The sequence below is a fragment of the Mangrovibacter sp. MFB070 genome, assembly GCF_000705335.1.
Classification (GTDB): domain Bacteria; phylum Pseudomonadota; class Gammaproteobacteria; order Enterobacterales; family Enterobacteriaceae; genus Mangrovibacter; species Mangrovibacter plantisponsor.
This window is the reverse complement of record NZ_JJMI01000039.1, coordinates 57,672-115,342: the sequence shown is the minus strand read 5'-3', so window position 1 is coordinate 115,342 and position 57,671 is coordinate 57,672. Positions and strand designations below refer to the sequence as shown.

At 51.4% G+C, this 57,671-nt stretch carries 52 protein-coding genes (1 of these 52 only partly in view); 24 read left to right on the top strand and 28 right to left on the bottom strand.

Annotated elements, in window-relative coordinates:
• The 9 genes from DT73_RS18775 to DT73_RS26585 form a co-directional block, all read right to left on the bottom strand.
• On the bottom strand, positions 1-52 hold the start of the coding sequence (locus DT73_RS18775) for an AEC family transporter (protein ID WP_036113176.1). 908 nt of this gene lie to the left of the window's left edge; the window shows 52 of its 960 coding nt (coding positions 1-52); its start codon is at positions 50-52; its stop codon lies off the left edge, out of view.
• A 111-nt stretch (positions 53-163) separates the two neighbouring features.
• Complete coding sequence (gene mdcE / locus DT73_RS18770; protein WP_036113174.1) at positions 164-961, bottom strand: biotin-independent malonate decarboxylase subunit gamma; 798 nt, start codon at positions 959-961, stop codon at positions 164-166.
• On the bottom strand, positions 962-1,795 hold the full coding sequence (locus DT73_RS18765; RefSeq protein WP_036113171.1) for a biotin-independent malonate decarboxylase subunit beta: 834 nt from the start codon (positions 1,793-1,795) through the stop codon (positions 962-964).
• Positions 1,788-2,087, bottom strand: a complete 300-nt coding sequence (gene mdcC, locus DT73_RS18760) for a malonate decarboxylase acyl carrier protein (protein ID WP_036113168.1) — start codon at positions 2,085-2,087, stop codon at positions 1,788-1,790. The genes DT73_RS18765 and mdcC overlap by 8 nt, the downstream gene beginning before the upstream one ends.
• Positions 2,088-2,109: 22 nt before the next feature.
• Entirely contained in the window at positions 2,110-2,961 is an 852-nt protein-coding gene (locus tag DT73_RS18755) for a triphosphoribosyl-dephospho-CoA synthase (RefSeq protein WP_036113165.1), read from the bottom strand.
• On the bottom strand, positions 2,961-4,616 hold the full coding sequence (mdcA, locus tag DT73_RS18750; protein ID WP_036113162.1) for a malonate decarboxylase subunit alpha: 1,656 nt from the start codon (positions 4,614-4,616) through the stop codon (positions 2,961-2,963). The genes DT73_RS18755 and mdcA overlap by 1 nt, the downstream gene beginning before the upstream one ends.
• A 237-nt stretch (positions 4,617-4,853) precedes the next feature.
• On the bottom strand, positions 4,854-5,558 hold the full coding sequence (locus DT73_RS18745) for a DUF2461 domain-containing protein (protein WP_036113159.1): 705 nt from the start codon (positions 5,556-5,558) through the stop codon (positions 4,854-4,856).
• 194 nt (positions 5,559-5,752) lie between these two features.
• A complete protein-coding gene (locus DT73_RS18740) occupies positions 5,753-6,142 on the bottom strand; it encodes a lysozyme inhibitor LprI family protein (protein ID WP_036113156.1) in 390 nt (129 codons plus the stop codon).
• Positions 6,142-8,346: a hypothetical protein gene (locus DT73_RS26585; RefSeq protein WP_200874805.1), complete on the bottom strand. Its 2,205-nt coding sequence runs from the start codon at positions 8,344-8,346 to the stop codon at positions 6,142-6,144. The genes DT73_RS18740 and DT73_RS26585 overlap by 1 nt, the downstream gene beginning before the upstream one ends.
• 455 nt (positions 8,347-8,801) lie before the next feature.
• Here DT73_RS26585 and DT73_RS18730 point away from each other — a divergent pair, with 455 nt between their 5' ends.
• Positions 8,802-9,221 carry a GFA family protein gene (locus DT73_RS18730; protein WP_036113154.1) on the top strand — a complete coding sequence of 140 codons (420 nt, stop codon included), beginning with the start codon at positions 8,802-8,804 and terminating at the stop codon, positions 9,219-9,221.
• 11 nt (positions 9,222-9,232) lie between these two features.
• Here the strand turns inward: DT73_RS18730 and DT73_RS18725 are convergent, their stop codons facing one another.
• A complete protein-coding gene (locus tag DT73_RS18725; protein WP_036113151.1) occupies positions 9,233-10,744 on the bottom strand; it encodes an MDR family MFS transporter in 1,512 nt (503 codons plus the stop codon).
• A gap of 74 nt (positions 10,745-10,818) precedes the next feature.
• On the opposite strand from DT73_RS18725, the gene DT73_RS18720 reads away from it, so the two are divergent.
• Entirely contained in the window at positions 10,819-11,466 is a 648-nt protein-coding gene (locus tag DT73_RS18720) for a TetR/AcrR family transcriptional regulator (RefSeq protein ID WP_036113148.1), read from the top strand.
• Between the two features lie 8 nt (positions 11,467-11,474).
• Here the strand turns inward: DT73_RS18720 and DT73_RS18715 are convergent, their stop codons facing one another.
• The gene (locus DT73_RS18715; protein ID WP_036113145.1) at positions 11,475-12,224 is read right to left on the bottom strand and encodes an IclR family transcriptional regulator; all 750 of its coding nucleotides are present in this window, start codon (positions 12,222-12,224) and stop codon (positions 11,475-11,477) included.
• A 115-nt stretch (positions 12,225-12,339) separates the two neighbouring features.
• On the opposite strand from DT73_RS18715, the gene DT73_RS18710 reads away from it, so the two are divergent.
• On the top strand, positions 12,340-13,506 hold the full coding sequence (locus tag DT73_RS18710; RefSeq protein ID WP_036113142.1) for an MFS transporter: 1,167 nt from the start codon (positions 12,340-12,342) through the stop codon (positions 13,504-13,506).
• Between the two features lie 31 nt (positions 13,507-13,537).
• Here DT73_RS18710 and DT73_RS18705 read toward each other — a convergent pair whose 3' ends face one another.
• A complete protein-coding gene (locus DT73_RS18705; protein WP_036113139.1) occupies positions 13,538-15,100 on the bottom strand; it encodes a methyl-accepting chemotaxis protein in 1,563 nt (520 codons plus the stop codon).
• Positions 15,101-15,281: 181 nt separating this feature from the next.
• Complete coding sequence (locus DT73_RS18700; RefSeq protein WP_036113137.1) at positions 15,282-15,776, bottom strand: Lrp/AsnC family transcriptional regulator; 495 nt, start codon at positions 15,774-15,776, stop codon at positions 15,282-15,284.
• A 119-nt stretch (positions 15,777-15,895) separates the two neighbouring features.
• On the opposite strand from DT73_RS18700, the gene DT73_RS18695 reads away from it, so the two are divergent.
• Positions 15,896-16,309 (top strand): DUF2000 domain-containing protein, encoded by a 414-nt coding sequence (locus DT73_RS18695; RefSeq protein ID WP_036113134.1) that lies wholly within the window; start codon positions 15,896-15,898, stop codon positions 16,307-16,309.
• A 54-nt stretch (positions 16,310-16,363) separates the two neighbouring features.
• Here DT73_RS18695 and betA read toward each other — a convergent pair whose 3' ends face one another.
• The 3 genes from betA to betI are packed head-to-tail and all read right to left on the bottom strand — an operon-like array spanning position 16,364 to position 20,168.
• Positions 16,364-18,073, bottom strand: a complete 1,710-nt coding sequence (betA, locus tag DT73_RS18690; protein WP_036113131.1) for a choline dehydrogenase — start codon at positions 18,071-18,073, stop codon at positions 16,364-16,366.
• Between the two features lie 17 nt (positions 18,074-18,090).
• Positions 18,091-19,563, bottom strand: a complete 1,473-nt coding sequence (betB, locus tag DT73_RS18685) for a betaine-aldehyde dehydrogenase (protein WP_036113129.1) — start codon at positions 19,561-19,563, stop codon at positions 18,091-18,093.
• A 14-nt stretch (positions 19,564-19,577) separates the two neighbouring features.
• Positions 19,578-20,168: a transcriptional regulator BetI gene (betI, locus tag DT73_RS18680; protein WP_036113127.1), complete on the bottom strand. Its 591-nt coding sequence runs from the start codon at positions 20,166-20,168 to the stop codon at positions 19,578-19,580.
• 272 nt (positions 20,169-20,440) lie between these two features.
• On the opposite strand from betI, the gene DT73_RS18675 reads away from it, so the two are divergent.
• Entirely contained in the window at positions 20,441-22,480 is a 2,040-nt protein-coding gene (locus tag DT73_RS18675; RefSeq protein ID WP_036113124.1) for a choline transporter, read from the top strand.
• A gap of 252 nt (positions 22,481-22,732) precedes the next feature.
• Here the strand turns inward: DT73_RS18675 and pptA are convergent, their stop codons facing one another.
• Both pptA and DT73_RS18665 read right to left on the bottom strand, forming a co-directional pair.
• The gene (gene pptA / locus DT73_RS18670) at positions 22,733-22,963 is read right to left on the bottom strand and encodes a tautomerase PptA (protein WP_036113121.1); all 231 of its coding nucleotides are present in this window, start codon (positions 22,961-22,963) and stop codon (positions 22,733-22,735) included.
• A 144-nt stretch (positions 22,964-23,107) separates the two neighbouring features.
• Positions 23,108-24,091 carry an isopenicillin N synthase family oxygenase gene (locus DT73_RS18665; protein ID WP_036113118.1) on the bottom strand — a complete coding sequence of 328 codons (984 nt, stop codon included), beginning with the start codon at positions 24,089-24,091 and terminating at the stop codon, positions 23,108-23,110.
• Positions 24,092-24,650: 559 nt separating this feature from the next.
• On the opposite strand from DT73_RS18665, the gene DT73_RS18655 reads away from it, so the two are divergent.
• The 12 genes from DT73_RS18655 (at position 24,651) to pqqU (ending at position 38,111) form a co-directional block, all read left to right on the top strand.
• Positions 24,651-25,628, top strand: a complete 978-nt coding sequence (locus tag DT73_RS18655) for an ABC transporter substrate-binding protein (protein ID WP_036113112.1) — start codon at positions 24,651-24,653, stop codon at positions 25,626-25,628.
• 17 nt (positions 25,629-25,645) lie between these two features.
• Complete coding sequence (locus tag DT73_RS18650; protein ID WP_036113108.1) at positions 25,646-26,464, top strand: ABC transporter ATP-binding protein; 819 nt, start codon at positions 25,646-25,648, stop codon at positions 26,462-26,464.
• Positions 26,445-27,248: an ABC transporter permease gene (locus DT73_RS18645; protein ID WP_369792641.1), complete on the top strand. Its 804-nt coding sequence runs from the start codon at positions 26,445-26,447 to the stop codon at positions 27,246-27,248. The genes DT73_RS18650 and DT73_RS18645 overlap by 20 nt, the downstream gene beginning before the upstream one ends.
• A 16-nt stretch (positions 27,249-27,264) precedes the next feature.
• Entirely contained in the window at positions 27,265-28,692 is a 1,428-nt protein-coding gene (locus DT73_RS18640) for an amidohydrolase family protein (protein WP_036113101.1), read from the top strand.
• Between the two features lie 225 nt (positions 28,693-28,917).
• Positions 28,918-29,562 (top strand): thermostable hemolysin, encoded by a 645-nt coding sequence (locus DT73_RS18635; RefSeq protein ID WP_036113098.1) that lies wholly within the window; start codon positions 28,918-28,920, stop codon positions 29,560-29,562.
• Positions 29,555-31,066 carry an AMP-binding protein gene (locus DT73_RS18630; protein ID WP_072006992.1) on the top strand — a complete coding sequence of 504 codons (1,512 nt, stop codon included), beginning with the start codon at positions 29,555-29,557 and terminating at the stop codon, positions 31,064-31,066. Before DT73_RS18635 ends, DT73_RS18630 begins: the two co-directional genes overlap by 8 nt.
• Positions 31,044-31,646, top strand: coding sequence for a TenA family transcriptional regulator (locus tag DT73_RS18625; RefSeq protein ID WP_235234543.1), 603 nt, complete (start codon positions 31,044-31,046; stop codon positions 31,644-31,646). The genes DT73_RS18630 and DT73_RS18625 overlap by 23 nt, the downstream gene beginning before the upstream one ends.
• Positions 31,646-32,458 (top strand): SDR family oxidoreductase, encoded by an 813-nt coding sequence (locus DT73_RS18620; protein WP_036113092.1) that lies wholly within the window; start codon positions 31,646-31,648, stop codon positions 32,456-32,458. The genes DT73_RS18625 and DT73_RS18620 overlap by 1 nt, the downstream gene beginning before the upstream one ends.
• A complete protein-coding gene (locus DT73_RS18615) occupies positions 32,455-33,078 on the top strand; it encodes a tetratricopeptide repeat protein (RefSeq protein WP_036113089.1) in 624 nt (207 codons plus the stop codon). Before DT73_RS18620 ends, DT73_RS18615 begins: the two co-directional genes overlap by 4 nt.
• A gap of 149 nt (positions 33,079-33,227) precedes the next feature.
• Positions 33,228-33,872 carry an oxygen-insensitive NAD(P)H nitroreductase gene (nfsB, locus tag DT73_RS18610; RefSeq protein WP_036113085.1) on the top strand — a complete coding sequence of 215 codons (645 nt, stop codon included), beginning with the start codon at positions 33,228-33,230 and terminating at the stop codon, positions 33,870-33,872.
• A 316-nt stretch (positions 33,873-34,188) separates the two neighbouring features.
• Positions 34,189-35,700: an L-asparagine permease gene (gene ansP, locus DT73_RS18605; protein WP_051691469.1), complete on the top strand. Its 1,512-nt coding sequence runs from the start codon at positions 34,189-34,191 to the stop codon at positions 35,698-35,700.
• Positions 35,701-35,972: 272 nt separating this feature from the next.
• Positions 35,973-38,111 (top strand): TonB-dependent receptor PqqU, encoded by a 2,139-nt coding sequence (pqqU, locus tag DT73_RS18600; protein ID WP_036113083.1) that lies wholly within the window; start codon positions 35,973-35,975, stop codon positions 38,109-38,111.
• A gap of 142 nt (positions 38,112-38,253) precedes the next feature.
• On the opposite strand, the gene DT73_RS18595 is transcribed toward pqqU, so the two are convergent.
• Together DT73_RS18595 and DT73_RS18590 are read right to left on the bottom strand one after the other, a co-directional pair.
• Positions 38,254-38,931 carry an FCD domain-containing protein gene (locus DT73_RS18595; protein WP_084172324.1) on the bottom strand — a complete coding sequence of 226 codons (678 nt, stop codon included), beginning with the start codon at positions 38,929-38,931 and terminating at the stop codon, positions 38,254-38,256.
• A 223-nt stretch (positions 38,932-39,154) separates the two neighbouring features.
• On the bottom strand, positions 39,155-39,727 hold the full coding sequence (locus DT73_RS18590; protein ID WP_036113628.1) for an XRE family transcriptional regulator: 573 nt from the start codon (positions 39,725-39,727) through the stop codon (positions 39,155-39,157).
• Positions 39,728-39,775: 48 nt separating this feature from the next.
• Between DT73_RS18590 and DT73_RS18585 the strand changes: the two genes are divergently transcribed.
• The 3 genes from DT73_RS18585 (at position 39,776) to DT73_RS26580 (ending at position 41,002) form a co-directional block, all read left to right on the top strand.
• Positions 39,776-40,294, top strand: a complete 519-nt coding sequence (locus tag DT73_RS18585; RefSeq protein ID WP_036113077.1) for a GNAT family N-acetyltransferase — start codon at positions 39,776-39,778, stop codon at positions 40,292-40,294.
• Positions 40,291-40,740, top strand: coding sequence for a DMT family transporter (locus DT73_RS18580; protein ID WP_036113073.1), 450 nt, complete (start codon positions 40,291-40,293; stop codon positions 40,738-40,740). Before DT73_RS18585 ends, DT73_RS18580 begins: the two co-directional genes overlap by 4 nt.
• Before the next feature lie 109 nt (positions 40,741-40,849).
• Positions 40,850-41,002, top strand: coding sequence for a hypothetical protein (locus tag DT73_RS26580; protein WP_200874804.1), 153 nt, complete (start codon positions 40,850-40,852; stop codon positions 41,000-41,002).
• Between the two features lie 69 nt (positions 41,003-41,071).
• On the opposite strand, the gene DT73_RS18575 is transcribed toward DT73_RS26580, so the two are convergent.
• Together DT73_RS18575 and DT73_RS18570 are read right to left on the bottom strand one after the other, a co-directional pair.
• On the bottom strand, positions 41,072-41,329 hold the full coding sequence (locus DT73_RS18575; protein ID WP_036113070.1) for a DUF2526 family protein: 258 nt from the start codon (positions 41,327-41,329) through the stop codon (positions 41,072-41,074).
• 35 nt (positions 41,330-41,364) lie between these two features.
• Positions 41,365-42,111: a glutamine amidotransferase gene (locus DT73_RS18570; RefSeq protein WP_051691468.1), complete on the bottom strand. Its 747-nt coding sequence runs from the start codon at positions 42,109-42,111 to the stop codon at positions 41,365-41,367.
• A gap of 253 nt (positions 42,112-42,364) precedes the next feature.
• Between DT73_RS18570 and DT73_RS18565 the strand changes: the two genes are divergently transcribed.
• Genes DT73_RS18565 through DT73_RS18555 form a run of 3 tightly spaced genes read left to right on the top strand, consistent with a single transcriptional unit; the run spans position 42,365 to position 48,855 of the window.
• Complete coding sequence (locus DT73_RS18565; RefSeq protein ID WP_036113067.1) at positions 42,365-43,699, top strand: SrfA family protein; 1,335 nt, start codon at positions 42,365-42,367, stop codon at positions 43,697-43,699.
• A 3-nt stretch (positions 43,700-43,702) separates the two neighbouring features.
• A complete protein-coding gene (locus tag DT73_RS18560; protein ID WP_036113064.1) occupies positions 43,703-46,672 on the top strand; it encodes a virulence factor SrfB in 2,970 nt (989 codons plus the stop codon).
• Entirely contained in the window at positions 46,669-48,855 is a 2,187-nt protein-coding gene (locus tag DT73_RS18555) for a virulence factor SrfC family protein (protein ID WP_036113062.1), read from the top strand. The genes DT73_RS18560 and DT73_RS18555 overlap by 4 nt, the downstream gene beginning before the upstream one ends.
• Before the next feature lie 59 nt (positions 48,856-48,914).
• On the opposite strand, the gene DT73_RS18550 is transcribed toward DT73_RS18555, so the two are convergent.
• The gene (locus DT73_RS18550) at positions 48,915-50,264 is read right to left on the bottom strand and encodes an esterase-like activity of phytase family protein (RefSeq protein WP_036113060.1); all 1,350 of its coding nucleotides are present in this window, start codon (positions 50,262-50,264) and stop codon (positions 48,915-48,917) included.
• Positions 50,265-50,551: 287 nt separating this feature from the next.
• Here DT73_RS18550 and DT73_RS18545 point away from each other — a divergent pair, with 287 nt between their 5' ends.
• Positions 50,552-52,162, top strand: coding sequence for a sensor domain-containing diguanylate cyclase (locus DT73_RS18545; RefSeq protein WP_084172323.1), 1,611 nt, complete (start codon positions 50,552-50,554; stop codon positions 52,160-52,162).
• 51 nt (positions 52,163-52,213) lie between these two features.
• Here DT73_RS18545 and patD read toward each other — a convergent pair whose 3' ends face one another.
• Genes patD through ydcS form a run of 5 tightly spaced genes read right to left on the bottom strand, consistent with a single transcriptional unit; the run spans position 52,214 to position 57,590 of the window.
• Positions 52,214-53,638, bottom strand: a complete 1,425-nt coding sequence (patD, locus tag DT73_RS18540) for an aminobutyraldehyde dehydrogenase (RefSeq protein WP_036113056.1) — start codon at positions 53,636-53,638, stop codon at positions 52,214-52,216.
• Positions 53,639-53,674: 36 nt separating this feature from the next.
• The gene (locus tag DT73_RS18535; RefSeq protein WP_036113052.1) at positions 53,675-54,481 is read right to left on the bottom strand and encodes an ABC transporter permease; all 807 of its coding nucleotides are present in this window, start codon (positions 54,479-54,481) and stop codon (positions 53,675-53,677) included.
• Positions 54,471-55,412 (bottom strand): ABC transporter permease, encoded by a 942-nt coding sequence (locus DT73_RS18530; RefSeq protein ID WP_152552551.1) that lies wholly within the window; start codon positions 55,410-55,412, stop codon positions 54,471-54,473. Before DT73_RS18530 ends, DT73_RS18535 begins: the two co-directional genes overlap by 11 nt.
• Before the next feature lie 2 nt (positions 55,413-55,414).
• Entirely contained in the window at positions 55,415-56,428 is a 1,014-nt protein-coding gene (locus DT73_RS18525; RefSeq protein WP_036113046.1) for an ABC transporter ATP-binding protein, read from the bottom strand.
• Between the two features lie 13 nt (positions 56,429-56,441).
• Positions 56,442-57,590 carry a putative ABC transporter substrate-binding protein YdcS gene (ydcS, locus tag DT73_RS18520; RefSeq protein WP_036113043.1) on the bottom strand — a complete coding sequence of 383 codons (1,149 nt, stop codon included), beginning with the start codon at positions 57,588-57,590 and terminating at the stop codon, positions 56,442-56,444.
• Positions 57,591-57,671 lie beyond the last annotated feature (81 nt).

The window sequence follows — 57,671 nt, the reverse complement described above, 5'->3', positions numbered from 1 at the left end:
GCAGCATGATGACAAAAATGGGTGCAAGGGCATGCACAATTACATACGTCATAAATTCACCTGTAGTTATAACAATAAAAAGTTTGCGATGTTTTACAGACGAGCCGGGTTAATGGGCGCCCAGGCGCCCATGCTCATCTGGCAGGTTTTTTTATGAGAATTTTTACCAGGCCGCTCGCAGGCGTTCACGAACCAGTTTTGAGTGGCGACGGTTTTCTGCACCCAGCCGGTTTTTCAGCGTGATGTCATTGCGGGCATCGCTGACTGCCTGTGCCACGGTCTTAGTCACCAGCGTTATGTCATCCGGTGTCGGGGCATCAGGGTTAGCAATGTCAAGCAATTCACTGAGCAGGCCCAGAGTGCTGTAGTTTTTGATGTCGTAGGCCATTGGCGGAATGGTGGAAGCCAGTTTTTCCAGCGATTCGACAGTACGTAACGTAATACGTGCAGCAGAAGCTTTGCCCATGGCGTGGATCAGCACATTGTCGTCGTTGAAAGCAATCAGGCGGTTTGCCTGGTAACCGTGCGCCAGAAACGCACCAGACATGGCTTTACCAACAATCAGCCCAACAACGGGGTGCCCCGCCAGGCGTGCTTTGGCATACGCACCTGCCGCACCAGCCAGAGCCTGATGAATACCAAAAGCTTCTTCACGGCGGCCATAAGCCTGGCTTGGCACGTCAATCACCGCGATAATTGGCCGTTTAACGCTGTTTTCAGCATCTTCTTCAATCGTGCGGTTCACAACTTTTGCCAGAGTCCAGCCTTCCAGCAGCCCGACTTCGCCCCGTGCAGCGCGGGGATAGTGGTTGTTGGCGTCCGGTACCACAGCAATGAAACGCACAAATTGCCCGTCGAGTGTGGCGTCAGCAACCTGTACTGACGGGCACAGCCCCGGCATACGTTGTGCACCTGATGCCAGTTTATCCAGCCATACAGCAGCGCGATTTTGTTGGCTCATTTATTTACCCTCCCCGGCAAAAAATGCAGTGATTTGCTCGGAACTGGCCTGTTTAGCGGTATCAAAAGCGGTTAAACGGGCCAGGAACTCGTCATAACGGTCTGAGCGGTGAGTTTCAGGCACACCTTTGGCCAGGCATTGGTTGACTGCGTCTTTCATTGCATTCACGTTGTCATCAACTAAGCCGTCAACCAGCCCACTGCGTGAGCGAACTTCGCCACCAGTCATGCTCCAGATAAACGGGCGGTCACGGGAGTCGTATTCTTCGATACCCGCTTCCTGCTCGATAACCTGAGGGCCATTCAGACCCAGGCGTGCTTCCCGGGTGACCAGTAAGTAACTGCACAACCCGGCAGCAATAGACATCCCACCAAAGCAACCCACCGTACCGGCAATAATGCCCACAACGGGCTGGTAACGGCGCAGGTCAACAATTGCCGCGTGAATGTCTGCAATGGCAGCCAGACCAAGGTTGGCTTCCTGCAGGCGTACCCCGCCGGTTTCCAGGCACAAAACAGCCTGAGTCGGGATACCATTACGGTTATCTTCCGCTGCCAGCTCCAGGGCTGCAGCCATTTTGGCACCAGAGACTTCACCCATACTGCCGCCCTGGAATGCCCCTTCTACGGCAACCACAACGGAAGGTTTACCCTGAATGGTGCCTTTGGCGATAACCATGCCGTCATCACTTTGGGGAACAATTCCCTGCGGCCCAAGCCAGGGGGAAATCAGCCCGTCAAATGGCCCGAGCAATTCACGGTAGCTACCCTCATCCAGGATTGCTTTCGCCCGGTCTCTGGCTCTCAGTTCAATAAAGCTCTGAAATTCACGCATGGCTCACCTCTTCAAATACTTGTTCGATGCGAATACGGGCCACACCTGGCGTTGCGCCAAAATCGTGGATCTGCATTTGCCCTGCGGGTAATTGCCCCAGTGAACGAATACGTTCAAACAGCGCCTGCCAGCGTGCCTGAGAATTATCCACGGAGGTGGTGATTGCGATTTCCAGTGTTTGTCCTGCAGTGGACTCAAATAACACTTCCATATCGCCTGACCCCACAACACCCGCCAGTGCTTTACCACTGACAATGCGGGAGGCCGGAAAAGACAATGAAATCTGTTCCATAACAACCTCTTAAAAATAACGTTTACGATGCCGGCAATGCGACACGGTCAATAAATAACGTGGCCGCCAGTAAGTCTGCGGCGCCACCTGGTGAGGCATTGAGCCCGAGCATGGTCTGGTCGAGCTCAGCAAGCTGCTGCCTGCCTGCGTGGCTGGCGCACCCCCCGGCTTTCAGAACCGCACCTGCGCCTTGTTGCATCGCTTCAAGGCCAACCATTCCGGCGCGCGATAATACGCAGGTGTCACTGAGCGTGGTCATGATGGACATCAGCGCATCCAGCATGGCGTGCTGCTCACTGGCCCCTTGTGCGCGGCTGTGCAATAAAGCAGGCAGGCCACGTTTCATCACATGAGGGAAGCCCTGAGCGGCCTCTTCCCGTGCGCCAGGCACACGGTAGCGGTGGCTGGCCCGCAAGCCTTTACTGAATACCGTTGGTGCGGCGGGGTCTGGTAGCTGAGCAAGGCGTGCTGCCTGCTCGCTGATGGCACTGGCTGTTGCATTTCCAGACAACATTGCGCAACTGCTTACCATCAGACCGAGTGCCCAAATTGCGCCCCGGTGTGTATTCACACCGTTGGTCGCCGCCATCATGCTCTGCTCACCTTCTCGCCCGAGGCGGCCTATTAATTGACGTAATGCGACATCTGCCGGCCTGCGCCAGCACTGTTGTGCCAGCGCGAAAAATGTCGGGGTCAGGCTGTGTGCTGAACGCTCCATCAGACTGAGTGATAAATCGCTGTGCGCGCCATTTCCCCGGCTGTCCACAAGACCAGGCTTCGGGCTAAGGCGGGCTTCGTCAATCAGGCAGCGGGTTGCTGTCTGTGCCAGACGTTGCGCAACAGCATCAGCACTGCTCTGTGGCTGTAGTTTCATTACCAGCTCCGGAATTTTGCCGGTGGGTTATACAAACCGCCTGACCATTCAACCAGGTCGGCAACGCTGCCTGCAGCCAGTAACGAGCGGGTAGCGTCGGTGCGGCGAATGCCCATATCTTCCGGGAAGCGCACTTTACCGCTACGGCGTAACGCTTCGACCCGGCTGGCATCAACGCCCAGACCGATATCGGTTATCCCGGCGACTGCGGCAACCATGGCCCGACGCTCTTCAAGGCTTTCTGCCTGGTAGAGGTAGGCAATACCTTCTTCGGTCAGAACGTGCGTGACGTCATCGCCGTAAATCATGACCGGAGCCAGCGGCATACCGGAGGTTTTGGCAACGTCAACGGCATCCAGTTTTTCAACAAACGTGGGTTTAACGCCTGCCTGGAAGGTTTCAACCATCTGCACTACCAGTTTACGGCCACGTTGCATTGGGTCTGGTTCGTTGATCATGGCAAGCCAGGCTGGCGTGGCGTGGCGGCGGCCGTGCGGGTCATGGCCCATATTCGGAGCGCCACCGAAACCCGCCAGGCGGCCACGCGTTACCGTGGATGAGTTAGCCAGACCGTCAACCTGCAGAGTGGAACCAATAAACATATCAACAGCGTACTGCCCGGCTAACTGGCAGAATGCGCGGTTGGAACGCATAGAACCATCTGCGCCAGTAAAGAACACATCCGGGCGTGCTGCGATATAGTCTTCCATACCCAGCTCACCACCGAAGCAGTGCACGCTTTCCACCCAGCCACTTTCAATAGCAGGAATTAATGTGGGATGCGGGTTGAGCGTCCAGTGCTTACAGATTTTGCCTTTAAGCCCCAGTAGTTCACCGTAGGTTGGTAACAACAGTTCAATCGCCGCGGTATTAAAACCAATACCATGGTTGAGTGACTGTACCTGGTGCTCAGCATAGATCCCTTTGATAGCCATCATGGCCATCAGGATATGTTCCTGCTTGATAAGGCGCGGGTCGCGGGTGAACAGCGGTTCAATAAAGAAAGGTTTATCCGCAACAACGATATAATCAATCCAGGAGCCTGGGATATCGACACGCGGTAAATCGCACTCGTCATCAACCAGTTCATTCACCTGGGCAATAACAATGCCGTCATGGAATGCGGCTGCTTCGACCAGGGCGGGAGTATCTTCGGTACTTGGCCCGGTATACAGGTTGCCTTTCCGGTCTGCTTTATAGCCAGCGATAAGCGCGACATTAGGCGCCAGGTCAACGTATAAACGCGAGTAAAGTTCGATATAAGTATGGATGGCACCAATTTCCAGCAACCCATCTTCCAGCAACTGGGAGATACGTAAGCTTTGCGTACCGGAAAATGAGAAGTCGAGCTTACGGGCAATACCTTTTTCAAACAGATCCAAATGCTCGCTGCGGCCCACACTTGGCATGATCATATGTAAATCATGAACTTTCTGTGGGTTTACCTCAGCCAGCATCCGCGAAAGGAAGTCCGCCTGTTTTTGGTTATTACCTTCAAGAACGACCCGGTCACCCGGTGCCACTAATTTTTCCAGCATTGAGACAAGTTCCCCGGTGGGGATTACTTTGCCCTGCACGCCTGTTGCGGCCATACGCTGTTGCTTATTGGTACGGCGCTGGTTCCAGACGCGGGTTGGCGTTTGCCCAGACAACATTATAACCTCCTGATTAAGCTAATCATTTTGATTTGCCTGCTGTGAGGTTAAGTCTGCGCCGTTAAACCGTTAGCATCAATAAAGTAACGGGAGAAATCATTACTCTGAGAGTAATGATTAATTATCTGTTTTTTGATCAGAACGTGGTTTTTTCTGATTTTTAACCAAAGGGAAGCAAAATAAGTGGGGGAAACGCCAGTTGCCACATTAATGACTGCGGCAGCTGGTGTGGGTATTTTAGTTAAGTGTGGTGCGGCGTTTTTGCGTTTCGATTTCCATCAGGAAATGGTAGAGCGGTGCCAGGCGTTCGAACCCTGCCTGTAATAAACCCGGTAACTGGTCATCGAACAGGGTTTCTGGTTCTTTGCCATCGTAAATCAGGGCGAATGACTTGCGGTTATACCAGTTTGCCAGTTCTTGTGGCTCTTTCAGTAACGGGCGCTTATAAGACTCCCCTTCCAGGCTGAAGTCAGCAAGTAAAGGCTGTGTGATGGACAGAAAATGTTCACGGTTATCCAGCATGTTTTCCCTGAACAGATTCATGGTTTCGCGCGATGCACTGTAATACCCCAGGCCATAGCGCCACCAGTCGGGGCCAAATTCAAAGAAATACGTGGGGGCATCCGTCCAGTTTTTACTGCTGCGCTTAAATGTCAGCCACAGGTTGCTGCGATACAGGGATTTATCACGGGAAAAACGGGTGTCGCGGTGAATACGTGACAGTGTTTTACCAATTGCCGGGCGGGTTTCGAACTGATCGTCAATTTGCAGCATTGGTAGCGCAAGTTCACTGACCAGCGAGCGGAAAGGCTTCACCAGCAGGTTGTCATAAATTGAACGGTTTTCGTCGAACCACTCTTTACTGTTGTTCTGCCGGACATCGCGCAAAAACAACAGCCCTTGCGGGTCAAACCCGGTGAACAGGGGTTGTTGGGTTACCATGTGTTCTCCTTGCTTATTTGGCAACAGTGTACGCCCAATAGTGTGCCTGCTCATCTGTTCGTTGCAGGTGAAATTTTTTCATTTTCCGTGCCCTGAACATTTTGTTATTGATGTCACCATCTCAGTTCTGAAGATGGAAGTTAAAGGTGTAAAAAGGGTCTCAAGAAAATCCTTTTAAAATTTATTTCCATACCCTATATGTTGCCAGAAAGCTCAGCCAACTCCTTGCCTCTGGCTTCTGACATTTTTGCAACGCACTCATTGAAAGTTGTTTGATATGCCGGGCTTTTGTTATCTATTTGAAATGAATATAACTGACAGTTAGAGTCTCTAAATTTAATCCAATCTCTCTGGGCGACTTTAATGTTTTTTACGAACTCCTGTTTTAAAAACTCATCATTCATATACGCAGAATTAACTTTAGATAGCAATGCCGAATATTGCTTATTCAAATATTCATCAGCTAAATCCTTCTTACTTTCCGAGCATGAGGCAACTTGATCAGATGTTGTTATATTGTGACAAATATCTGCACTATGTGAAAATGATGAATACAGTAAAATAACAGCTAAGATGCGTCTCATTATCTACCCTCCAGATAATCAACTCTATGTCTACCTGGTTCATATTGTGAAATTGCAGTTGTGTTTTGTATGTAATCAATTAACTCTTTTTTACTATCATTTGAACCTGCAAGCATAGGCTTAGGCCCTTTGGTAAAACCTTGGTAAACGAAGTCGACCAGCACTTCCTGGATAGTTGCATCCAGGCTTTCCCATGGCTTCGCACTGGAAACACCGTCAGTCCACTTTTTATAATTAGCAATAGTCCGCTCAACATACTTAGGATATATAATAGAAAAGAGCAACTCTTGCTGCTGCAAAGTTATCTCTCCTATATCTTCCTTATGTAGGTTTACATAATCACGAGCAGCAACTCCTTTAAACCCTGCACATTTTGATATTTTAACAGCCTGGTCATTAGGTATCCCTGACGCAATCATGTGATTATATATATCACTCTCAGACCGATCTCCCATATCATAACCACGTCCAAGAGTAACACCTGAAAGATCATTTCCAGGCCAGTGAATAACCCGGCTATAATATACAGATGATGAAATATCATTTCCTTCAGCGTTGTAAGTCAACTTACCTTCTAAAGCTTTAACTTGAGATTTAATAGCATCAAGAAACTTCACTGGGTGCATGTGCCAGACGGGTTCACCCGTGTCGAAAGGTGGTACCTGACTCATCCATTCCATTTTATCGAACCACCTCCTGACGTAGCCAAGCAGCAGTACATCCATATGTTTCAGATAGTCCGTCCAGCGCAGATGACTGCTGCCACCAAACCACTCACTGTCGTGTTTGATGACCAGACCGGCAACCAGATCCCTCACATCCAATTCCGTGTATTGCAGGGCCTCATGCAGCTCCCGCATCGACAGTTCACCATTGTGGTTCTGATCCATCTTACGGAGCAATGCCTGGTAATAACTGGACACCTGTTTCTCGCGGATACCACGCTCCGTCCGCACCCAGTCTGAAAGATGGTTAAACACCGATTTAACCCAGTTCTCATGCAGCGACTTCTCCATACTGATTGTAGATGGCTGCTCAAATGCCGAGAATCCACGCTTCGTAAAGTCATACTGGCCGATATCCACATCCACATCGTCACCGCTCAGCCAGGCCCCCTGCCCGATATCAAACCAGTGTTTGCCTGTACTGTCAGTGAAGGATGGGCATTTGGCCTGTGGCAGGATTTTGTGAATATCTTTCTGTACTTTTCCACTGGTCCGGCGGAAGGTGTCTCCGCTGCGGGTATACAGATAACTATCCGGTTGAATATGAATATATTTATTTCCCCCTGAGAAACCTGCGGAATTGTTCAAAAAATCCGGCAACTGGCGGTCAGTGCTGAGAACCTCGATATGCACATACGGATCTGTCTCTGTCTCATGAAGTTCACCCGGTATAATGTCCTCCCCGAGGAATCCCACCGCATCGCCGGCAACCACTGTCATTCTGGTGGTCGGTTTCACCACAATGTCATAGATACCCTGCGTCACTGCCTGCTGCATCCATGCAGGCAGATGCGCCGTCTGCTTCCCATCCGGGGTCATAAACAATGGATCAAGCGACACCCAGAAAGCAGTCCCGGTCATTTTGTTGTGCTTACTCAGAAGCCGGGCAAGCCCGAAAGTTGGGATATGTCCGTCCAGCTCGAAGATGGTCTCACGCAGGACCACTACGGTTTGTCCGGTCGCAAGCGTCTTTCCGGTCGGTACGGGTGCTGGTTCGCCTGGGTTCTCCTGTCCACTGTAGTTACGCAAACGCAGGCCGTTCCCGCGTTCCGTCACCCGGTACCGCTTGAGTGCCGGAAAGGCTGAGGGTGGAGTCAGCCCGATATACAGCGAATAAAACTCCAGGCTGTTGTCTGCCTTCGTCGCGTCGGGCGTACAGACAGATTTCACCAGTACGAAGGTGCTGGAATACTGCAGTGTCTTCCCCATCCAGGTATCGCTCAGATACTGACTGTTCAGGCGGTAAGCCACGACCTCGCCCCCGGCCATAAACGGCAGCGGAACCGCCGTATCAAGGTTATCAATCGTCAGTACCGAGGCGGGGGCACTTTCACGGGTGATATGAATGCCTCCGTGCCACATGGCATTAGTACCCGACAGCCACGTTCCGTGAGGTTCACGTCCCACCTGGGCCATCATTTCATCCAATGTGCTGTAGTCTTTACCACCAGCCTTTCGGGCCGGGAAACAGATCTTCACGGACAATTCCTTCTGCTTAATAATGGCTAAATTACCGCTATCATACACTGGCGGATATCTAATCGCCGTTTACGGAAAGGAACACCAAAGTAAAATTTTGTAAGATACACGACTCTAACTCTCTGAATCGGCCGCTTTTATCCGCAGAGTAGTCTGCCGCAGAGTAGTCTGCCGCATAGTATTGAGTTCACGAACCACAGCACCCACACTCACCTTAGTAGGACTAATTGCTTTTGTTCATCATTCAGTGTGGATGGGCATCCAAAGCGTTTCCCTGATACATTTGCCCGTGCAATTCCAGAGAGTATGTGCTCAATGAGTAACTCCAGTGAATCGCCGTCCCCATCAGTTGGAAAGTTAGTGGCAAGTTTATCGCTAAAATTACACTGTATTGTTAGCCACAAGCGTGATGGTAATGTGATGGCAACGATACCCACACGCCAGAGGAACAGACAATGCAGAAAATAGTAAAAGCCCGGTGCCATTGTGGTGCTGTTCAGTTTACCGTTGAATTGAGTGATGGTTTCAATACCGCCCGGCGGTGCAATTGTTCATTTTGCCGGATGCGTGGCGCTGTGGCAGTGTCTGCTGAACTGTCTGGTATCACAGTGACTAAGGGCAAAGACAAACTGACTGAATACCGCTTTAACACTGGTGAGGCCGCACACTATTTTTGCTCTGTCTGCGGCATTTATACCTTTCACCAGCGCAGATCCAACCCGCGGCAATACGGCGTTAATGTTGCCTGTATTGACGGTGTATCTCCCTTTGACTTCTCACCTGTTGCGGTGCTGGACGGAGTTAACCACCCGCGGGATGGCGCCAGTAGTGGCGTGGTTGGCTGGTTAACATTCACGCCGGAAAATAAACCCTGACAAACAACCTGTTATTGCGCACTGCGTTTTAACGGTGTTTCACGCAAAAACCAGGACAGCGCAAAAGCAATAATCATAATACAGGCCGCCATCAAGAACGCGGCGTGAATAGCGCTGCCAAAGGCCTCAAGGTAGTGGTCATGAACCATTGCCGGGAGCTGTTGTGCTGCCAGCGGGTTCATTTTTTCTGGCAATACTGTACCAGCGGGCAATGAATCAACCAGGCGCGATTGTAAAACGTGGCTGAATACTGCACCAAACACCGCGACCCCAATTGAACCGCCAATCGAACGGAACAGAGTAACACTTGAAGTGGCAACGCCATATTCCCCTGGTGCTGCATTGTTCTGTACTGCCAGAACCAGTACCTGCATCACCATCCCCAGACCCATTCCCAGAATACTGGTAAAGAGATACAACTTAGCAATTGAGTCTGCGGGGGTTATTGTGGTCAGCATCACCATGCCACAGACTGCCAACAATGTACCGGCAATGGGGAACAGGCGGTATCTCCCGGTGCGGCTGATAATGCGTCCACTGATAATGGAAGTCAGTAACAACCCGCCCATTAGCGGGAGTAGTTGCATTCCGGCTTCGGTTGGGGTGGCATTTTTAACCACCTGCAGGTAAAGCGGCAGGAAAGTAATTGAGCCGAACAGTGACATACCAAAAATAAAGCTCATCAGGCTGCATAACAAAAATGTCCGGCCACGAAACAGGCGCAGTGGAATAATCGGTTCCCAGGCCAGGCGCTCTTCATAAATAAAGCCAATAATGCCAATGATACCGAATGCCAGAATGCACCAGAGTTGCGGGTCACTCCATGCACGAACGGTGCCCCCTTCTGTGGTAAACAGTGTGATGCAAACCAACGCAAGGGTAAGATAAATAGCGCCCAGCCAGTCAATCTGGTGGTGGTTACGCTGGCCTGAACCATTAAATACCGTAGTAATAATCAATAATGCCAGTAACCCAAGCGGTACATTAATGTAGAAGATCCAGCGCCAGGACATATGCTCAACAATGAAACCGCCCATCATCGGGCCAATAACGGTGGCTAAACCAAATACCGCGCCAAACAGGCCCTGATAACGCCCTCGCTCTGCGGGAGGAATGACATCTGCCACTGCGGCCATGCTAATGACCATCAGCCCACCGCCGCCCAGCCCTTGCAAAGCGCGCATCAGTACCAGTTGTGCCATGTTCTGCACCACCCCACATAGTACCGAACCCAACAAAAACAAGATAATCGCTACCTGTAACACCCGCTTGCGGCCAAAGACATCGCCAAATTTGCCGTAGAGTGGTACGGCAACGGTGGATGTCAGAATATATGCGGTGACTACCCAGGAGAGTTGGTTCAGCCCGCCAAGCTCACCCACAATGGTGGGCAATGCGGTGGAGACAATGGTCTGATCCAGTGCAGACAACAGCATAACCAGCATTAACGCACTGAATAGCAAACGTAATGATGACACCAGCGGCTGCGGTGAGAGAGAATGGTTGACTGTATCAGTCGGCATAGTGCACCTGTTGTAATTAATTAAATGCCTAATTAATATTAGACTGATTCACATGCCGGTCAAGGGAGAAGGAAATGACTACCGCACAAAAAGCGACTTCACCACGCAAGCCTGGGCGCCCGCGTGGTGGAAAAGGTAATACGGCGAACCGTGAACAACTGCTGGATATTGCGCTGAGTTTGTTTGCCCGTCAGGGGGTTGCGCCTACGTCTTTAAACGGGATAGCCAGAGAAGCTGGGGTTACTCCGGCCATGATGCATTACTATTTCCACTCCCGTGAGCAGTTGCTGGATGCCATTGTCCAGGAGCGATTTATGCCTATTCGCGAGCGCATGACTGCACATTTCACGGCACATGCAGACAACCCGGTTCAGGCATTCTCTTTTATGGTGCGTGAACTGGTAAACCAGGCGGAACAACACCAGTGGTTCGCGCCATTGTGGATGCAGGAAATCTCCGGTGAAATTCCGGTGTTGCGGGCGCATATGGCGACCAGTGCGGGTGATGACAAATATCAGGCGCTGATGGCAAAAATAAAAGCCTGGCAAGATGCCGGAAAGCTGAATTCCGCCCTCTCCCCTGAGTTACTCATTACCTCGGTCTTGTCTCTGGTGCTGGTGCCTGTTGTGCGTATGCAACATGATGAGCGTTTCAGGCACCTGGATGCGGATACTGTGGTAAAGCATTCACTGGCAATACTGAACTGCGGCATTGGGGGTTAACCTGGCCACTACCTGGGCTGGTACAACACACTTTCTATTTCAGCCTGGGTTTTACATAACTCCGCCAGCAACACTTCTTTATTACGCTGAAAACGCAATACGGGCACTGCAATGGAAACGGCATATAAGCTACTGATTCCACTGTTAATGGCAAAAGCCAGACCGCAAACTCCCTCTGCGTGCTCTTCGTTATCTGTGGCGAACCCCTGCTGGCGGATATGTGCTATTTCAGCCAAGAGTTCTACTCTGTTGCTTGCCGTTTTGGAAGTACTGGCAGGCAGCATTTCAGGAAGTAAATTAGCCAGTACGCTGTCATCCATTGTTGCCAGCATTGCTTTACCGTGGGCGGTACAGTGAACAGGAAATGCAGTACCTGGTGCAGAAACAACGCGTAACTCTCTGTCCGATGCATACTGGTCAACCAGAACTGCATGCAGGCCCCGGGATACACTAACATCAATGGTTTCCCTGGTTCTTCTGCCCAATGCAACCACCGCCGGGCGTGCGGCTGTAACAAAATCGGTATGAGCAGCGGTTGCCAGTGATAACAATGCCGGTCCCAGGCGAACCCCCTCTTTCGCGTTAATCACCAGTTGCTGTTCTTCCAGCGTTGCCACCATGCGGTGAACGGTGGAGCGCGGCAACCCACAAGTCCGTGACAGCTGTGTTATGTTCATACCTGCCACCGACTGGCTGATAATTTTTAAAATCGTTGCTGCCCTGGCAATCACCTGTTTACTTGTTTTATCCGTTTCCATTCCCCCTCCTGATTGTGGTTTCTGCCCGTTTGGCTCGGCCTTTGTGGTACTATAACCATTATATGGATTATGTGTCCACTCAGTGGTTATTTGGTGAGATTAAAGAGGTTTACCGATGCCAAAAATTTCATTTTCAGGCGGCCTGACATTATTGATGGTTGCCTGCCTGACCATTATGGTCGGCTGCGTTATTGTTCCCGGGCTACCCGCTATAGCAGAGCAGTTGCATGTTGCCAATGCATCAGGCTGGCTGGTCACTCTGCCTGCTTTGGGTGTCGTACTGTTTGGCCCGTTAGCGGGAAAAATGACAGATAAAATCGGCCTGCACCGCACGTTGTGTTGGGGATTACTGCTGTATGGTTTGCTGGGGGCTGGCGGTGCACTTCTGCGGGGCTACCTGCCTTTATTCTTTGACCGTCTGTTGCTCGGTGGCGCAACGGCCATGGTGATGACATCAGGAACAGGTTTAATCTCGCAATTTTACCAGGGAAGCCAACGGCTGAAGATGATTGCATTGCAGGGGATGTCTATTGAGCTGGGTGGCGTGATTTTTTTATTTATTGGCGGCTTGTTGGCGGGAACATACTGGGCAAGCCCTTTTGGGCTCTATCTGTTTGCCTGGCTGTTATTGGGAATGGTGCTTGTCTGTGTGCCGCGGGTAAAGTCTGAGCACAATCCGGATAGAGTGTTAGCTCCACCTTCACGATCATCTGGTGCAGTACGGCTAACTTTATTTGCCGCACTGGCCTCCATGATTATCTTTTTCACTGCCGTGATATTGCTGCCACTCTACTTTGCCAGCCTGGGAGCCAGTTCATCCCGGACCGGGATGTTCTTATCTTTTATTTCACTGGTCGCGGTGTGTGCTGCAGCACTCATGCCACGCGTAAGCCAAAGGGTTTCTGAACCGCGTACTCTGGCGCTGGCTTTTGCCTGCTATGGGTTGGGTATGGGGATCTTCAGTATAGCGCCAGGAATCATGTGGATGTTACCCGGCGCAGTGGCAATGGGGTGTGGATTTGGGTTGTCTATTCCGTTAGTTAACCACCTGATTGTGATGCTGAGCCCGGTACATCTTCGCGGGCGCTACCTGGCCCGGCTCTCAATGGCTATTTTTTCCGGGCAGTTTCTGGCGTCGTTTATGGGGTACATCCCCGGATCTTTGTCCACAATATTTGCGCTGGCTGCTGTGTTGGCGTTGTTTGTCGGTGTGGGGTTGTTGCTTATCCGGTCACCCTGGACTAAAAGTGTTCTGGCACAATCAGGAAATCAATCGTCATAACCCGGCTATTTGCCGGGTTAAACGAAACAGGTTAATAATCCTGTGTGGTCTCCAGGCGGAAGAAGCGCACTTCTTCATGCAGCGAGTCTGCCTGTTCCGACAATGACTGCGCGGCAACTGCAACCTGTTCAACCAGTGCAGAGTTTTGCTGGGTAACCAGGTCCATTTGCTCAACTGCCCGGCCAATCTCACTAATACCGGTGTTTTGCTCATCACTGGCCAAAGAAATATCACCAACAATGGCTGTCACCTGGTTCACTGAAGCTTTAATGTCTTCCATCGCTTTACTGGCCTGTGCAGCCTGTAATGAGCCCTGGTTAATTTTATCGACGGTGTCATCAATGAGTTTTTTGATGTCCTGAGCAGCGTCAGCGGTTTTCTTCGCCAGTACCCGCACTTCGTTAGCCACTACAGTAAATCCTTTCCCCTGGGTTCCTGCCCGCGCGGCTTCCACACCGGCGTTCAGTGCCAGCAGGTTAGTCTGGAAAGCAATACTTTCGATGACCGCAATGATATTGACTATCTCTTTGGAACTGTTGGAAATATTCTGGATTTGCCCAATCATATTCTCAACAATATGTGAACTCTCCACCGAAGCATCTGAGGTACGCTGAGCCAACTGACTGGCAGTTTTCGCGTTGTCGGTGTTTTCTTTCACGGTTTGAGTAATGCGCGTCATATTGGTGGAGGTTTCCAATAATGAAGCGGCCTGCTCTTCCGTGCGCTGCGCCAGGTTAGTGTTACCCTGCGCTATTTCAGTTGATGCCTGCGAAATACTGGTACTGCCAGCCATAATGTTGCTGATTGTCAGTTTGAGCTTTTCTTTCATGCTATCAAGTGACGCCAGCAGGCTGGTGCTGTCTTTTGCCTTCAGCGTAATAGGCACAGTGAGGTCGCCGTCGGCAATACGGCGCATAATACCCATGGCATAAGCCGGTTCACCACCTAACTGGCTGGACAGGTTACGGGTAAGTTTTATTGCGATGATGACAGATGCCAGTAATGCTAAGGCCCCCAGTGCTAACAACATTTTTACCGCGAAATTGTAGCTTTCAGCAGCCTTTTCTGATGACCGTTCACCTGCAGCAATTTCCTGGTCGACCAGTTGCGCCAGATCTTTCATCAATTGAGTACGGTATTTAGCAGAGTTCTGCCCACTTATCTGGCTGGCTCCGGCAAGATCTTCTTTGTCCAGTGCTGCCAGTACCAACTGGTTAGCATCGGCAAACGAAGCAAAGTTGTCCACCACGTTTTGTGCCAGCGCTGAGCGGCTGTTTTCAGTATGCAGAGCCACATACTGCCGCTCTGCAGCCAGGAAGTTCGCAATGGCCTGAGCCAGTTCTTCGCGGTGCCCGTTACGCTCCTTGAGCGTTTTAGAGGCAATCATTTGCACCTGTTGTAAACGTAATTCCGACAGGATGCCACGCATTTGCAGAGTGTAGCGAATACCGGGAACGCGCTCGTTACGGAAATCAACGATCCGCTGGTTATTACTGTTGAGTTGGTACACAGAAACGGCGCCAACGACCGCCATAAGTACCAAAATAAGTGAAAAACTGAGGACTATTTTATAAAAAAAGGTAAGTTTTTTCATTTATTGCAGCCTGAATAAAATTAAGGGTCAGTGCTGCTATATAACGACTCAATTCAGTAAAACTTTATGGTTTTAATTAGTTCTGTTTTTATGTAACTTACTGATATCCATTATGTTAATGAATTTACGCTTTGGCTGAAACGTTTTTTGTTGATCTGAGTCACTAAAAAAACGCGTCCAATCACGGCCAACGGCATCCATCACCAACGGGCAACCCACTAAGTGGCTTAATCTCTTTAAGCACAAATGAGGTTTCCATTGCTTTTATCCCCGGCAGGCGGCGAATAACTTTCATGGCAAAGTCTGAATAGTCATCCAGTTCTCGAGCTACAACCTGTAATAAAAAATCTGCACCACCACCAATGGCATAACATGCAATCACCTGAGGTAACTCGCATACCGCCTGCTCAAAACTGACTGCCTGTTGTTCACTGTGGCTGTCAATATTAACCCGGACAAAGGCCAGAATTCCCAGCCCTGTTTTTTTACGGTCCAGCACCGCCCGGTAACCGGCAATCACCCCGGCTTCTTCAAGCTGGCGTATTCGCCGCCAGCAGGGGGTGGCAGACATACCACACTGCTCTGCCAGTTGCTGATTAGTGAGCCGGGCATCTTGCTGTAATAGCATCAGTAACTGAATATCTTTCTTGTGCAAGGAAACGGACAGATTTTCCATAAACTCTAATTTTCCGGAAAAATAATTCCTTTTATAAGCAATAAAACGCAAATTGAGAAACCTTTTTTCACTGTAACAGTGCCAGACTATTGGCAGAGAACACAGGGGAGGAAAACAGGATGGATGATTTTGCGCTTGCCGTGGTTGTTAACCCGGCATTACCTGCCGGGTTGCTGGCAAATACCGTTGGAACACTGGCAACAGGCCTGGGAGCCAGGTTCCCTGCGCTTTCTGCCGGGCAAGTCAGTGACCAGGCTGGTTTATGGTTTGATACCAGCAGCCGTTTGCCAATGCCAGTTTTACAGGCCGACAGCGCAACACTGCAACTTTTGTTGCAGCGCTGCCAAACGCGTGACAGCCGCAGCGCAATGGTGGTGTATCCCTCTTTTGCCCGGGAGATTCAACAGATAGATACTTACCTGGCAGAGGTTGCCCGGCGGGATTTGAGTGCAGAACCGCTGGATGGTATCGCATTATGCGGGCCACGTAAGTGGGTTCGCTCTTTGACCGGGGCGCTCAAATTATTGCGCTGAACGATCTCAGCAATAACAGATTCTGGCCCCGCCCAGGGGCCCTACTTCCAGAGGTTATACTTCCGGTACGGCACTTTCGGCCGCGATGTCACGCAGTGGCGCTTTACGCACTGGTGCATCACCCGCCACGTAATAATCCGCATCTGATGGTGGCAGTGCTTCGCGGCCACGGATCATGTCGGCAATTTTTTCACCAATCATAATCGTGGTAGCATTGAGGTTACCGGTGACAATTTGCGGCATCAGGGATGCATCCACTACCCGTAATCCGCTTAAGCCATGTACCCGCCCTTCACCATCAACCACAGCAAGTTCATCGCTGCCCATTTTGCATGTGCCACAAGGGTGGAACGCTGTTTCTGCATGTTCACGCACAAATGCATCCAGCTCTTCGTCACTTTGGCACCGGGAGCCCGGGCTGATTTCTTCACCACGGAATTTATCCAGTGCAGGTTGTTGCATGATTTCGCGCGTCAGGCGAATGGCGGCCCGGAACTCTTCCCAGTCCTGCGCGCAGGACATGTAATTGAACAGGATGCCAGGCGCTTCACGTGGGTCTGTGGAGCGAAGCTTTACGCGGCCACGGCTGGGTGAGCGCATCGAACCTACATGGCACTGGAAGCCGTGCTTCTGGATAGCATTTGAACCGTTGTAATTGATGGCTACCGGCAAAAAGTGATACTGAATATTTGGCCATGCAAAACGGGCATCGGAACGAATAAACCCTCCGGCTTCAAACTGGTTGCTGGCACCAACTCCGGTACCTTTGAACAACCATTCGGCGCCAATTGCAGGTTGGTTGTGCCACTGTAACGCAGGCCACAACGAGACAGGCTCTTTGCACTCATACTGGAGGTACATTTCCAGGTGATCCTGCAGGTTAGCCCCGACACCGGGTAATTCGTGCACCAGCGGGATCCCCAGTTCCTGTAACCAGTCTGCACGCCCCACTCCTGAGCGTTGCAGAATTTGTGGCGAGGCAATGGCTCCTGCAGATAACAACACTTCACGTGCTGCTTCAGCGCGTACTGGGATGTTGCTGTCACCTTCAAGGTACTCAACGGCTACCGCCTGTTTACCGTCGAAAATAATTCGGTCGGTTAACGCGTGGGTGACAATGGTCAGGTTTGCGCGCTGCTTTGCCTGGTCGAGGTAACCACGGGCCGTACTGGCGCGGCGGCCCTGCGGTGTGACTGTACGGTCCATTGGACCAAAACCTTCCTGCTGGTAACCATTCAGGTCTTCAGTCCGTGGGTAGCCTGCCTGAACACCCGCTTCCACCATGGCGTTGAATAGCGGGTTATTGCCGGTTTTCGGTGTGGTCACGCTGACCGGCCCATCTCCACCATGCCATGGGTTTGCACCCGTGTCGCGGCTTTCAGCTTTGCGGTAGTAAGGCAGGCAGTGGCGGTAATCCCAGTGTTTCAAAGCCGGGTCCTGCGCCCAGTTATCCAGATCAAGGGCATTCCCCCTGATATAGCACATGCCATTAATCAGTGATGAACCGCCCAGCCCTTTTCCACGGCCACACTCCATGCGCCGGTTATTCATATGCGGCTCTGGTTCGGTTTCATAGGCCCAGTTATACCGCCGCCCCTGCAAGGGGTACGCCAGTGCTGCAGGCATCTGGGTGCGGAAATCCATGCGGTAATCAGGCCCGCCGGCTTCCAGTAATAGCACCGTGGTTTGCGGGTCTTCCGTTAAACGCGCGGCCAGCACATTTCCTGCGGACCCGGCGCCGATAATGATGTAATCATATTTCATTCGTCGCTCCTCAGGGGTTAAAACAAAGAACTGAATTCGCCCAGTTCAACCTGGACTGATTTTAACTGGGTGTAATGCTCAAGGGTTGCCAGGCCGTTTTCCCGGCCAGTGCCCGACTGTTTGTAACCGCCGACAGGCATTTGCGCAGGCGATTCACCCCAGGTATTGATCCAGCAGATCCCGGCGTCCAGTTGGTGAATAATCCGGTGTGCGCGGCGAATATCATGGCTTACTACGCCAGCGGCCAGACCATACTGCGTGTCATTGGCCCGTGAAATGACTTCGTCTTCTTGTTCCCAGGTCAGAATGCTCATTACTGGCCCAAAAATCTCTTCGCGGACAATCGTCATATCATCGCGGCAATCGGTGAAGACTGTCGGCTCCACCCAGGCTCCGGCCGCAAACGCTTCGCCTTGAGGTGCTCCACCACCACATAACACTCGCGCACCCTCTTCTTTGCCTTTGGCGATATAGTTCATTACCCGGTCGCGGTGCGGGAAACTCACCAGCGGGCCAAAGTTAGTTTCAGGGGCTAACGGGTCTCCAGCACGGATACGGGCAACACGCGCGCAGATAGCCGCTTCGAAGGCTGCTTTCATTTTGGCAGGAACAAAAACGCGGGTGCCATTAGTGCACACCTGGCCTGAACTGAAAAAGTTCGCCATCATCGCGATATCGGCAGCCATCTCTATTGGTGCGTCTTCACAGATAATAAGTGGTGATTTGCCACCCAACTCCATGGTGACTTCTTTGAGCGAGGACGATGCCGCGCTGGCCATCACGTTTTTCCCGGTCGGAACACCACCCGTAAAGGAAATTTTGGCAATCCCTGAGTGAGTAGTCAGGCACTGCCCGGTTTCAGGCCCGGTACCGGGTAACACATTGAACACGCCATCGGGTAAACCCGCCTCGGTGTAGATTTCCGCCAGTTTCAACGCCGTCAATGGGGTGACTTCGCTGGGTTTAAAGATCATGGCGTTACCTGCTGCCAGAGCAGGAGCAGATTTCCATAACGCAATCTGAATGGGGTAGTTCCACGCACCAATTCCGGCAACCACACCCAGCGGTTCACGGCGGGTGTAAACGAACGCGCTGTCCCGCAGCGGGATTTGCTGCCCTTCCAGTGCCGTTGCCAGGCCTGCGTAGTACTCCAGGACGTCGGCACCGGTGACAATATCCACGGTACTGGTTTCACTGAACGCTTTCCCGGTGTCTAACGTTTCCAGGTGAGCCAGTTCGGTATTACGTTCGCGTAATATCGCCACCGCTTTTTGCAGGATACGGCCACGCTCCGTTGCTGTCATTGCTGCCCAGATTTTCTGGCCGCGGGCGGCGGATGCGACTGCTTTGTCCACATCTGCCTGCCCGGCAGCATGAACCTGGGCCAGTATATTACCGTTGGCCGGGTTGATGGTCTCAAAGGTGGTGCCTGCCACACTCGGGACATAACGCCCGTCGATGTAGAGTTGTTGTTCACCCAATAGGGACATGTGTTTCTCCTGTGTTAATCGGTGCCTGACAATGCGTTGTCGATATAAACCATGGCAATTGCCATAGCCTGCACCCGGTTAAAAGGTTTGCCACTTAGCGAGGCGCGTAACCATAGCCCGTCAATCAGCGCACTCAGCCCGTAACCTGCAACCCTTGCCTGCGGTTGTGGCATGACTTTGCGAAACTCCGCAACCAGGGTGGATAACAACCGGCGGCTACTGATGGTCTGCAGCCGGTGCAGCATTGGGTGGTGCATACTTGCAGCCCAAAATGCCAGCCAGGCTTTCATTACAGCCGATGTGGTCTGGCCTTCATCAAAGTTACCTTCAACAATGGCACTCAGGCGGGCATGGACATCTGCCGGGTCCACCTGGCGTAAACGCCCTACCACGGCGTCACGAAGATGCGCCGTGATATCGCGCATAGTTGCTTCCAGCAGACCGTTTTTGTCGCGAAAGTAATGGCTGATAATTCCTGTGGAGACACCGGCGCGTGAAGCAATTTGCGCGATGGTTGCATCATGCAAACCCACCTCGTTTATGGCGCTGAGCGTGGCATCAATCAGTTGTCTGCGCCGTATTGGCTGCATCCCCACTTTTGGCATTGTTACGGCCTCATTCATCAATATTTGTTATCTATTTAATCTTTTTTTAATTGAACGTTCAATAAAAAATGTGTATTAATTGTTACATGTAATGATTGCTATGGTGAAGGAAAAGAGTATTTTTTGATTTAGAAATTTACGTAATGCATTGAAAATAAACAACTCATGATAAGAGCAGGCAAGGATTTGACCTGCATATAACTTAACAAAAGGATATTTGTCACCTGCGCTGCTCTTAAGGGCGGTCACCATTACTTAAACAGAGGTAATTGATGACGACACCGAATGCATCTCCCGCCAGGGAAAAAAACAAACTCAACCCCGTGGTCTTCTGGTTTTCCGCCGGGCTGATTTTGTTGTTTTCATTCTGTACTATCCTGTTCCGGGATTTTTCCGCGACCATAATAGGGCGCACACTAAGCTGGGTTTCAGCAACGTTTGGCTGGTATTACCTACTGGCCGCCACGCTGTATATCGTCTTTGTGGTCTTTCTCGCCTGCTCCCGCTACGGCGATATCAAGCTCGGGCCTGAACACTCGCGGCCTGAATTCAGCCTGCTGAGCTGGGCTGCGATGTTGTTTGCCGCAGGGATAGGTATTGATTTGATGTTCTTCTCTGTTGCCGAGCCGGTTACCCAGTATATGTCCCCGCCAGAAGGCGCCGGGCAAACCGTTGAAGCCGCACGCCAGTCAATGGTCTGGACTTTGTTCCATTACGGCCTGACAGGTTGGGCAATGTACGCATTGATGGGCATTGCTCTGGCCTATTTTAGTTACCGCTACAAGTTGCCTCTTGCAATACGGTCTGCGCTCTATCCGATTTTTGGCAAACGGATTAACGGCCCAATTGGCCACACTGTGGATATCGCAGCGGTAATTGGTACGATTTTTGGTATCGCCACCACACTGGGGATTGGTGTTGTTCAGCTTAACTATGGGCTGAATGTGCTGTTTGATATTCCCGATTCCATGGGCGCGAAAATTGGCTTAATTGCGTTTTCCGTGCTGGTTGCCACTATTTCCGTAACCTCAGGGGTTAATAAAGGCATTCGCCTGTTATCGGAACTCAATGTACTGATGGCTCTTGGCCTGATTCTGTTTATGCTGTTTGCCGGTAATACCGAATTCTTGCTGAATGCCCTGGTACTGAATGTTGGGGATTACATTAACCGCTTTATGGGAATGACCCTGAACAGCTTCGCGTTTAACCGGCCAACCGAATGGATGAACAACTGGACGCTGTTTTTCTGGGCCTGGTGGGTGGCATGGTCACCGTTTGTTGGGCTGTTCCTGGCCCGAATTTCCCGTGGCCGTACTATTCGCCAGTTTGTGCTGGGTACGCTTATCATTCCTTTCACTTTCACCCTGCTGTGGCTGTCGGTTTTCGGTAACAGCGCTCTGTATGCCATCATGCATGGTGATGCAGGTTTCGCGACCGAAGCCATGGCGCACCCTGAGCGCGGTTTTTATGGGTTACTGGCGCAGTACCCCGGGTTCACGTTCAGCGCGTCTATTGCCACTATCACCGGCCTGCTGTTCTATGTTACATCCGCGGATTCCGGCGCACTGGTGCTGAGTAACTTCACAGCCAAACTGAAAGACATTAACAGTGATGCACCTAACTGGCTGCGTATTTTCTGGTCGTTGGCGATTGGTGTTCTTACCATCGGCATGTTAATGACTAATGGGATACCTGCCTTGCAGAATACCACTGTGATCATGGGGTTACCCTTCAGCTTTGTCATGTTCTTTGTGATAGCCGGTTTGTATAAATCGCTCAAGATTGAAGATTACAGACGAGCCAGTGCCTCAATGGATTTAGCTTCTGTTCCGGAAGCTCAAGGGCGGCTCAGTTGGAAAAAACGCATCTCGCGCCTGATGAACTACCCCGGGCAGGGATATACCGAGAAAATGCTGGAAACCGTCTGCCAGCCAGCTATGGAAGAAGTTGCCAGCGAACTGGCGAACAGTGGCGCGGAAGTGGAATGGAAACATGTGCCGAATGTGGAAGATGCATCGGAACCTGGCTATTTATCACTGCGTGTCGGCCTGGGAGATGACTCCGATTTCATCTACCAAATTCACCCGCAGCGCTATGCCATTCCGGGCTTTACCTACCGGGCTCAGAGTGGAAAATCCACTTACTTCCGCCTGGAGACTTTCCTGCGTGAAGGTAGCCAGGGGAACGACCTGATGGGCTACAGCAAAGAACAGGTCATTACAGATATTCTGGACCAGTACGAGCGGCATCTGAACTTCATTCACCTGCACCGCGAAGCGCCGGGGAATACTATTGTCTTCCCTGCCGCCTGACCGGCATTAGTTAAAACTGCTGCACATTGTGTGGCGGTTTTTTTTTGCATAAAAAAAGCGCCTTCAGGCGCTCGAGTCTGATGACAAACCTCATGTCCGCACAGAGCGAGAGGATGTCACCCAATAAAAACCAGGAAAATCAATTCATTGATTTTCGGCTGCTAACTAAAAATAAGGAAAAACCACGCTTTATCCTTCTTTTTCATCGATCTGAAGCGCCTTCAGGCGCTCGAGTCTGATGACCAGAATAAACTAGAGTTCATACCCTGGTTTTTTGGCAAGGTTATCCATTTCTGGTGCAATTTCACGGTCATATACCTGTGTTTTCCAGTGCTCCGGTGAAATATAGCCCAGAGCCACCGATACAGTGTGTTCTGCTGCCTGCAAATGTTTTTGCAATACCTGGCTAATGTCATCTGCCAGTGCTTTTTTTTGTTCCTGGGTTAACTCACGGGGATAACACTTAATATCAACATGGGGCATATTGTTACTCTCCAGAAAATAGGCAAGTGGGCAAGATAACCTGTTTTTGCCAGGGTTTCACACAAAAATCCCCGCTTCTACTCAGGATTGTGTAAGCAGTGATAACCGGCGGGAGCCCGCCAGTTATGAACACAAAAATTCGCGTCAGTATTTCCCGGAAAAATTCGCGCTGACGCGCTGAGCCAGGTAGTCTTTGGCACTAACTGGCGGGTATTTCCCCAAAGGCCCCTGAATGACCACCTCTTCATTGGCCTGGCAGAAAAAAGCCAGGCTATAACGTGGGCCATTATATTCACCTGCCCTGGGGTTACGTACCCGGTGGAAATTAGAAGGCAACAGATCATCACTCCAGCGCATTAACATATCGCCAATGTTACAGGTGATCACGTCGTCGTACGGTTCAATGGGTGTCCACGCCTGGCTCTGGTGCTCTTTGCCGGGGCAAACCTGTAAACCACCCTGCCCGGCGCGCTGGAATAACAGTGTCAGGCAGTCAAAATCGGTGTGAGCGCCAGCCCGCCAGGATTGCGTGTTAAGTGGTACCGGGTAATAGTGCAGCATGCGTAATGTGCTCTGGTAGCCCGGGCTCGCCGGGTCATGTGCCGTGGTGAAAAAATCCTCGCTGAATCCGAGTTTCAGAGCAAAGCAAGACAGTACCTGCATACCCAGCGCCCAGCACTGCTGCTCAAATGCCAGCGTCTCCTGTTGAAACCCGGGTAATACCTCTTCTTCCGGCCACAGGCCAGCCATGCGAGGCCGGGTTAATTGCCAGGACTCTTTCTGGTCTGGCGTACCGGTTGATGGGCGTATTTGAGCTTTGCTTTCCCAGCCTGCATTACGGTTCAGCGGGTAACGTGCTTTAGTTTCCTGAGGAAGGGCAAAAAATTGCTCAGCACGCTCAAATGCAGACTGAATGTTTTCAAGAGGAATACCGTGGTTTTTGAGCTGAAAAAAACCGATATCTGTGGCGGCAGCCCAAATCTCGTCGGCAATCTCTGTTTTACGCCCGGCAAAGTCTTGCATGTCAATGACACGGACTTCACGCTGAGCTTCCAGGCCTGGTGCGCCCATAGTGGCTTCTTTATTCAGTTCATCCAGTGAATAAGAAGCTGTGACAGGTTGATTCATGGTTCACCCTCTTTAAAAGACAGGGGTGGCCCGGTGCTTTGGGCCACAACTCAGTAAACACCACTGATTGTGGTGCACATTGAGCAATGACCCACCGGTAAAGACAGGTAACCGGCTGAACGCTTCTACTCATAAGTATTTCAGCAAAAGCCATGCCAGCATTCTTGTTTTATTTATCATGTTGAAAATTATGTTTTTTTATGTGATTCACGCCGCTAATCACTGCATGGTACGCACAATGTCAGTGCACTGGTGCAACTTTTGTTTCACTACAGTGCACATTAACGCAACCTGGTATTTACATTTCAGTATCTTTTGGTAAAGGGGGCTAGTGGGATATTGATTTTTTATATTTATATCAATGCATTAGTTATTTCAGGTTGGAACTGGCACTGCCTTTGCAATGGCAGAGTCAGAGTATAAGCGGTTAGTGCGGCCAGCCCGCATGGGACATTGCTCTGCAACGTTAGCGGTTCCTCATCAGGAGCCACGCGTATTGCAATGAGCATACCGCACCCCCTGATGAGGCGTTACTTGTCCATTACTCTTTGGGGGTTTTATGTCGTTTAACTTCAGATGCCATCCCGTCGCCACTTCCCTGCTGTGTGCAGCAATGTTTACCCATTTCGCCCACGCCAATGACAAGCTGGTTCTGCAAACCACCTGGGTTGCCCAGGCTGAGCAAGGTGGCTATTACCAGGCGGTGGCTACCGGGATTTATAAAAAATATGGTCTGGATGTTGATGTGCGTGCCGGTGGGCCGCAACTGAATAATATGACTTTACTGCTCGCCAAACGTGCCGATGTCATTGTGAGCTATGATTTGCAGGTACTCAAAGGCATTGAACAGCATTTCCCCCTGAAAGCCATTGCTGCCCCCTTCCAGTTTGACCCGCAAGGTTTACTGACCCACGGTAATGTTAAAAATCTTGATGACTTAACAGGAAAAACCATTCTGGTTTCTGCCAGTGGGCAAGCCAGTTGGTGGCCGTGGCTGAAAACGAAGTACCACCTGAAAGACAGCCAGGTTCGCCCTTATACCTTTAATATGCAGCCTTTTCTGGCAGACAAAAATACGGCGCAACAAGCTTATGCCACTTCGGAAGTGCAACAGGCAAAACAAGCCCAGCCTGACAGTGAATTCTGGCTGTTTGCTAAATACGGCTACCCGGCATATGGCGGCATTCTGGTTACCCGTAATGATTTGCTGGCAGAGAAACCCGATGTCCTCAAACGCTTTGTTGAGGCTTCTATGGAAGGCTGGAAAAGTTACCTGAAAAATCCGGCGCCAGGTAATGCATTAATTAAAAAAGAGAACCCACAAATGACGGATGCCGTGCTGGCGTTCGGCATCAGCCAAATGAAGAAACTGCAACTTATTGAAGGGGGCGATGCCACAACAGGCGGTGTGGGCGTGATGACCGACAAACGCTGGGAAGCTACCCGTAATTTCATGGTTGATGCCGGGCTGCTGAATTCAGCGACAGACTGGAAAGCCGCTTATACCACACAATTTTACCCCAAAACCGCCATGTAATGGGGGACGGAGGCGATATGAGCAGCGTCTTATCTTTTGATTCTGAGCCATCACCAATGGCAACGCCTGGCTCGCGCTTTCTGATGGCGCGTGGAGTAGAAAAGCGTTACCCCAATGGCACTCTTGCCCTGGAGCGGTTAAATCTGGATATCGCTCAGGGTGAAATCGTTTCGTTGCTTGGCCCTTCGGGGTGCGGCAAAAGTACTTTGTTAAAAATGTTTGCCGGGCTGGAAAGCCCTACCGCCGGTCAGGTGCGCTGGAATGGTAAGGCAGAACGGGACGAGCACAGCCGTATGGGCATGGTATTTCAGGAAGCCACGCTGATGCCGTGGGCAACTGTTGCCGAAAATGTGCGCCTGCCGCTGGATCTGCGCCGCGAAAACAAAAAGCAGGCTAACCTGCGCGTGTTACAGGCGCTGGAGACTGTAGGGTTAAGTGCCTTTGCCCATGCCCGGCCAAAAGAACTTTCGGGCGGGATGCAAATGCGGGTTTCCCTGGCAAGAGCCCTGGTGACCAACCCCTCGTTATTGTTAATGGATGAACCTTTTGGCGCGCTGGATGAATTCACCCGCCAGCGGCTTGATAGCGAGATTCGCACATTGTGGGCGTCACGTAATCTCACCGTGGTGTTTGTCACACACAGTATTTATGAAGCAGTTTACCTTTCTTCGCGCGTAATTGTGATGGGAGCACGGCCAGGCAGAGTGGTTGCCGATATCGCCATCGACGGCCCACAAGACAGGGATTCAGGGTTTCGGACTTCAGAACGTTTTATTCGCCAGTGCGCATTATTGTCGGCACAACTGGAACAGGCCAGTGGAGGTCAGCATGACTAAGCCGTTGTTCGATAACCCGGCCATGCGCCGTGCTGTGTGGCCGGTGTTACTGGGCCTGGTGGTAATCGGTGCCTGGGAGGTGTGTTTCCGCCAGTTTGCTGTGCCGGTGTGGCTGGCGCCAAAACCCAGCGATATTGCTGTTGTGCTTTACCAACAGTGGCCTGCTCTTCTGGGGAGTTTTTGGGTCACACTGAAAGTCACCTTGCTGGCTTTTATGCTGGCGGTGTGTATTGGTACCGCCGTCGCGTTTTTATTTGTTCAAAGCCGGGTGATTGAATCCTGCCTGATGCCCTGGGCTATTCTGTTTCAGGTTACACCTGTAGTTGCTATTGCACCGCTGGTAATCATCTGGATCCACAACACCACGCTGGCACTGGTGGTGTGTGCAATGCTGGTCGCTGTCTTTCCGGTATTAACCAACACCACCCTGGGGTTACGCAGTGTCAGCCCGGGGCTGGTTAACCTGTTTCGTATCAACCAGGCGACCCGCTGGCAGGAACTGATGCGCCTGCGCCTGCCTGCGGCACTGCCGCATTTTTTCAGTGGGTTACGCGTTGCCTCAGGGCTGGCGCTAATTGGCGCCGTGGTCGCTGAGTTTGTTGCCGGTACGGGGGGAACAGGCGCAGGGCTTGCCTGGCAAATTCTGCAAGCCGGGTTCCAGCTCAACCTGCCCTTGATGTTCGCCGCCCTGTTTTTAATTACCTGCACTGGTCTGGGTTTATTCTGCCTGATGTCACTGCTCAGCCACTACTTCCTGCGTCACTGGCATGAAAGCGCACAATAAACCACAAGGAGTTGAGATGACTCGTTTACTGATTAAGCACTGCCACACCATTATGACCGGTCTGGCTGGTGACCTGGCCCGGCACCGTGGGCACGATATTCTGGTTGAAGACGGCACCATCACAGCTATTGGTGACCTGGATACTCCTGACAACACACCTGTTTTGGATGCTCAGGGCTGTATTGCCTACCCCGGCTGGGTTAACACCCATCATCATTTGTTCCAGTCGCTACTTAAAGGTGAAGCCGGTGGGCTTAACCAAAGCCTTGGCGCATGGCTTGCTGCCACGCCTTACCGTTACCGGGCTGCGTTCGATGAACAGACGTTTCGTATTGCCGCCCGTGTTGGCCTGGTTGAGTTACTGCGTTCCGGGTGCACTACGGTGGCCGATCACCACTACCTGTACTGGCCCGGCATGCCCTTTGACAGCGCCGATATTCTGTTTGAAGAAGCCAGTGCATTAGGGATCCGTTTTGTGTTATGCCGGGGCGGAGCCACACAAACACGTGGTCTTGAGGAGAATTTACCTCAGGCGTTGCGCCCGGAAAAATTTGATAGCTGGATGGCAGATATGCAGCGGCTTACCCACCGTTATCACCAGGCAAGCGAGACAGCCATGCGCCAGGTGGTCATGGCCCCAACCAGCTCGCTGCACTCCACTACCCCGGAACAATTGCGCGAATGTGCAGATCTTGCTCGCCGCTGTGGAATTCGCCTGCACAGCCACCTGTCTGAAACGGTGGATTACCTTGATGCCGCACGGAGTAAGTTCGCCATGACGCCGGTTGAGTTTTGTGCGGAATATGGCTGGACCGGCCCGGATGTCTGGTTCGCGCATCTGGTGAAGTTGTTGCCGGAAGAAATTGCCCTGTTGGGGGCAACCGGTACAGGTATTGCGCATTGCCCGCAAAGTAATGGGCGTCTTGGCAGTGGCATTGCCGATATTATTGGCCTTGAGCAGGCAGGTGTGAAAATTTCGCTTGGCGTGGACGGTGCCGGTTCGAACGAAGCGGCAGATATGATTAGTGAAACCCATGCAGCCTGGTTAATGCAGCGCGCACGCAAAGGCATGCTGGCAACCCCGCGCTATGATGGCGGCCAGTGGGAAGGTGGCGGTGACGCAGCAACGGTTGAAGACGTTATCCGCTGGGGAACATCAGGGGGAGCGGCAGTGCTGGGGCTCAATGGCACCGGTTCACTGGCCCCGGGGATGGCGGCTGATATCGCGTTGTACCAACTGGATGACCCACGTTACTTTGGGTTGCACGACCCGGCAATTGCGCCAGTTGCCAGTGGCGGGCGGGCAGCTTTGCGGGCATTACTGTGCGCTGGCCGGGTGATTATGGAAAACGACACGCTTGCGGGTGTTGACCTGGCCCAACTTGGGCGTGACGCCGCCAGTGCAGTGCTACAGCTACAAACCCGGGCCGGGCTGCGCCGCTAATTCACAATTACACTGCTTATATCAACGGGTCGGCAATGCTCAGTAGCAATGAACATTGCCGGTTTACCTGATTTATCTGCATGTGTTTTCTGACATAAAACTTTATTCAACTCACAAAAAATTAACATTATCGAAAATTTTTTTACTTACCGGTTATTTTTAAGTCTTTCTTAATCATGGCTGCGTACTGTTTGCTCATCGGCACTGATTGCGGAGAACAGACAGATGGATTCAGCCATACCCTGGCAACTTACCTGGTCTTCGTCACGGACAGATGAAGCACAACTGCGCCAGTTTATCCAACTGGCCTATCATCGTGAATTTGGCGCACAGATCCCTTCGTTTCTCCCCTGGTTACTGGGAATTTATGATAAGCAGGGGCAGTTGTGCGCGGCATGTGGTGTACAGCCTGCGCAAGATTCTGTGTTATTCCTTGAACAATATTTGGATGAGCCAGTAGAAACACGGCTTTCCACGCTGTCTGCTCAGCCCATCTCCCGTAATGGCATCATTGAAATAGGTAATTTTGCAGCAAGTAATGGCGCGGCAGCCCGGGTGATGTTTGCTGGCGTTTGCCTGTTGCTGTCTGCCTGGGGCTTCAGCCATATTGCTTTCACTGGCACCCATAAGATTCGCAATATTTTTTCCCGTTTACGTATGCAACCTGTCGCTCTGGGTCAGGCCCTCGCCTCGCGCCTGACTCAGCCGGACACCAATTGGGGCAGTTATTACCAGAACAAGCCCATGGTGATGGCAGGTGAACTGGCCCATGGCATGGATGTATTACGTCACCAGTCAATGCTACTGACTTTGTTCCGTGAATTACCCCCCGCCCCATGGTTTGATGAAAAGGAGCGTAATCATGCTTAGTTCAGCTCTTGAATCCCTCGCCCTGAATTACCCTGGTCAACCTGCGGTAAATGGCCTTGCCGGCCCGGTTACCTGGCGTGAATTAAACGACCATGTTTGCCGGATGGCGACCATTCTGACTCAAAACAACATTCGCCGCCTGGCGGTGGAACTGGATAACGGCCTGCCGTGGGTTATTGCGGACCTGGCCTGCCTGAAAGCCGGTGTTGTGATGATTCCGGTTCCACTATTTTTTAGTGAACAACAGAAAGACTGGTTGCTACTGAGCAGCAGCGCAGATGCCCGCCTGGCGACCAGTGGTAAAGAGAGCTGGCACACACTGGACTGCCCCAATGGCATTTTGCAGCAACGCCGGGTGGATGTCCCGGCGCCACTGGCACACGACACAGTAAAAATCACCTTCACTTCTGGCACTACCGGGGAGCCTAAAGGTGTATGCCTGCGCGAGAAAGGCATTAATTTCACCACGCAAGCCCTGGCAAAACGCCTTGCTCCGCTGGGCATAGAACGCCACCTGGTGGTATTGCCCTTCGCTACCTTACTGGAAAATTTATGTGGCCTGTACCTGCCACTCACCCTCGGTGTTGAAACCGTAGTGTTGCCCCTGGCTGAAGTTGGATTTCGCGGTTCCAGTGAGTTCGACCTGGAGCAATTTATTACCACACTGACCAACTGGCAGCCACAAAGCCTGATTCTGGTTCCTGAATTACTCCGCCTGCTGCTGTTAGCCGCGCAACGCAGCCCTGAAGCTGTTCGCAGCCTGAAATTTGTGGCGGTGGGCGGTGGCAAAGTCCCCCCGGCGCTGCTGCTCCAGGCGCGTAAGTTTGGGTTGCCGGTATACGAAGGGTATGGCTTGTCCGAATGTGGCTCCGTTGTGGCACTGAATGTTCCCGGTGAAGACAAACCCGGCACAGTTGGGAAACCCCTTGAAGGGCTGGAACTCCAGGTTGACGCTAACGATGTGCTGCATGTCAGTGGGCCGGTTGCGATGGCAGGTTATCTGGGCCACGCCGATTCAGGCAATGCAATTGATACCGGCGATATCGCCCGTGTTGATGACCAGGGTTTTCTTGCCATTGAAGGCCGCCACAAGCATATCCAAATTACTGCTTTTGGCCGCAATTTTTCCCCAGAATGGGTGGAATCTGAAGCGATGCTCTGCCCGGCGGTGTTGCGGCTGGTGGTGTACGGTGAGGGTTTAACCCGCAATGTTGCACTGGTTCATTGCCTGCCCGGGCACGAAGAACAGGCACGGGCTCAACTGGATGCCCTTAACGAAAGGCTGCCGGATTATGTACGTATCGGGCCGCTGATATTCACTGATGAAATAGCAAAACCCCCGTTTGTTACCCCTAACGGACGACTACGACGACGGGCTGTTTACCACCATTTTTTTGCTAATAACCCACTTTCTCAGGCGGAGACTAACCATGGCATTTTATCAACAGCTCGTTGCCCAGACTGTCAGCGCCAGGCGGCAGATGCTGAACAGCGTCATTATTGACCGCTGCAGCAAAGGACAGGTAACACGCAACGCATATTGTTACTTTCTTACCCAGGCTTACCACCATGTTCGCCATACCGTACCGTTGTTAATGGCAGCCGGTAGCCGCCTTGATAATGACCATGAACCGGTTCGTGCCGCGATTGTGGAATATATCCGGGAGGAATATGGGCACCATGAGTGGATCCTGAACGATCTGCGTACTTGTGGGGGGGATGCGCTGGCCGCCCAGCATAATGGCCCTGGTCGGGCAATCAGCCTGATGGTGCCGTGGCTGTATTACCAGATTGAGCACCATAACCCGATGGCGATTTTTGGCATGGTTCATGTGCTGGAAGGTACCAGTGTCAGTATTGCCACTGCAGTAGCAAAACAGCTTAAAAAAAATCTCGAGTTACCAGACAACGCATTCAGCTACCTGAATTCCCATGGTGAGCTGGATAAATCCCATGTGGAGTTTTTTATCCGTCTGATGGATGAGGTGACGCATCCACAGGATCAGGCGGCGATTATTCATGCTGCACAAATGGTTTACCAGTTGTATGCAGAAATGTTGGCAGAAGTTGCCGGAGTTTACTGATGAAACTGACGGACAAACGCGTGTTACTGACCGGTGCAAGTGGAGGAATTGGCCAGGCGCTGGCTTTTGAACTCGCTTCACTGGGAGCCAGACTGATTCTGGTTGGGCGTAATGGCCCGGCAATGAATGAACTGGTTAAGCGCCTGCCTGCGCCGGAAAATCACCAGGTTATGACTGTTAACAACTACAGCCATGATGAGATTAGCCAGTTGCGAGAACTACTGCAGTATGAACCCCGGCTGGATGTGCTCATCAACAACGCAGGTACTCAGTGCTTCCGCTGGCTGGAAAAACAGTCGTTTGGCGATATTCATGCGCAACTTTATACCAACACAGAAGTGCCGATTTTGCTCACCCGGGTACTACTGGACAGGTTTAATGCCGAAGGCATGGTGGTTAACGTCGGGTCTATCATGGGCGATATCGGCTATCCTGGTTACAGCCTGTACTGCGCCAGTAAATTCGCATTGCGCGGGTTCAGTGAGGCTTTGAGCCGGGAACTGGCAGACACCGGTATTCGTGTAGTGTATGTCGCTCCCCGCGCCACCGATACGCCACTGAACAGCGAAGCCATGGTTGAAATGAACCGGTTGCTCGGTAATAAGAGCGATTCGCCGCAATGGGTAGCCAGCCAGATAATCGCCGCTATGCATAAACGGCGTTCGCGAACCCGCCTTGGCTTTCCTGAACGGTTCTTTGTGAAGATCAATGCCTTGATACCCGCGCTGGTTGACAACGCGCTAATACGTAAACTGGCAATCATTCAGCAATTTGCCCGGGCCAGCCTGACTCCAGGAGCAAAAAAATCATGAAACAGCGTGTTTATATTACGGGCTTACTGCTACTGCCCACAGTAGCACTTGCGGCCCCGACCATTACCAGTGTTCAGCAGCAATGGTCTGTTTGCCAGTACGCGACGTTGTCGGCACAGAAAAAAAACTGCCTCAAAGCGCTAAGCCAGGAAGTGCATGCGCAGGTGTCCGGGCAGCAAAACAAAAATGCCGACTGGCTGATTTGGTCTGGTATTGTTGACAGCACTCTGGCTGGTGAAGAAGGCGGCCTGACCGGGCTGGGTCTGGTGAAACAGGCACGCCAGGCGCTGGAGGACTCACTTAAGCTCGACCCTCAGGCGTTATCCGGCTCCGCATGGACAAGCCTTGGTGTTTTATATTACCAGGTGCCAGGCTGGCCAATCGGTTTTGGTGATAAGGACAAGGCCCGGGAATACCTTAACAAAGCCCTGGCACTTAATCCTGATGGCATCGATTCTAATTACTTTTATGGCGATTTTTTATTGAACACAGGTAATAAAGCTGAAGCCAGACGCTATCTGGAAAAAGCCCTGAAAGCACCAGCCCGGCCCGGCAGAGAGCTGGCAGATAATGGCCGGCGCAAAGAGATAGAACACGACCTGACACAGCTCGAACCGTGAGTGGCAGATTGCCACTTCGTGCTTTTAACTTGCATGTTGTCTGGCAGACTTAAAGCTGCCACTGATATTCTGAGCAGGAATCTGACCGGTTAACGGACACCTTAACCGGTTTTTATGACGATGTCGCAGTTTGACTAAGGACTCTTGCAATGACTATCGACCAGATTGTTCGTAAGCGCTATACCAGCAAAGCTTATGATGGCAGCCGTAAGTTGACACAGGAACAACAGCAACAATTGCTGGATGTACTGCGTTTTGCCCCTTCTTCAGTTAACTCACAGCCCTGGCACTTTTATGCAATAACGTCAGACGAAGCAAAGCAACAGATAATTCCGGCGGTGAGTGAACCTAATGCTGCAAAAATCCAGAATGCTGCTTTGGTAGTGGTTTTTGCAACCCGCACAGCTATTGATGACGCCCACCTGAACGCAGTTCTTGAACAAGAACAGCAGGATGGCCGCTTCATCAATAATGATGCCCGCGACGGTATGGATAAAGGCCGCCGTTATTTTGTTGGCCTGAACAGTACATCGGCAGAAAAACAACGCGAGTGGATGGCACGCCAGGCCTATATCGCGCTGGGTTTCTTGCTGCTGAGCGCTGCATCAATGGGGCTTGATGCCACACCAATCGAAGGTTTCACAGCAGCCAAAATGGATGATGTGCTGGGCCTCGCAGAAAAAGGCCAGACCAGTGTGGTCGTTGCTACAGTTGGTTATCGCAGTGATGCAGATTTTAATGCGAAATTACCGAAATCACGCCTCGGTGAAGACGAAGTAATTACCCTGCTCTAACCCGCTCCGGGCCTGGTTCTCAGGCCCGCTTTTCTTGCTATAAACCCCACTTATTTGGTGACAACGTCACGCATTAGTCATGCAATCTTATTGAATAAATATAAGCCAAACTTATAAAATTCTTACTTCTATGTTTTGCTTCATTAATGAATTGAGGGTAGGATTCTTCGTCATTTTTACACCCTTTCAGTCTAATAAATCCTAATGAAGGGGCAATAACGGCGAACAATTCACCAGAAAGGCAAACGTTTGTCTCTGGTGAGTCAGAAGCCAGGCTTATCGTTAATTAAAGTATTACAGACAGGATTGAGCAGGCATGAAAGCAACATCAAAACAGGCAGCAGAGCAACACGCTGCAAAACGCCGCTGGCTGAATTCACATGAAGCTGGCTATCACAAAGCGATGGGCAACCGCCAGGTACAGATGATTGCCATTGGCGGTGCGATTGGCACCGGGCTGTTTTTAGGTGCTGGTGCGCGCCTTCAGGCCGCGGGCCCCGCACTGGCACTGGTGTATTTAGTGTGCGGTATTTTTTCCTTCTTTATTCTGCGCGCACTGGGTGAGTTAGTGTTGCATCGCCCTTCCAGTGGTAGTTTTGTCTCCTATGCCCGTGAATTTCTCGGTGAGAAAGCGTCTTATGTCGCAGGCTGGATGTATTTTGTGAACTGGGCGATGACCGGCATTGTTGATATCACGGCCGTCGCCTTGTATATGCATTACTGGGGCGCGTTTGGCGATGTTCCTCAATGGATTTTTGCTCTGGCGGCTCTGGGTATTGTCGGCACCATGAACATGATTGGCGTGAAGTGGTTCGCCGAGATGGAGTTTTGGTTTGCTCTGATTAAAGTGCTGGCGATTGTCCTGTTCCTGGTGGTTGGGGTGGTCTTCCTTGGCAGCGGTAAACCGCTTGATGGCGGCGCTACAGGTTTCCATCTGATCACAGACAATGGTGGGATGTTCCCCCACGGTTTATTGCCTGCACTGGTGCTGGTTCAGGGTGTAGTGTTTGCCTTTGCCTCTATTGAACTGGTGGGAACCGCAGCGGGTGAATGTAAAGACCCGGAAACCATGGTGCCAAAAGCTATCAATAGCGTTATCTGGCGTATTGGTCTGTTCTATGTTGGCTCGGTATTGCTGCTGGTGCTGCTGTTACCCTGGAATGCTTACCAGGCCGGGCAGAGTCCATTTGTGACCTTCTTTTCTAAACTGGGTGTGCCTTATGTAGGCAGTATCATGAATATCGTGGTGCTGACGGCAGCGCTTTCCAGCCTGAACTCTGGTCTGTACTCCACCGGGCGTATTCTGCGTTCTATGTCGATGGGCGGTTCTGCACCGCAGTTTATGTCACGGATGAGTAAGCACCACGTTCCTTTCGCGGGTATTTTGGTGACACTGTGCGTGTACGTTGTCGGCGTTTTCCTGAACTATTTAGTGCCTTCTCAAGTTTTTGAAATTGTACTGAACGTGGCATCGCTGGGGATTATTTCCAGTTGGGCATTTATTGTGGTTTGCCAGATGAAACTTCGCCAGGCCATTAAGCAAGGCAAAGCTAAAGACGTGAGCTTCAAACTGCCGGGTGCCCCTTTCACATCCTGGCTGACTCTGCTGTTTTTATTCAGTGTGCTGGTGCTTATGGCGTTTGATTACCCTAACGGCACCTGGACTATTGCGTCGATTCCGTTAATTGCAGTGTTACTGGTTGCGGGCTGGTATGGTGTTCGTCATCGTGTACACCAGATTCACAGTGAGCTGGATTTTGATGCTGAGCCAAAGGCTGATAAAACCGCTGAGTCTGCGCCACAAACGCTTGTACGTGACGCCGAGTAATACTCTGGTGTAATCGGTATGTCATTGCCAGGGAAGGCACTGACAAATAAAAGCGCGTTTCCCCTCACCCTGTAGTGTTTGCTGTGTAAAAACACCCTTCCCGGTTTTTCTCCTGCGATGCCACTCGCCTGGCAAGCTATGCCCTGAAAACCGCACTGGCACAGTGCTATAGCACGTAATGGCTAACTATTTCCTCTTTTCATGTATTTACAAAACATTTACTATGCATTCACAATTGTTATGTAATTACCCATTGAAGTAACAGGCTATTTATGAAAATTTATTCTGCCAGACAGCTCGCTTGCTCTGTCTTGCTGATCCCCGCGAGTGTTATCCCTCAGGCTGCAATAGCTGAACAAACCACCAATAACAGTGACGCTTCTTCAACCATGATTGTCACTGCCACACCGCTCACTCCTTCAGAACTGGATACACCAGCGGCGGTTACAGTGGTTAATGGTGATGATATCCGCCATGCCAAACCCCGGATAAACCTTTCTGAAAGCCTGGGTGAAGTCCCTGGTCTGCAAATCCTCAACCGGCAGAATTATGCACAGGATTTACAGCTGTCAATTCGTGGTTTTGGCGCACGCTCTACCTACGGTGTACGTGGCCTGCGAATTTATGAAGATGGCATCCCTTCAACTATGCCAGATGGTGAAGGCCAGACTTCAAATATTGATTTAAGCAGCGTGGGCAGCATTACTGTTTTGCGTGGCCCGTTTTCAGCACTCTATGGCAGTTCTTCTGGCGGCGTTATTGATATTCAGAGCCAAAAAGGGAAACAGCCCCCTGAGATTGAAGCCAGCAGCTACTACGGCAGTTATGGAACCTGGCGTTATGGACTGAAAGCCTCAGGCGCAACGGGTGATGGTACCCACAGTGGCGATGTTGATTACACCATTTCAACTCAGCGCATGACCACCAAAGGCTACCGTGACCATAGCGGTGCGCGTAAAAACCTGGCCAATGCCCGGCTTGGCGTGCGCCTTAATGATGTCAGCAAACTGACGTTATTGTTTAACAGCGTGGATATTAAAGCCAATGACCCGGGCGGGCTGAGCCGGTCGGAATGGCGCAGTGATCCTCGCCAGTCCCCGCGGGGCGACCAGTACAACACCCGCAAGACCGTCAAACAAACCCAGGCAGGGCTGCGTTATGACAGGCAACTGAGCCTGAATGACGACCTGAGTGTCATGATGTATGCCGGGCAACGGGATATGACGCAGTACCAGTCCATTCCTTATACACCGCAACTGAAGCCCACACACGCAGGCGGTGTTATTGATTTAACCCGCGAATACCAGGGCATTGACACCCGCTGGACACACCGTGGTGATGCCGGGCCAGTTCCCTTCAGTGTAACGACCGGGCTGGATTACGAGAACATGCAGGAACACCGGAAAGGATACGAAAATTTCCATATGGTGGATGGCTCTGCGGTTTATGGCGAGAAAGGTGCACTGCGGCGCGACGAACGTAACCTGATGTGGAACCTTGATCCGTATATCCAGACGCACTGGCAATTGCTCGACAAGCTCAGTCTGGATGCGGGGCTGCGCTATAGTAATGTCTGGTTTGATTCCAACGATCACTATATTACTGCTGATAACGGTGATGGTAGCGGTGATACCAATTACCATAAATGGCTGCCGGTTGGCTCACTTAATTACGCCGTCACAGATGCATGGAATGTTTATTTGTCTGCTGGTCGTGGGTTTGAAACACCCACTATCACGGAACTTTCTTACCGTAATGATGATGCACCTGGGCTGAATTTAAACCTGAAGCCATCAACCAGTAATACCGTTGAACTGGGCAGTAAAACGCGTATTGGTTATGGGTTACTCAGTGCTGCCATTTTCCAGACTGACACCGATAATGAAATTGTGGTGGACAGTAGCTCTGGCGGCCGTACCACCTATAAAAATGCCGGTGAAACACGCCGTCGCGGTGTTGAACTGGGGCTCGATGAACAATTTGCGGATAACTGGAAACTGAAACTTGCCTGGACCTGGCTTGATGCCACCTACCAGTCAAATGTGTGCAGTGACAGTAACTGTAATGGTAACCGTATTCCGGGAATCGCCCGTAATAATGCCTGGGCCTCTTTGGGCTGGGAGCAGGAAGATGGCTGGTATGCCAGTGGCGATATTCATTACCTGAGCAGTATTATGGCAGACGATGAAAACACCGCCAAAGCGCCCTCCTGGACTACTGTCGGGCTAACAAGCGGCTACAAATTCCGTTACAGCAACATGCTGGTTGATGCATATACTCGCGTCGATAACCTGTTTGATAAAGAGTATGTGGGTTCAGTGATTGTCAACGAGAGTAACGGGCGCTATTACGAACCGGCTCCTGGCCGTAATTATGGTGTTGGTTTGTCCGTCACCTGGCAATTTCAGTAAATTTTAAACGTAAATTTAAAACGTAGTGCAAACATGGGTGGTAAGTAACTCTTACCACCCATGTTTTTTATGTCGTAAAAACAGGCTGTATTATTTCACACCTGCGTTGTTATGTTTTGCGTGTTATTTCGCCGCAAGACTTTTATGACTGAGCCTCAGCATTAAAAAAATGGGTCATTGCCAGTTGGTTGCTGTGCTCTATTGCTAAAACCAGTTCATCCTGTGCCCTGGCAACATCTTTCTTTTTTATCGCTTCCAGCAGTGCATCGTAACTGTGGCGGTGCTGAGTAATATGTTCAGGCACCTGGCGCAGAAAATGAAAACAAGGGCCAACACGGATCCACAACTGCTCTATCATTCCCAGTAGTAGTGGCAATTGGGCTTGTTCATATAAAGCAAAACGAAACTCGCGCTGTGCCTGAAGAGCACTGTGGGCATCACCTTTATCGCGGGCTGTATTAAACATCTCACTAAGCTCAGCCAGTTGTGCCATATTTCCCAGCGGCTGGCGCTCAATGAGGCTCTGAATCGCCACCCCTTCTAACTCCTTACGAATCAGGGCAATTTCATCAAATTGTGACCGGGTGATTTTAGGCACAGTAAATGCCTGTGCCGGTGCAATACATAATGCACCTTCTGCGACCAGGCGTAATACAGCCTCGCGTACCGGGGTAATACTGACATGCATTTCTTCTGCAATATCACGCGTATTCAGACGCTCGCCGGGTGCCATTTGGGCAGCAATAAGCGCGTGTTTAAGACGTAACTCAACCTGCATGGTTAAACTCAGGTGTTGTGCATTGTGCAAATCCAGCATCATTCCCTCCCTGTTATGGACACATAAAAAAACCTCCCGGGCCAATAGAGCGCGGGATGGAACACGTATTGCGTGAGTGTCTAAATAAAATAAACAGCCAAAAAGCGTATTTTTAATCGTTATAAATATGAGTAACTTAATAAATCATACTATAACGGCATTGAGTGTGGATGACTTTAGGAACAATACGCAATTTCACTTTTTTTAAGTCAAATTATTACAATTTTCAGGAGGGTAGATTTAACCTGACAACAATATATATACAGGACTTGTCTGATTCGTTGCGAAATTCGCAATCATTTGGCGGCCCTAACTCAAGGCAGTCACCCTGCTCCATTTCATGGCGAACATTACCTTCAACAAAAACTAATGCACCTTGCTGTACCCAAATTAACTGACGTGCAAGTGCATATGCCGCAGCAGGCATTGGCACATGCTGGTGAGCAGGTAATTCAACCTGCACCAGGTCAACAGGCATGTCGCTGCGTGGTGAAAGATGGCGTCTGATGTAGCCAGTTTGGGGATCCTGCCACACGGGTTGTTGCCCATAGCGGAGTAAACGCCCGGATGTCATTTCCGCACGGGCAATTAGCGTGGACATACTTATGCCCAACGCCCCGGAGAGCCTTGCCAGCAGAGTTGCCGTCGGGCTGCTTTCGCCCCGCTCTATCTTATGAATCATAGCCCGAGAAACCCCGGCTTTTTCCGCCAGTTCACTGACAGACCAGCCATGAGATTCACGTTCTATTCGAATCCGTTGACAGATTCGTTGATTTAAACCGTCTATTATATTATTCATATAGTCCATTATAGTGACACTTTTGAAAAATATCACCAGGAGTGATGTATGCACATTCGTCAGGGGACAGAGGCAGACTGCGAGGCGATTGCCGAGATTTACAATCACGCAGTAAAACATACCGCAGCAATCTGGAACGACAAAACAGTAGATACAGAAAACCGGGTTAACTGGTTGCGTCAGCGCCAGGATAAGGGGTTCCCGGTGCGGGTCGCTGAGGAAAATGGTGCTGTTATCGGTTACGCATCATATGGGGACTGGCGGCCTTTTGATGGCTTTCGCCACAGTGTTGAACATTCTGTATATGTCCACCCCAGCCATAGCAGAAAAGGTATCGGGCGTGCGCTATTAGCGGATTTGGTTGATGTTGCCCGCGATAAAGGCGTGCATGTCATGGTTGCAGCGATTGAATCGCAGAACATGGCATCACTCCACCTCCATGAACAACTCGGTTTTGTGGTGACCGGGCAAATGCCGCAGGTGGGCACTAAATTTGGCCGTTGGCTGGATTTAACCTTTATGCAATTGCAACTGGATACCCGCACTGATCCGGACAGCCGCCCATGAGTAACCCGCTTACCCTGCTCTGCCTGGTGCTGGCAGGCGTTGGGTTAGTTATTCAGAACACTTTGATGGTGCGTATAACGCAGTCCTCCTCGAGTGTACTGATTGCCATGCTTCTTAATTCACTGGTAGGTATTGTGCTGTTTTGCGCTTTTCTGCTTGCCCGCAATGGTACTGGTGGTTTTGTTGAACTGGCACGCAGCATCCACTGGTGGACTGTTATTCCGGGGTTACTGGGTTCATTTTTTGTTTTTGCCAGCATTCAGGGTTACCAGTTTCTGGGTGCAGCAACCACCATTGCAGTGCTGGTTGCCAGCCAGCTTATTGGTGGCCTGGTGATGGATATTATGCGCAGTGGTGGTGTTGGTTTTCGGGCATTAGTCAGCCCATTATGTGGTGCCATTTTGCTGATTATTGGTGCCTGGCTGGTTGCACGTCGCGAATTCTGAATTTAAGGCCTGCGTGAATTTCTCCACAGATTCTTCATTTTTTAGCCGTGGCATTCTGGCAAAGTGCCCTTCCTGCACATCGTGTTCAGGGTTGTATGAGAAGGTTGCTATGAAAAAGTGTGTAATGGTTTTATGTGCAGCACTGGCAATTGCCAGTCTGTCTGGTTGTGTACCCTGGTGGGGGCCTGGCCCCGGCGGGCATGGCGGAGGTGGCGGTGGCGGCGGCCCGGGAATGATGATGGGTGGCGGCCCCCACGGTTAAACGTGTTACTCGGTGAACGGGTAATACAGAGTAAAAAACGTCTTCGCAAGGAGACGTTTTTTATTGTAGCTACGGCTGTTTATGCACCGGGATTTCACCACCCTCACGTAAATGTGCAACCCGTTCGTCTGGCGACTCCTGGTCTTCTTTATGGCGCTGGCCATGGTGGGCAATGGTGATACGCAGCCGTTGTTGCTGCTCATACCTGAATTCACGCGTCAATTCGGCGTTATTGCTCAACTCAACCAGTAATTCATTCATTGGAATGATTTGATTAGAACGAATCGCCTCGTCCACCTGGGCAATGATGGTTTCCTGATTTGACATGCTCACCTCCTGTTTTAAATATAAGAATGCCCGGCTCAGCCGGCAACTGCATTATCTGCCTGCCCCCGGGCATAGTGTGTGGCAAAACGTTGCAGTATTTGCGCACTCCATGGTGTCTGGCTGATTCCGGTTTCTAATTCAGCCTGTTGTTGCGCTGGCATAGCGTGTTTATTTGCCCGGTAGCGGATAATCTCCCGCATTATCTGCCCTGAGAATTCCGGATGAAATTGCACAGACAAAGCCTCCGGTGAGTAACGAATTATCTGGTGTGAGTCATGGGCTGATGAGCCCAGTACTTCGGCCCCGGGAGGTGGTACCAGCACACTTTGTTCATGGGTCAGAAAAGCGTCAAATGATTCTGGAAATGAGCCTAATAACGGGTCTGTTCCCGGACGGGGGGCACACCATACGGTTTTCTGCCCGATTTCCGGCCCTTCTGGGTGGTAACCCACTTCGCCACCTAATGCCCATGACATCAATTGATGGCCATAACAAATCCCCAACAACGGCACCCGATTGTCCATCAGCATCCGCACCCAGGCGCCCGTGGCGTCGCTCCAGGGTTCATGATCCGTCACCATTGACCATGACCCGCTAATCACCACCGCACTCAGCTCATGTGCCGCAGGCAATATTTCACCCAAAAATGGCCGCACCACCCTTACCGGGCACGACGGGCCAAGAGCCTGCGCAAACCAGGCAGCCTGGTCGCCAATAGATTCCTGTAAAACTGCCGGGGGATACCCCATTTGCACAACCAACAGCGGGCGCGATGAGACCATGGTTTGCTCCTTTTTTGATACAACAGCTGCCTGTTCGCCTGATACTTACCTGTTAGTATTTCTGTTTGTCATTTTTTCTGCGGCTCGTCAAGCAGTTAGCAGAAAAGTGAAAGCGCTTTTTCTGGTTTAGTCAAGAAAAAGCCACTGTATTAATAGCGCGATGATTTGCCCATTTTGCCCTCTCTTCTGCCGTTTAGCTTCCCTAAGTGCAATTTATAGTAAAAACGTGAAGATAGCTTTTGAGACCAACACTGTGGCAAAAACACTATTACGTAGCGGTTTTCTTGATGATTTTCTGGCCCTTGGCGAGAACGGCCAGCCTGTGTTTGATTCCGCGCGGCAAATTCGTGAAACCTTGCGTTTGCGTCGCCTGCAGGTTGTTGCAGACAGCCTGGCTATCCCTCAACTTAATGATGATGGTGACCGGGTAGACTGGTATGCCAGCTTTTCGGGAAAAGTCACCACATGGAGCGGTGCCAGCGACAGCCAGCGCAAACAAGCATTAAAAACGCTGGAAAAGTACGTTGATAACATCACCACTCTGAGCCAGCGCTGTTTGCAGTCCGGGAATGCTTCGATTCAGTTATTTGGCGCATTGCTGGCAAAGGCTGTGCATTTCCCAGGAGCAAACCATTTATTTCTGGTTGATGATAAACCTGTCATTACTTTTTGGGGATTCCTGCAACTGAATCAGGATATGCAGGACGATGTTCTGCAGTGTTTACGCCACCAGGAGCCTGTTGTACCGGTGGTGATACCTGAACCAGAGCACGAAGAACCTGAACCGCTGGTCAGCCAACCCGCAATCAGCTCGCCTGACGAACCATTACTGTACAGCAAACCAAAACAGGCGGCTCCCAATGTGGAAACATTGAATGCTGTCTACGCGGAAGATTCGGATACACCTGAAGAAGCACCAGTGGCGCCAGCCGCGCCTGCCCCTGTAATAGCCAAAAAACGGCCAGTGTGGCTTTTGCCTGCCGCCGCAGCCGTGGCAGTCGCGATTGCCGCACCTGCAGTTTGGTGGGGTATGAGCCAGCACAGTGCCCCCGTTCAGGCCAGCGCTGTGCAACCTGTGCAACCCGTTGCTCCCAAAGTGGCTATAGCTCCGCTACCCATGACACTACCTGTTGCCAGTGCAACCGTTGTGGCACCTCCACCACCACCTCCTCCGCCACAGCAAGAGATTAAGCCAGTAGCACCGCCGAAAAATGCTCTGGAAATGCCGGTAACAGATGTGCGGATGGGCACCACCCGTTTCCTTAATGGTAACTGGCGAGTGGTGGTAAAACCACTGAATGGGCTGGATGTGCCCGAGGTGATGCATTACCAGATCCAAAAAAATAAAGGGACCGTGCGCTTTAACCCCGAGAAAAATGTGACCTGCCGGGCGGAGATCTTTTCTGGTTTGCTGAAAACTGGTCAGTTGATGATTAAACCCCGTGGTAGCGCGCGGTGCAGTAATGGCAGCCGTTATCCCATGCCGGAAATTGCCTGTGAACAGGGTGAAAACAACTTCGCTGTTTGTAGCGCAAACTACAGCGAGCACCCGGCAACGCCTGTAACGTTAATTAAAGTGAGTAAGTAACCCATGCTGGCACCCCTGAGTGATTACAAACAAAGCGTCACGCTGATTCAGAATAGCGGTGTGCAGTTTCTGGATTTTGGCGTAACGCCTTTTGATATGCCCAACCAGGGCTGTTTCGTCCGTAAAACAGCAAACGGGCCGTTACTGCGCCTTGATTACGATATTATTCCTGGGAAATACAGCCTGCCCACTCTCGATGCCAGTGCTCCTGAAGTGGTTAAACCGGAAGTGACCCAACCACTCAGCCAGTCACTGCAAATGATGGATGGTGTATGGTTGCCCCTTCCTTTCCTGCGCTTCAACCCGCCCCGCACTTTTGTGGGTGGCCCGGATAACTGGGCTCGTATTCAGATTCGCCAACTGGCATCGCCAGACAGCAAAGGCAATACCCACCGTATTGTCGTCGCTTTTGATACTCAACTGGCAGAAGATGAACATCTCGGCGGCCTGGCGCCGCTGCAAAGTGATGTGCGTAATGGCACGCGCTTTACTCTGGCCTGGCAGAATCAGGATGTGGCGGAATTTCTGGACCAAACCTGGGTCGATGGCTGGTTGCGTGAAGTTTTCACCCAGTACGCTACTCGCGAACAAGGGCGTAGCGAAGAAGATATTGCACGTTCGATGAAGTTGTTTGAGTACCAGGCTCACTGGATGAATGTGCTCACCCTGCTTAGCTCGCTCAACATTCCTGAAGTGAAAATTGTTGGTGAAACCCTGCAAACGCCGGCGATCCCGGTCGATTTGGTACTGGATGTAGGTAATACCCATACCTGCGGCGTATTGATTGAAGACCATGGCCCAACAAACGACGGTTTACGCCAGACAATGGCCCTACAGATTCGTAATTTAAGCGAGCCGCAGTACCTGAATGCCCTGATGTTTACCAGCCGGATGGAGTTTAATGAAGCGCGGTTTGGTAAAACCCATTTTTCTGTTGAAAGTGGTCGTGATGAAGCGTTTATGTGGCCTGCTATTGTGCGCGTAGGCGATGAAGCGCGTAACCTGGCAATAGCGCGCCGTGGTACCGAGGGCAACAGTGGCATCTCCAGCCCGCGCCGTTACCTGTGGGATGAAACACCAGGTAATGAAGAGTGGCGTTTTAGCCAGTTTAATACCCATACCCAGCGTGAGCCTATGGCAACCGCCTGGCCGTTAATGAACCTGATGAATGATGAGGGGCAACCACTGTATCAGTTGCCGCCAGATGAACGCCTGCCAGTGTTTTCCCCCCATTACACGCGTAGCTCATTAATGATGCATATGCTGTGTGAGCTGCTGATGCAGGCGCTGGCGCAAATCAATAGTGTTTCCAGCCGTCTGGCTCAGGGTTACCCCACTTCACCTCGCCAGTTAAGAACACTGATTTTGACGTTACCATCGGCAATGCCGAAACAAGAGAAAGCCATTTTCCGCCAGAGAATGGAAGATGCGATTGCGGTTATCTGGAAAGCGCTGGGCTGGCATCCGGCCGACGACGATTTTTCCCGCCCGGCAGAGCGCCAGCGCACTATTGTTCCGGTGCCAGCAATTCACCTTGACTGGGATGAAGCCAGTTGTGGTCAGCTAGTCTGGTTATATAACGAAGCCGTGATGAAATTTGCTGGTAAAACGGATCAGTTTTTCTCCACACTGGCCCGTAAAGACCGCCTGGCAGACGATGAACAACCGGGCCGGGCAATTCGTGTGGCAACCATTGATATTGGTGGCGGCACAACCGATATGGCAATTACCCGCTATCAACTGGATGAAGGTACTGGCAGCAACGTAAAAATCGCCCCGACATTACTGTTCCGCGAAGGGTTTAAAATTGCCGGTGATGATATTCTGCTCGATGTAATTCAACTGGCTATTTTACCCGCGCTTGAGCAGGCTTTTCAGCAAGCCGGCGTGGTAGACGCATCTGGCCTTATGGGGCATTTGTTTGGTGAATCCGGGCGGATGGACACCCAGGGGATTTTGCGCCAGCAAGCTGCTTTGCAACTGTTTATGCCATTGGGGCACAAATTATTGAGCGCCTGGGAAGAACAGGACTCCAGTGACCCACAATCCGGGCTTTACAGTACTTTCGGCGATTTGCTGACAACTGCGCCGGGTGAAAATGTTCTCCAGTACATTAATAAAGCCGTACAAGGGGCATTACCTCCGCAGAGTGACGGGTTCAACCTGATGGCCGTACCTCTTGATGTACCTTTCTCCATGCTCCATGACGCCTTAATGACGGGAAAATTCCGCATAACCGCGCCATTGCATGCACTGTGTGAAGCAGTATCGCACTATTGCTGTGACGTATTATTAATCACCGGCAGGCCTGGTTGCCTGCCTGGGGTTCAGGCACTTATTCGTTACCTGCAACCCGTGCCTGTTAACCGCCTGGTGTGGCTGGAAAACTACCCGGTTCATGAATGGTACCCGTTCAGTGAACAAGGGCGAATTGGCAACCCTAAATCCACTGCGGCCATTGGCGCGATGCTGTGCAGCCTGGCGCTGGACCTGCGGCTACCGGGTTTTAACTTCAAGGCTGCGGATATCAAGGCCTACTCAACCATTCGCCATCTGGGTGTTCTGGACAGCAACAACATGTTGAGTGAAGAAAATGTTTGGTATCAGGATATTGACCTGGATAACCCGGGCGAGAAACTGGCTACTAAAGTAAGTTTCCCCTTGCGCGGAAACGTGACGCTGGGTTTCCGGCAACTGGATAACGCCCGCTGGCCTGCCACGCCGCTGTATACCTTATCGATTGACGATGCCGGGCTGTCCCGCGCCATTGCTGGTGATGGTGTACTGAATGTTCGCCTGCAGCTCCAGACTCACGGTGGTGATACCCCGTTGTCGTTTGAACTGGCAGACGCGTGGTTACAGGACGGGCGCAAAGTGCCGTTGTCGCAGTTAAGCCTGAAACTCAATACGCTGGCTTACCGGCAAAACAGCGCAAATTATTACTGGATTGATAGTGGGAGCGTCTACGCATGAGCCGTAAAATAACCACTGCGGATACGCTGGCCGCACTGATTAACTGGGTTGAGAAGTACCGTGCGCAGGCCAGTATACTGGATGAAGATGGTGACCGTTTGTGCCAGCATGTTCAGGCAAAACAATTCAGGCTGAACCAGCTCGAACAGTCTCTTGAATCCCCGCCAACACTGGGGCTTTACGGCCAGGGCCATGAAGCAAAATCATGGCTGTTACGTACTCTGACTGACAGCCCGGATGGGCGCGTACAGGTTAGTGCTCAGGGGCGGAGTATTGATTACTTAAGCCATATTCAACCCGGGCATACTTCAGCAACCATGGCCGTGCGTTTCACTGCGCAACCGCAAACCACCGCCAAAGGCTACCCGGTTACTTTACGTTTGCTGAGTGAAATAGCGTTAGTTGCGCTGTTTATGAGCCACTATCACCATCAGCCAGGCTTGCAGGCATTGCCATCTGCCCGCCTGCAAAACCGGTTACAGCAGGCAGCCTTGCGCCGCCAGCCGGGGATACAAACTAACGTGAATCCGCAAGAAGTTAGTTTACTGGCCCGCCACTGGGCACAACTTCCGGCACGTAAAACCTGGCAAATTGATGAAGCTGACTGGTTCCGGATAGCCCGGTTGTTGCCAGAGCTGGGTCTTGATGACCGCCAGAGCCTGTATAGTTTGTTTTGGGGAGATAACCCGGAGCTGACCACTCAATGGCGTACTCTGGCCGACGCACTGGCACGGCTTAATGGCGCACAAACTGTTTGTGCGCCACTGGATCTTCTGGTGGATGCCTTCTCACTGCCAACTGAGAATTTTCTTTGCCCGGCCGAATTCGCCATCGACCATGACCAGGGTGATGTGATTGTTTGCCCGGTGCAGCTTAACCGGGTTGAAGGCCAGGTCAGTATCGCACTCTCTTCCCTGGCGCTGCTGTGTTATGAAGTGGTGTTTACCCTGGCGGCTGCGCCAGCGCTGGATGGCGTTGATCTGTTGGATCTCCCGCCTTATGGCGCGCCAGAGTCATTACAAAAAACCCGAGCGCTGATACTACCGGATTTATATGCATGGCAGGCCAGCCCTGATTTACTGCTGATTAACCAGGCGGTTTCTTCCCGCCAGGACATTTATCCAGTTAGCCAGTTACTGAAACGCTGGCAACAGGCCACACAGGCCGTGGCTGAAAATGGCGATAATCTGCCCGGTATGGCCTGGGTTATTACACCATTTGACGGTCGCCAAAACGGGCAAACCCCACTTGATGACGGGTTGCAGCGGTTGTGCGGGAAACCCGGTGTTGACTGGGGAACATTGCAGGCGCTGGATGAACATAACCTGTCGCGCCTTAAACGCTGGCTGCAGGATGCGCTGACTCAGGAACGCCATCAGTCACGCCTGGCAGCACTGACTGCCCGGTTGCGTGCAGAAATCTGCTTGCTATTTTCGCCTTATGCAGCAACTGAACAGGCAGAACCGGAACAGGCCAAATCACTGGCCAGCCAACTGGTGCGAACATTACAACGCCAGGCAGAGCATCATGGCGAAATTATCAGTGGGCTGTTACCGCCGACCAGGTTAACTGACAGTTTGAACAACGACCAGAAGCAGCCCGTTCTGAGTACATTACCTATCTTTGATCCTGGCCTTGATTTATTCAGTGATGAACCAGCCCCGGCAGCGGCTGACAATGCTTCGGCACTTCCTGCGGGACAGGTATTATTTCTTCAATGGGTGCGTCATGTTCGCCAGTGGGCAGGGAAACCAGAAACCGTAACCTGCACTGGCATGAGCGCCGACGAGTTGCAGTTGCTGGCTGATATTATTATCACCACCAGCTACCGCACCGGGCTCAGGGAGCAACTGGAGAAACTGTCTACAAATTTAGTGGCAGGTTACGCGGCGCTCGGGGATTTCATTACCTGGCTGGGCTACAGCGAAATGCCGGTTGAACAACGCCCTCAGAGCCGGGTAAACCGCGGTAAAGGTATTTTCGCGCCCCATATACAAAATGGCGGCGCGGTTCGCCTGACCCGGCTGGGTGAACAACCTGCCCATGCAGCAACGCATTATGTGTATGACTGGCTGGTAGCCTTGTACCAGTGTGCGCTGGACAACCGGGATTATGTTCGCCCTGGCGACCTGAATAAAACACAACGTAAAGCACTGGTCACACTGGTATCGCGGCTCGTGTAGACGAACCCCGTTTCCCTGCACTTGCCGGGAAACGGGAAACTAAGTCTGCGAAATAGCGGTTATTTGACTGGTTTTGCCAGGTGAATGACCCAAAGTTCACTGAGCGACTCGGGTGGGTTGAGTGCCGACAGCGCGACTGTACTGGTAACCGGTTGTCCATTGTAGGTAAGGTTGCCTTTTCCATCCGCCCGGTAGTCATCCAGTTTTTTTGCTCCGTCTACAGGGTTAGCCAGCGACGATTTCAGGCCAAAGTCATTGTCGTTGGTTACCGCCAGAGTACGGTCGTCAATCAGTGCCAAACCTTCAGCTTTTTCCTGCTGCCAACCCAGTTGCGGTAAATCAACAATTTCAGTCTTCGTCGCCAGCTTGATGCCACGGCTGGTTAATTCTTCCGGTGTGTTAAATTCCGGTGCTGTCTGGCTGTCAAATGGCGTTAAGTCTGTTGCATGGCGCAAGTCAACTTTGTAGATGCGGTTATGCATTACTTTGTCTTTATCTTTGCCCTGCTCAATCAGCAACACTTCATGGTTGTTCAGTGCCACCACATCGCCAATTTTCGCATCAGCTGCTTTCTTATAGTGTGTATCAATTGGGTAGCCATACATTGCCGTTTTACCCGTAACCGGGTCCAGCACAACCAGGCGAGTAAAGGCCGCTTTATTTTTACTTTTGCCGTCTATATTGAGTGTGCTTTGCACCGCGCCAAGGATTTTTCCGTCCGGCAGGCGGGTTACGCCTTCAAAACCACGGTTAGGCTGGCGCCACTTGATGATGGCCGGTAACCCCCGGGCCACACTTTGCTCGCCTGCAGCAGGTTCCGGGCCATATTTTGCCAGGATTTTCCCTTCGCCATTTACATGAATCAGGAATGGGCCATATTCATCGCAAAGCCAGAATCCACCTTTCCCATCTGGCGTAATGCCTTCAGTATCCAGACCGCCTGAGTCTGAGTTCAGTGTTTTCAGTTGGCTGTTCAGGGCAACTTCATTGGTAGAACCCACCATTCCTTGTGGCAGAGGCAGACCGGAGATATTCCCTTTGTCATCGTGAATGGGGCGTTCTTCAGTTGCCAGCGCGTTATTCCCGGACAGGCGAATTGTCATAATAAATGGCGTGAAATCTGGCGAAGCAAAGATTTTCGATGCCATCTCCCCCACATCGGGTGAATCAGCATTGGGGCCCCGGTCCGTTACCGTTGCAAACGTCAGTTCGCCCTGCTGCTTACCGGTAAATGTCAGGCCGGAACCTACTCCTGGGGGTAATCCATTGGGAAAGGTATGCTGCAGTGCCTCGCTGACAGCAACACGCTCCCCTCCGGGGAAGCTGACAACATAGCGGTCTACCTGAAGTTGTGCCGCCAGTGAGCAGAAAGGAATAAATCCAGCCAATAGCAGTGGTTTGAAGCCCATGAGGTTATCCATTTTGGTTATTTTGTGAAGGATTTATCTAAACGGGCATATGTGACAACACAATGACAACTGCAGATTAACCCTATGCAAATTTAGCCCGAAGGTGAGGCTAATCCTAAAGTATGAGCAATCAGATGAACTGCACAGGATTACAAGGGGTAATTAAGCGCTAAAATTATGTTTCGTTTGTCGCTTATCGCAAACTTCGCCTGTAAAATATAGATTAATCCTGGTTACTTAATAAGGTCTGCAAAGGTAACCACTGGCATAGCGAGGGATATCGTTGTATGACTGCACTACGAACCATGAAACTCAACCTGTTACTCACCTGGATGTCCATTGGTGCAGTGGTGCTGACTGGTGTTCTCCTGTTGACGTCATTGTACTTTTATCAAAAAGCCAATATCGAGCACACCATTCTTGAGAATAACAACGCGTATGCCCGTAAACTGGCCGAAACTGCAGACAGAGTGATTGGTATCAGCCAACAAGAACTGGCTTACAGTGCCAGTAAAATTCATAGCTTCAGCGACTACCAGACTATGGTTGATGAAGCTGACCGGCTGCGCCTGCAATCGGGTTTTTTTAACTCTGTTATTGTGGTCAACGATCACGGGATTATTCTGGCCACTTCACCGGAGAGCCTGAATTTGCGGGGTATAGGCCTGCAATCTGAAGCCAATGCAAACGCATTAAAGACACGCAAACCCTATATCTCACAACCTTTTTTTACCGGGACAACTAACCGTTATGTCATCTTTGTTTCGTCGCCAGTGTTTGACCATGCAGGTAATTACCTTGGTTATATCGGTGGTTCGATTTACCTGAAAGAGAAAAGCATCTTAAACCAAATAATCAGCACCCATTTTTATAATTACAGTGCCAATGTGAGCATTGTTTCCAATGACGGGCATATTATTTTTAATAAAGACCCGAACAAAGTGGGCAGCCAGATTGGTATTGATGACCAGTTGAAAAAAATGTTGAGCCAGAATGTAAGCGGCGCTTACGTGGTTAACCACGGTGAAGAGACCCAATTACTGGGGGTTGGCAACCTGACAAAAACAGACTGGAATGTTTTTGTTTACGCCGACGGCACGCTGGTTAACGACATTATGCTGTCCACTATTCGCCAGTCTGTGTGGTTTATTATTCTGATTCTGGTGTTTACCTCGTTGTTGTCGTATGCATTATCAACACTGATAGCCCGGCCATTGCGGCGCCTGGCCATACTTTCTGCCAGTAAGCCAACGGCTCATGTAGTGGAAGAGATTCGCCAGATAGATGCCTGGTATTACGAAGCCAATAAACTGAAGGTATCAATCAGTGCCGGGATGGTTTCGACTATTAAGCAGGTGAAAAACCTGGATCGCGAAGCATCAACGGACCCATTAACCGGGCTGCTTAACCGGCGCGGCTTTATGACGCTGGCAAGCATATCGGGGAAACACAGCGAGAATGCGCTTATCTCCCTCGACCTGGATCACTTTAAGCGTGTTAATGATACCTGGGGGCATGATACCGGGGATAAAGTTCTGGTGATGGTCAGTAGCATTCTTAAAACTATCTGCCGGGAAACCGACCTGGTTGGGCGTTTTGGCGGGGAAGAGTTTGTCATTATGCTGCCGGGCACCAGCACAGAAAATGCGGAGAAAATCGCTGATCGCATCCGTTGTAGTATTGAACAGGAAAAACAACCTCAGTTGCCTTCTGTCACTATTTCAGCCGGTATTGCTGCACTTGAAGATGCGGACAGTATTGATGAAGCCATTAAAATGACCGATATCGCGTTGTATGAAGCGAAAGACAAAGGCCGCAACCGGGTGGTTCTTTACCGCTCGGTGTGCCCGCTTCCCCAAACATCTGGCGTTCACACCGCATCTTCATCCCACGCCTGACCGGGCCTTTCGTTAATTGCGGGCGGAGGATTCCGCCCGCGAATACTAACCTTAATGTTTAATCATCACATGGCGGACTACAGTGTAATCTTCCAGGCCATACATCGACATATCTTTGCCATAACCAGAAGACTTTAACCCACCGTGTGGCATTTCACTGACCAGCATGAAATGGGTATTTACCCAGGTACAGCCATAACGCAGGCGGGCGCTCAGGCGGTGAGCCCGGCCAACATCTTTCGTCCAGACAGATGAGGCCAGCCCGTAATCAGAGTCATTTGCCCAAAGTAATGCCTGCGCTTCGTCGTCGAACTCTGTCACACTGACCACCGGGCCGAACACTTCACGTTGCACAATATCATCGCGCTGCTTCGCACCAGCAAGCACCGTTGGCTGGAAATAATACCCCGGGCCGGGTACCCGGCTGCCACCCGTTACCACACTGATATGCGGTAATAACTTAGCCTGGTTGACGGCTTTTTCAACCCGCTCAAGATGTGCCAGTGAGCTTAACGGGCCCAGTTCGGTTTCAGTGTCGTCAGGGGCTCCAGTCTTGAGTGTACTGACGGCGTTACCCAGTTTTTCAACCAGCTGGGCATAAATACCTTTCTGTGCGTAGATGCGGCACGCAGCAGTACAATCCTGCCCGGCATTGTAAAAACCAAATGCCCGGATCCCGTCCACTACGTCATCAAGATCTGCGTCATCAAACACCAGCACTGGCGCTTTCCCGCCTAACTCCATATGCGTGCGTTTCACACTTTGCGATGTGTGGCGAATAATATGCGCGCCTGTTGGAATAGAACCAGTCAGTGACACCATCGCAATGTCTTTATGCCCCGTCAGAGCGTCACCCACCGTTTGGCCACGCCCGAACAGCACACTCAGTACGCCCGCCGGGAAAAGGTCTTTTGCCAGTTCGGCCAGTTTAAATGTGGTCAATGGTGTAATTTCAGACGGTTTGATAACCACGCAATTACCCGCGGCCAGTGCCGGACCTAATTTCCAGGCGGCCATCATCAACGGATAGTTCCACGGCGCGATAGACGCCACCACACCCACCGGGTCACGGCGAATCATAGATGTATGCCCTTCCAGGTACTCTCCGGCAGCGGAGCCACTCAGGCAGCGGGCCGCGCCGGCAAAAAAGCGGAATACATCGGCTACTGCCGGGATTTCATCGTTAAGCACTGCGTGAAAAGGTTTGCCACAGTTTTGCGATTCCAGACGGGCAAATGTCTCTGCATGTTGTTCAATGATATCTGCCAGTGCCAGCAGCTTTTCAGCACGCTCACGGGGCACTGTCTGGCTCCATGAGTCAAAAGCGGCGCTGGCAGCACTCACTGCACTGTTAACTTGCTCCACCGTGGCTTCGGGTATCTGAAGCAATACTTCGCCAGTGGCAGGGTTGTAAACGGGAAGAGGTTCACCTTGTCCAGTAACCAGTTGTCCATTGATTAAAAGTTGGCTTTGCATGTTATTTTCCTTGTTTGCTTTGGTGTTGCTGTCGCATTATTTTTCACTACCGGCTGTTGTGTCGGTATCACGTGTTAACCACCAGGCTCCAAGTATGGGCAACATGGTGGCAACCATCACAACCAGCGCTACAACATTTGTCACGGGAACATCCCGCGGTCTTCCTAATTGGTTCAGTAACCATAACGGCAGCGTTTGTTCATGGCCTGCCGTGAATGTCGTCACGATAATTTCGTCAAACGAAAGTGCAAATGCCAGCATCCCGCCAGCAAGCATGGCAGAGGCGAGGCCCGGTAAAATAATATAGCGAAAGGTTTGCCAGCCATCCGCCCCGAGATCCATGGATGCCTCAACCAGGCTCCAGGAGGTTCGCCGAAAGCGCGCCACTACGTTATTGAACACAATGACCACACAGAAAGTGGCATGCCCGACAACCAGTGTGAACATCCCCGGCGTTATCCCCAATTTGTTAAAGGCAGTGAGCAATGCCAGACCAGTGATAATGCCGGGCAAAGCAATGGGTAACATCAGGACAAAACTAATGACATTACGGCCAAAAAACGCCTTTCGCCAGAGAGCTGCTGCAGCTAACGTGCCAAGTATTAACGCAATAACTGTTGCCAGCGCCGCCACTTTAAGTGACAACGTCACAGCATTCAGGATATCCCCTCTTGCTGCAGCCACCTCAAACCAGTGTAGCGTGAATCCGGAAGGCGGAAAGCTGAAGGCCGCTTCTTCAGTATTGAATGCGTAAAGTGCAATGATAATTAACGGGAAGTGAAGAAATATGATCACTGACCAGGCGGTGGCAGTGAGCCAAAATGGGGCGCGATTAGAGTGCATCGAACGCTCCCAGGCGTTTTACCAACGCCAGCCATAAACCAATCAGCACACAAGGCACCAGGGTAAATGCCGCTGCCATGGGCATGTTGCCAATAGCCCCCTGCTGCACATAGACCATGTTGCCAATGAAGTACCCCGGCGGGCCAACCAGTTGCGGAATAATAAAATCCCCAAGTGTGAGTGAGAACGTAAAAATGGAACCCGCAGCAATACCGGGAATAGCCAGCGGCAGAACGATATAGCGCAATGTTTGCCCTGGCCTGGCGCCCAGGTCTGCCGAGGCCTGTAGTGCTGAAGATGGCACTCTGACCAGCGCGGCATGGACCGGTAATATCATGAATGGCAACCAGATATAGACAAACACCCCAAAGCGCCCCAGGCCTGAGGTGGAAAGTGTGGTACCGCCGATGTCCGGTATGCTGAGCACGGTGCTTAACACACCTCCCAGCCCCATATGGGTTAAAAACCACTGCGCCACGCCATCTTTTGCCAGCAGCAGTGTCCATGCATAGGCTTTAACAATATAACTGGCCCACATTGGCAACATCACCGCGATATACAAAAAGGCTTTCATGCGCCCGCTGGCATAACGCGCCATATACCAGGCCAGTGGAAACGCCAGCACGGCGCTTGCCAGCGTGACCAGCAAAGCCATGATGAGGGTACGTGAAATGATGTCGTAATTTGCCGGGGAGAATAGCGCAGCCAGGTTGCTCAGTGTCAGTTCTGGCAGCACCGACATGGTGAAGTCGTCAAAGGTGTACAACCCCTGCCACAGCAATGTGAACAAAGAACCGAGGTAAATAATGGCGAACCACATCACCGGTGGAGTCAGTAACAATGCCAGCCACAACAGTGGGCGGCGCCACAGAAATGTACTGACATCACGCCTTAAACGGTAATGTGAAACACCTCTTGCTGCTCCCTGCATATTCATCGGCTTTCCTCCGCCAGAGGAACCATTGCCGCTTCAGGCCAGGACAACGCTACTTGCTGGCCTGGCTGGTAAAGCCCACTGTCACTGCCCAGTGTATTGGTTTGGCTGACCAGCAAATGTTCACCATTGGCTAATTGCACATCCAGCCGTGTTGCGGCACCGAAATACTGAACCTCCCGCACGGTACCCTGGGTCTGAAATGCGCCCTGGTTATCCAGCTGTATATATTCGGGCCGCAGTGCGAAACTCCCCGTTTTACCGGTAATTGTGTTGCAGGTTTCCCCGGCCAGCACATTCGCGGTGCCCACAAAGCGGGCGACAAACGCAGTGGCTGGCTGGTTATACAACACCCGGGGGGTATCAACCTGCTCAATACGCCCATTATTGAATACTGCCACCCGGTCCGACATAGACAGCGCCTCGCTTTGGTCGTGGGTGACGAAGACGAAAGTAATGCCCAGGTCGCGTTGCAGCGTTTTCAGCTCCAGTTGCATTTGTTCGCGCAATTTTAAATCGAGCGCACCGAGTGGTTCATCCAGCAGCAATACTCTTGGGCGGTTTACCAGCGCGCGGGCCAGTGCAACACGCTGGCGCTGCCCACCGGAGAGTTGCCAGGGCTTACGCTGGCGCACGAACCCTAAAGCAACCCGCTCCAGCGCTTCCTGCGCCTGAGCCAGGCGTTGTTTTTTCCCCACACCTTTTACCATCAGCCCGTAGGCCACGTTATCCAGCACACTCATATGGGGAAACAACGCATAATCCTGGAAGACGGTATTTACATCGCGTTCATAAGGCGGAATGCTTGTGACATCACGCCCATGAATTAAAATGCGCCCGGCACTGCTTTGCTCAAAGCCGGCAATCAGGCGCAGGCATGTGGTTTTGCCCGAGCCAGATGGCCCGAGCATGGAGAAAAACTCCCCTTCATTAATTGCGAGTGTCACGCTGTCAACAGCGCGTACCTCGCCAAAACGCCGGGAGACATTTTCAAACTGTACTGCGTAAGACATAGCACCCCCGGCATTAACGCCCGCCCATTATCGCAATGTAATCCTGAGTCCAGCGGCTGTAGGAGACATATTTGCCACCCTTAGCAACAGGGGTTTTCCAAAATGCAATTTTGGCAAAGCTGCCATAGCCGTTGGTTTCGCACCCTTTGTCGCCCAACAGTGTGCTGGCTTTGCACCCTGCCGGGACTGCCGGTAATGAACCAAACCAGGCGGCCACATCACCCTGCACTTTTGGCGTCAGCGACCAGTTCATCCACTTGTACGCGCAGTTAGGGTGTTTTGCATCCGTATGCATCATGGTGGTGTCTGCCCAGCCGGTAACACCTTCTTTCGGAATGGTAGTGGCAATGGGCTGCCCTTCGCTTTTCAGTACGTTAGCCTGATATGGCCAGGAGCCTGAAGCAACCACACCTTCATTTTTGAAATCACTCATTTGGACCGTGGCATCATGCCAGTAACGGTGAATCAGCGCGTGCTGGTCACGCAATACTTTCAGTACAGCTTCATATTGCTGTTCGTTAAGTTCGTATGGGTCGGTAATGCCCAGTTGAGGTTGTGTCGCTTTAACAAACAACGCGGCATCAGCAATATAAATGGGGCCATCATATGCCTGAACACGGCCAGCATTGCTCTTGCCGTCAGGCAGTTGCTGTTTGGTAAACACCACTGACCATGAGTCTGGCGGGGTCGGGAAGGTTTTCGTGTTATACATCAGCAAGTTTGGCCCCCACTGGTACGGCGTGCCATACACTTTGCCTGCCACCGTGAACCAGGGGGCGTCTTTCAGGCGTGGGTCAACATTTTTCCAGTTAGGTATCAACGCGGTATTAATCGCCTGAACGCGTTTACCCATGATAAGGCGCAATGAGGCATCACCCGATGCAGTCACCAGGTCATATCCCCCTTTCGCCATCAGACTCACCATTTCATCAGATGTTGCTGCGGTTTTAACATTCACAGCGCACCCGGTTTCTTTCTCAAATTGCGTTACCCAGTCATAGTTCTTATCACTTTGCCCCCGTTCGATATAGCCCGGCCAGGCGATGATATCGAGCCGCCCTTCACCAGGCCCAACAGATGTTGGCTCAGCGAAAGCTACCGGGCTGGCAATGGTGGAAAATACACAGAGGGATAACAGGCTGCGTGCTAAACGATGTGTCATGAGTAAGGCTCCTGTCTTATTAAAAGTATTCAGGCCCGCCCTGGCGTAAAAATATCTCCCGTAAAAACAGTAGACGGTTCT

Coding starts and splice junctions, on each gene's coding strand:
- betI (WP_036113127.1), bottom strand. CDS start 20,168: ATGCCAAAAGTGGGGATGCAGCCAATACGGCGCAGACAACTGATTGAT.
- pptA (WP_036113121.1), bottom strand. CDS start 22,963: ATGCCCCATGTTGATATTAAGTGTTATCCCCGTGAGTTAACCCAGGAA.
- DT73_RS18650 (WP_036113108.1), top strand. CDS start 25,646: ATGAGCAGCGTCTTATCTTTTGATTCTGAGCCATCACCAATGGCAACG.
- betA (WP_036113131.1), bottom strand. CDS start 18,073: ATGAAATATGATTACATCATTATCGGCGCCGGGTCCGCAGGAAATGTG.
- DT73_RS18755 (WP_036113165.1), bottom strand. CDS start 2,961: ATGAAACTACAGCCACAGAGCAGTGCTGATGCTGTTGCGCAACGTCTG.
- betB (WP_036113129.1), bottom strand. CDS start 19,563: ATGTCCCTATTGGGTGAACAACAACTCTACATCGACGGGCGTTATGTC.
- DT73_RS18705 (WP_036113139.1), bottom strand. CDS start 15,100: ATGAAAAAACTTACCTTTTTTTATAAAATAGTCCTCAGTTTTTCACTT.
- mdcA (WP_036113162.1), bottom strand. CDS start 4,616: ATGTTGTCTGGGCAAACGCCAACCCGCGTCTGGAACCAGCGCCGTACC.
- DT73_RS18635 (WP_036113098.1), top strand. CDS start 28,918: ATGGATTCAGCCATACCCTGGCAACTTACCTGGTCTTCGTCACGGACA.
- patD (WP_036113056.1), bottom strand. CDS start 53,638: ATGCAAAGCCAACTTTTAATCAATGGACAACTGGTTACTGGACAAGGT.
- DT73_RS18580 (WP_036113073.1), top strand. CDS start 40,291: ATGAGTAACCCGCTTACCCTGCTCTGCCTGGTGCTGGCAGGCGTTGGG.
- DT73_RS18575 (WP_036113070.1), bottom strand. CDS start 41,329: ATGTCAAATCAGGAAACCATCATTGCCCAGGTGGACGAGGCGATTCGT.
- DT73_RS18535 (WP_036113052.1), bottom strand. CDS start 54,481: ATGCACTCTAATCGCGCCCCATTTTGGCTCACTGCCACCGCCTGGTCA.
- DT73_RS18745 (WP_036113159.1), bottom strand. CDS start 5,558: ATGGTAACCCAACAACCCCTGTTCACCGGGTTTGACCCGCAAGGGCTG.
- DT73_RS18740 (WP_036113156.1), bottom strand. CDS start 6,142: ATGAGACGCATCTTAGCTGTTATTTTACTGTATTCATCATTTTCACAT.
- DT73_RS18550 (WP_036113060.1), bottom strand. CDS start 50,264: ATGGGCTTCAAACCACTGCTATTGGCTGGATTTATTCCTTTCTGCTCA.
- DT73_RS18725 (WP_036113151.1), bottom strand. CDS start 10,744: ATGCCGACTGATACAGTCAACCATTCTCTCTCACCGCAGCCGCTGGTG.
- DT73_RS18715 (WP_036113145.1), bottom strand. CDS start 12,224: ATGGAAACGGATAAAACAAGTAAACAGGTGATTGCCAGGGCAGCAACG.
- DT73_RS18710 (WP_036113142.1), top strand. CDS start 12,340: ATGCCAAAAATTTCATTTTCAGGCGGCCTGACATTATTGATGGTTGCC.
- DT73_RS18545 (WP_084172323.1), top strand. CDS start 50,552: ATGACTGCACTACGAACCATGAAACTCAACCTGTTACTCACCTGGATG.
- DT73_RS18530 (WP_152552551.1), bottom strand. CDS start 55,412: ATGCAGGGAGCAGCAAGAGGTGTTTCACATTACCGTTTAAGGCGTGAT.
- ydcS (WP_036113043.1), bottom strand. CDS start 57,590: ATGACACATCGTTTAGCACGCAGCCTGTTATCCCTCTGTGTATTTTCC.
- DT73_RS18730 (WP_036113154.1), top strand. CDS start 8,802: ATGCAGAAAATAGTAAAAGCCCGGTGCCATTGTGGTGCTGTTCAGTTT.
- DT73_RS26580 (WP_200874804.1), top strand. CDS start 40,850: ATGAAAAAGTGTGTAATGGTTTTATGTGCAGCACTGGCAATTGCCAGT.
- DT73_RS18720 (WP_036113148.1), top strand. CDS start 10,819: ATGACTACCGCACAAAAAGCGACTTCACCACGCAAGCCTGGGCGCCCG.
- DT73_RS18665 (WP_036113118.1), bottom strand. CDS start 24,091: ATGAATCAACCTGTCACAGCTTCTTATTCACTGGATGAACTGAATAAA.
- DT73_RS18630 (WP_072006992.1), top strand. CDS start 29,555: ATGCTTAGTTCAGCTCTTGAATCCCTCGCCCTGAATTACCCTGGTCAA.
- DT73_RS18620 (WP_036113092.1), top strand. CDS start 31,646: ATGAAACTGACGGACAAACGCGTGTTACTGACCGGTGCAAGTGGAGGA.
- DT73_RS18560 (WP_036113064.1), top strand. CDS start 43,703: ATGCTGGCACCCCTGAGTGATTACAAACAAAGCGTCACGCTGATTCAG.
- DT73_RS18570 (WP_051691468.1), bottom strand. CDS start 42,111: ATGGTCTCATCGCGCCCGCTGTTGGTTGTGCAAATGGGGTATCCCCCG.
- DT73_RS18615 (WP_036113089.1), top strand. CDS start 32,455: ATGAAACAGCGTGTTTATATTACGGGCTTACTGCTACTGCCCACAGTA.
- DT73_RS18765 (WP_036113171.1), bottom strand. CDS start 1,795: ATGCGTGAATTTCAGAGCTTTATTGAACTGAGAGCCAGAGACCGGGCG.
- mdcC (WP_036113168.1), bottom strand. CDS start 2,087: ATGGAACAGATTTCATTGTCTTTTCCGGCCTCCCGCATTGTCAGTGGT.
- DT73_RS18640 (WP_036113101.1), top strand. CDS start 27,265: ATGACTCGTTTACTGATTAAGCACTGCCACACCATTATGACCGGTCTG.
- DT73_RS18695 (WP_036113134.1), top strand. CDS start 15,896: ATGGATGATTTTGCGCTTGCCGTGGTTGTTAACCCGGCATTACCTGCC.
- DT73_RS18525 (WP_036113046.1), bottom strand. CDS start 56,428: ATGTCTTACGCAGTACAGTTTGAAAATGTCTCCCGGCGTTTTGGCGAG.
- pqqU (WP_036113083.1), top strand. CDS start 35,973: ATGAAAATTTATTCTGCCAGACAGCTCGCTTGCTCTGTCTTGCTGATC.
- DT73_RS18590 (WP_036113628.1), bottom strand. CDS start 39,727: ATGAATAATATAATAGACGGTTTAAATCAACGAATCTGTCAACGGATT.
- mdcE (WP_036113174.1), bottom strand. CDS start 961: ATGAGCCAACAAAATCGCGCTGCTGTATGGCTGGATAAACTGGCATCA.
- nfsB (WP_036113085.1), top strand. CDS start 33,228: ATGACTATCGACCAGATTGTTCGTAAGCGCTATACCAGCAAAGCTTAT.
- DT73_RS18585 (WP_036113077.1), top strand. CDS start 39,776: ATGCACATTCGTCAGGGGACAGAGGCAGACTGCGAGGCGATTGCCGAG.
- DT73_RS18625 (WP_235234543.1), top strand. CDS start 31,044: ATGCTGAACAGCGTCATTATTGACCGCTGCAGCAAAGGACAGGTAACA.
- DT73_RS18700 (WP_036113137.1), bottom strand. CDS start 15,776: ATGGAAAATCTGTCCGTTTCCTTGCACAAGAAAGATATTCAGTTACTG.
- DT73_RS18675 (WP_036113124.1), top strand. CDS start 20,441: ATGACGACACCGAATGCATCTCCCGCCAGGGAAAAAAACAAACTCAAC.
- ansP (WP_051691469.1), top strand. CDS start 34,189: ATGAAAGCAACATCAAAACAGGCAGCAGAGCAACACGCTGCAAAACGC.
- DT73_RS18655 (WP_036113112.1), top strand. CDS start 24,651: ATGTCGTTTAACTTCAGATGCCATCCCGTCGCCACTTCCCTGCTGTGT.
- DT73_RS18595 (WP_084172324.1), bottom strand. CDS start 38,931: ATGATGCTGGATTTGCACAATGCACAACACCTGAGTTTAACCATGCAG.
- DT73_RS18555 (WP_036113062.1), top strand. CDS start 46,669: ATGAGCCGTAAAATAACCACTGCGGATACGCTGGCCGCACTGATTAAC.